Source organism: Vandammella animalimorsus, assembly GCF_002288875.1.
Taxonomy (GTDB): domain Bacteria; phylum Pseudomonadota; class Gammaproteobacteria; order Burkholderiales; family Burkholderiaceae_C; genus Lampropedia; species Lampropedia animalimorsus.
The window spans coordinates 168,766-224,658 of sequence record NZ_NTBH01000004.1 but is presented as its reverse complement, the minus strand read 5'-3'; the positions used below and the strand labels follow the sequence as shown (position 1 = coordinate 224,658).

The following is a 55,893-nucleotide window of genomic DNA, read 5'->3' as shown; positions in this document are numbered from 1 at the left end:
TGAACAGCACGACGAAGGCATTGCCGGCCACCTCGCCGCGCTCAGCCGTGGGGCGCTCGATGCGCTGGTAGCCGATGCTGGCGCCATGGCGCTCGCACAGCTCCTGGCACAGGAACAGGCCCAGGCCTGAGGAGCGGCTCTCCGACGAGAAAAAAGGCTCGAACAAATGCTGCTGCACGGATTTTTCCAGCGGCGCGCCGTCGCTCCAGACCGTGAGCATGGCCTGGCCGTTGGCGCCCAGCTGCGTGAAGACCTGCAATGAGTCGGCGTGCGGGCCCATGTAGCGCAGCGCGTTGTCCAGCAGGTTGACGAGGATGCGGCGCAAATGGTCGCGGCCGAAGGCCACATGGGCTGCGCCAGCGGCCAGCTGAAGCTGCAGCTGGCGGCGCTGCGGTTCGTGGCGCTGCCAGTCGTATACGCACTCGCGCACCCACTCGTCCAGTGCCAACACCTCGGCATGGTCGGCGGCGCTGGCTTGGCGCTGCACGCGCGCCACGTCCAGAATGTCCTCGGCGATGCGGCGCAGGCGCTCGGCATTTTGGCGAATCATCTCGGTCAGGCGCTGTGCGCCAGGGTCTTGCAGATCCTCGGCCAATAAGGTGTTGGCTTGGATGATGGCGCTGAGCGGGTTGCGGATCTCATGGGCCACGGCGGCCGACATGCGCCCCATGGAGGCGAGTTTCTCTGTACGCACCTGGGCCTCAACCTTGCGCAGATCGCGCAGGAACATCACGCAATGGGCGCTGGGTGTGGCATGTGCGCCCCTCCTGGGCGGCAGGCTTTGGGTGATCCAGGAGCGGGCGTGGATGCCCACCGGGCTGGCGCCGGGCGGCAGCAGGCTCAAATCGGCCACTTGCGGCGCCTGGCGCCGCATCGTGACCTTGGCCATGGCCACCAGCGGGCGCCAGACGGGCTGCTGATTCAGATCCAGCGGCATGCGGCTGTCAGGCGGCAGGCCCAGGATGTCCAGCGCGGCCGGGTTGCTCGAATGCACCACCATGGCCTGGTCAATGACCAGTACGCCATCCTCCAGGTTGCTGATGACCAGCGCGTTGACCTGGCTCTGGCGCAGCGCGGCCTCGCGGCTCTTGCGCCCCTCCTGCTCCTCGCCCAACAGGCGCGAGGCCATCTGGTAAACCAGCAGGCCCAGCATGAAAAAACCCAAGCCTGAGAGCAGGGCCTGCAAGATGAGCTGTGGGCTGGTGGCCGCATCGCCGGGCCACAGCAGCGGCCAGGCCAGCACGGCAAAGACCCCCAATACGGTGGAGATCAGCACAACGAAATTGCCCAGTGCCGCCGCCATCAGCACGGGCAGGCCCAGCAGCGGCAGAAGGCTGACATCGTTGCCTCCGTGCCAGTACAGCAGCAGGCCGCAGAACACTACGTCCACAGCCAGTGTGAACAGCCAGTGCAGGGCCGGTGCGCGGCGTGGCTGGCATGGGCCCAGCAGCCAGCGCGTCAGCGCCGCCAAGAGCAAATAGCCGACGCACAGCCACAGCGCGGCATTGTTGATCTGATTGGTAATCAGGCGCTCGGTGCCCAGCAGAAACAGCAGCGCCAGCGCCAGCATCATCCGCGCGGTCAGAAAGCCGCGCCACAGGCGCTGGAAAGGGCCGGGTGCGGCCTCGGCAGAGCGGGACAGCCCCAAGGCTGCGCGCCAGAAACCCATGCTCAGCTCCCCTGTTGCAACTGCCGGGCCAGGTGGCGGTGCTCGCGGCACAAATGGCGGCCTTGCCCGCTGGGGGTGGCCAGGCGCTGATCGACCTGCGCGCCGCAAATCTGGCAGGGCACCATGGCGACTGGCTCAGGTGGCAGGGCTGGCCGAGCCTGCGCTTCTGTCATGCGGCTGCGTCGCAGCCGCGCCCAGACCAGTACAGCCACCACCAGCACCAGGCTTGTGAGAAAGAGTTTTTGCAGCATGAGAAAACCGATCAGTGTTGCCTGTGTGGCTGGGTGCTCTCGCGGGGGGAGAGCGAAAAGTGCATAACACGCTCTAGCGCTGCAGCAGCACTTCCAGCACGAAGCGCGAACCCACGTAGGCCAGCAGGAGCAGCACAGCCCCGGCGTTGAGCAAGCGCACGGCCTTTTTGCCGCGCAGCCCTTGGCGCCAGCGCGCCCACATCAAGGCTGCAAACGTCAGCCAGGCCAGCGCGGCGAAGACTTCCTTGTGGCGCCAGGCCCAGGCACTGCCATTGACTTGCTCGCCAAAGAAGAACCCGGCGATAAACGTGGCCGTCAGCAGCGCAAACCCCGCCTGGGCGAAGCGAAAGGTCAGACGCTCCAGCGCCAGCAGCGGCAGTTCGGTGTCGTGCTGGCCGTCCAGGGCGCTGCTGGCCGTGCGCATGCGCTTTTCAGCGCGGCGCATCAGCCAGCCATGCGCCACGGCCGCAGCAAACAGGCCATACGAGGCAATGCCCAGGGCCAGGTGTACGGCCATCCAAGGGCTGGTCTTCTCGTTGAGCGCCTGCCCAGGGAACAGCGCTCCGATCAGCACCGACAGCGCACCCATCACCATCAGCCAGCGCTGCGCAGGCAGGCGCGGCAGAACTTGGTATTCGATCGCATACACCGTCAGCACCAGCCAACCCGTGACGGAAAGCGCCGGGCCAAAGCCGAAATGCAGGCCGTGCTGTAGAAACCCCAGCGCAATGACCAGCAAATGCAGCAGCCAGGCGGCCAGCAGCGCCAGGCGCGGCGGATGGCCCTGGCTGCCGCGCAAGGCCAAGGCCGCAGTCAACAAATAAGCCGTGGCTGCGGCGATGGCCAAGGCCATGGGGGGGCCTGCAGGTGCGCTGGGTACAATCATGTGCAAAGTGTACTGCGCTGCTTGCGCGGCCCGTGGCGATGCCATCCGCACATGGCATCGCCACGGGCGTTTTGGCCCTGCGGCATGTTGGCCGCCCAGCCCGGTCGCTGCTGCCGGGCTTTTCCTATGGAGAATCTCGACCATGGCATCTGCCCTGAGTGACAAGCTCTCGCGCCTCGTCAAGGAGATGCGCGGCCAGGCCCGCATCACCGAGGCCAATGTGCAGGACATGCTGCGCGAAGTGCGCATGGCGCTGCTGGAGGCGGACGTGGCCCTGCCCGTGGTGCGCGACTTCATTGCCCGCGTCAAGGAAAAGGCCCTGGGCCAGGAAGTCGTGGGCTCGCTCAAGCCTGGCCAGGCGCTGGTGGGCATCGTCAACCAGGAGCTGGCCGCCACCATGGGCGAGGGCCAGGCCGAGCTGCGCCTGAACGTGCAGCCGCCAGCGGTCATCCTGATGGCCGGCCTGCAGGGCGCGGGCAAGACCACCACCACGGCCAAGATCGCGCGGCTGCTGCGCGAGCGCATGAAGAAAAAGGTGCTGACCGTCTCGGGCGACGTGTACCGCCCGGCGGCCATTGAGCAGCTCAAGACTGTCACGGCCCAGGCCGGGGCCGAGTGGTTCCCCAGCACGCCCGAGCAAAAGCCGCTGGACATCGCCCGCGCCGCGCTGGACTATGCCAAGAAGCATTACTTCGATGTGCTGATCGTCGATACCGCCGGGCGCCTGGCCATCGACGAGGTGCTGATGGAGGAAATCAAAGGCCTGCATGCGGCGCTGCAGCCAGCTGAGACGCTGTTCGTCGTCGATGCCATGCAGGGTCAGGACGCGGTGAATACCGCCAAGGCCTTCAGCGAGGCGTTGCCGCTGACGGGCATCGTGCTGACCAAACTCGATGGCGACTCGCGCGGCGGCGCGGCGCTGTCGGTCAAGCACATCACCGGCGCGCCCATCAAGTTCGCTGGCGTGAGCGAGAAGATCGACGGCATCGAGCTGTTTGATGCCCAGCGCCACGCCGGGCGCATCCTGGGCATGGGCGACATCGTGGCGCTGGTCGAGCAGGTCTCGGCCGGCGTGGACATGCAGGCTGCGCAAAAACTGGCCGAGAAAGTCAAGAGCGGCGATGGCTTTGACCTGAACGACTTTCTGATGCAGCTGCGGCAGATGAAGCAAATGGGTGGCCTGTCCTCGCTGATCGAAAAGCTGCCCGGTGAGCTGGCCGACAAGGCCGGGCAGGTGGACATGGCGCGCGTCGAAAAGGACGTGCGCCGCAAGGAAGGCATCATCTGCAGCATGACGCCGCAAGAGCGCCGCCGCCCTGATCTCATCAAGGCCCAGCGCAAAAAGCGCATCGCCGCCGGCGCTGGCGTGCAGGTGCAGGAGGTCAACTGCCTGCTCAAGGAGTTCGAGCAGATGCAAGGTATGATGAAAAAAATGAAGGGCAGCGGCATGCTCAAGATGATGAAAAAGCTCGGCGGCGTCAAAGGCCTGTTGGGCGGCGGTGGCATGCCCAAGCTGCCGTTTTGAGGGCGTGTGCTGAAAGCCCAAACCCATTTCGTGCACAAGCCCCTGCGGGGGCTTTGTCTTTGTTCTTTGTGTTTCTTTGTGCTTTTGCCGCGGCTGCGCGCTGCCGCTGGCCTGAGCAGCCTGCCCGTTTTCTGTGATTGCCATGAACCAGTTTCCTCCCATCCGCAAGGCCGTCTTCCCCGTTGCCGGGTTGGGCACGCGCTTTCTGCCTGCCACCAAGGCCGCCCCCAAGGAAATGCTCAACGTGGTGGACAAGCCCATCATCCAGTACGCGGTCGAGGAGGCCTACGCCGCAGGTATCCGCCACATGGTGTTTGTCACCGGCCGCAGCAAGCGCGCCATCGAAGACCATTTCGATACCGCCTATGAGCTGGAAAGCGAGCTGGAGGCCGCTGGCAAGACCGCCTTGCTGGAGCTGGTGCGCAGCGTGCAGCCCAGCGACATGGTGTGCACCTATGTGCGCCAGCCCCGCGCGCTGGGCCTGGGCCATGCCGTGCTGTGCGCTGAACCGCTGGTGGGCCAGGAGCCTTTTGCCGTGCTGCTGGCCGACGACTTGATGACCGGCAGCAACGGCGGCCCCAATGTGCTGATGCAGATGGTGCAGGCCTACCAGCGCAGCGGCGCCTCGGTCCTGGCGGTGCAGCAGGTGCCCGAGGACCAGGTCTCGCGCTACGGCATTGTGGCTGGCACGGCGCTCGATGGGCAGACCACCCGCGTCGAGCGCATCGTCGAAAAGCCCCAGCCCGAGCAGGCCCCGTCACGCTTGGCCGTGGCCGGGCGCTACATCCTCTCGGGCGCGATCTTCGATGAAATCCGCAGGCTGCCTAAGGGCGTGGGCGGCGAGATTCAGCTCACCGACGCCATCGCGCAGCTGCTGCAACACCAGCCCGTGCATGCGCTGGCCTACGACGGCAAGCGCTACGACTGCGGCAGCAAGGAAGGCTTTTTGCAGGCCACGGTGGAAATGGCCTTGCAGCACCCGCAGGTGGGCGCGTTCTTCCGCGATTACCTGCGCCAATTGCCGCTGGCTGAGCAGCCCGGGCGCTGAGCGCCATCATCCAAACAACAGGCCCGCCTGCAATGCTGCAGGCGGGCCTGTTGTTTGGGGCAGGCGTTGCCGCCCGGCCCGATCAGTGGTCGTGATCGTGCTTGGACTCAAACGTCAGCGAGGACATCATGCTCACTGTATCGGCCTCGCTCTTGTTGGCGTGCGCCACGCTGTGCTCCACGGCCAGCACGTTGAAGCCTTCGCGCGCCACCTTCAGCTCGGCGCGGCCTTCGGCGTCGGTCGTGACTTCATCGGCATCGTGGTCGAAGAAATCGACGCTGACCTTGGCGCCAGCCAGTGGCTTGCCTTCATAAAGCACCTGCACGCTCAGCTTGTCGCCCTCCTCCAGCTTGGCAGGGTTGACGGCCGGTACGATCTCCAGCGCATAGCCCAGGGCTTTGACCGGCTCGCGCGCGTTTTGGTAGCTGACCGAGTACATCAGCCCCAGCATGGCTTTTTCCACCTTGGCCGGATCGGCAGCGGCGCTGCGCGGCTGGTTGTGCCACTTGCCGTCCGCCCCCTTGTGCCAGAAGCCGCTGCGCAGCGTATAGCCCAGCACGCCGGGCTTGTCGGCCTCCAGCGTGGCGTAGCGCTGCTCGTGCGGCACGACCTTGGCCTCCACGGCGTTGCCGTTTTTGTGGGCGCGAGCATCGATCACCTTGGCCGGGTCATACGCATCGGTATCCGTCGCGTCGTGGCCGTACATGATGGTGCTCTGGCCATGGATATGGGCCAGCCAGGTGCCATGCGCATGTGCTGTGCCGGCCAGCAGCCCGGCCCCAGCCAGCGCCAGTGTGGCCAGGGGCAAACGATGCCAAGTGGTGCGAATCATGCTGAATCCTTTCTTTCAAAGTCGCAGATGAGAATTGATTTCATTCATAATGATGCCTGAAAAATTCCATCGGTTTGCGCTGGCGCGGGCCATTTGCTTCCTTTCAAGGACATTCACACCATGTTCACCACCGCTTTTCATCCAGGCCCGCTGCGCCCATTGGCCTGGGGCCTTTCGCTGGCCTTGTTGCTGGGCTCTGCATCGGCGCTGGCCCATGCGCCGCGCCTGAAGTGCCAGCCCGATGGCAGCACGCACGTGCAGTGCGAGGGCGGCTTTTCCGACGGCAGCGATGCCAAGGGCGTGGAAATCTCCGTGCTCTCCTACGAGGACAAGACGCTGTGGAAGGGCGCGCTGGACGCCCAATCGCGCGTGCGCTTTGAGCGCCCCAAGCAGGACTTCTATGTGCGTTTTGAAGGCGGTGAAGGCCATACGCTGGAAGTCGATCAGGATGACATCCGCTGAGGCCTGCGCGGTGCTGCCCGGCGGCTGCGTGCAGCAGGTGCCGCCAGCCAATGCGCGCCAGGAGGCGCGCTGGGTGCTGGCCACCGCCGCCTTGGTGGTGGCGTGCAGCGCCCTGGTGGTGCTGTGGCACCACCGGCACGGCCCCGGCCACACGGCCTTGCAGGCCCACCGGGTGGATCTGGCGCTGGATCTCTCCGCCGCCGAACAGGGCGCTTACACCGATTTGCAGGCCGTGCTGGATGAATGGCTGGCCGCAGGCGCTGCGCTGCCCCCGCCCGAGCCCGCGCATTGGGCGGGTGAAGGCTGGGCGCCCTTTGCCAATGATTTGGCGGCCCAGCAGCGCGGCCCGCGCCAGTGGGCGCTGCTGCACAGCCAAGGCCGCTATGCCTATCTGGGCATGCCTGTTACTGCCCACAACGCCAGTGCGGCCAGCCACGCGGCGGCGCGTGCCTGGCTTTGGCGCCTGCCCTCAGCCGGGGCCGAAGCTGACGCCAACGTGGTCGATGTGTGGCTGCACGCCCTGCCTGCCCATCCAACGCCTGCTGTGCTCACCCCCGCAGGGCTGGACGATGCCAGCCTGATCGGCCAGGGCTGGCGGCAGGTGGCCGCGCACCTGCACGCCCATTTGCATGGGCAGCCGCAACCCGCGCCGACTGGCGCGCGCAGGCATTGAGGTGTTTGCCCTGGCAGCCCGGCTCGGCGTCAATCTTCTTTTTCACCCCTCTTGCTTTGACATTGGCATGAACGCTTGGTCATCCCACCCCATCCCCCGTGCGCCGCAGGCTGGCGCGCCTGCCATCACCCGCCGCCGTGCCGCCGCCAGCCTGGCCGCGCTGGCCGCCAGCGCCTGTCTGCCTGGCCGCGCTGCCCGTGCGGATCAGCCCATGCGCGTGGGCATCACGCTGCACCCGTATTTCAGCTTCGTCAGCCACATCGTGGGCGATCGCGCCCAGGTGCTGCCGCTGATCGACGCGGGCTTCAACCCGCACGCCTACGAGCCGCGCGCCGAGGACATCAAGCGCATTGGCCAGATGGACGTGGTGGTGCTCAACGCCATCGGCCACGACGACTTCGCCAAGCGCATGATCGCCGCCAGCGACAAGCCCCAACTGCCCACCATCAACGCCAATGCCGACGTGCCGCTGCTGTCCACCATGGCGCTGGGCACACCGCAGGGCCGGGCAGTGAACCCGCACACCTTCATCTCCATCAGCGCGTCGATGATCCAGGTCAGCACCATCGCGCGCGAGCTGGGCAAGCTCGCCCCCGCGCACGCGGCCTTCTTCTCAGACAACGCCCGCGCCTACAACCGCCGCCTGCGCAAGCTGCGCGCCGATGCGCTGGCCCAGGTCACGCAGGCGCCCGATGCCAGCTTTCGCGTGGCCACCGTGCACGGCGCTTACGACTATTTGCTGCGCGAGTTCGGCCTGGAGGTCAGCGCCGTGGTCGAGCCCGCGCACGGCATGGAGCCCAGCGCCGCCCAGCTCAAAAGCATGGTCGAGCGCATGCGCGCGCAAAACATCCGCGTGCTGTTTGCCGAGCAGGACAACCCCGGCGGCTTTGTGCAGACCTTGGTGCGCGAGACCGGCGTGCGCGTCTATCCGCTCACGCACATCTCGCACGGCCCCTACACGGCGGGCAAGTTTGAGCAGGACATGGCCCACAACCTGAACACCGTGGTGCGCGCCATTCAAGAATCGCGGGGGCCGCGCGCATGAATGCTCCCTTGAGGGCCCCGATGACGGCCCCCGTGCCCCCAGCCGCCGGCCCGGCCGTGCGGCTGCAAGGCGTGGGCCTGCAACTGGGCGCCACGCGCATCCTGCAAGGCATCGACTGGCAGGTGCAACCCGGCCAGGTGCACGCGCTGGTCGGCCCCAACGGCTGTGGCAAGAGCAGCCTCATCAAGACCGTGCTGGGCCTGATGCCGCACGAGGGCCAGGTCACCCTGCACTGGCCCGGCGCCGCGCCCGGCGTGCTGGCCTATGTGCCGCAGGCCATCGAGTGCGACCGCACCCTGCCCATGACGGTGCAGGACTTCATGGCCTGCATGCTGCAAACGCGCCCGCTGTACTGGGGCATCCGCCGCAGCGTGCGCGAGCGCATCGCCGCCGCGCTGGCCCAGGTGGGCATGGCGCACAAGGCCAGCCGCCGCATGGGCGATCTCTCCGGCGGCGAGCGCCAGCGCGTGCTGCTGGCCCAGAGCCTGGTGCCGCCAGCGCAACTGGTGCTGCTGGACGAGCCCATGGCCGCGCTCGACCAGGCGGGCATTGCCGTGTTCGAAAGCCTGCTGGCCGCCTGGCGGCAGGCGCGCGCCACCGTGCTGTGGGTGGAGCACGACCTGGGCGCCGTGCGCCGCCTGGCCGATCACGTCACCGCGCTGCGCCAGGGCCGCCTGCTCTGGAGCCGCCCGCCCGCCGCGCTGCACGATGCCGAAGTGGTGCTGCAACTGTTCGCCCGCCGCGGCCCGGCCAGCGAGCAGGCCGATGGCAACACCGACACTGACACCGAAACGGCTGCGCACAGCGCCGCCCGCGCACCCGCACATCCCCCCGCCGAGGAGCTGGCTGCATGAACACGCCCCACTTGCTCGACACCGTGCACCAGGCCCTGCAATCGGGCGTGGCCGCCGGCTGGCTGCCCGCCATGCTGCAATACGGCTTTGTCGTCAACGCGCTGCTCGCTGGCCTGCTGCTGGGGCCGCTGCTGGGCGGCCTGGGCACGCTGGTGGTTGTCAAACGCTTTGCCTTCTTCTCCGAAGCCGTGGGCCACGCCGCGCTGACCGGCATCGCCATCGGCATCATGCTGGGCGAGCCGCCCGCCAACCCCTACGGCAGCCTGTTCGGTTTTTGCATCCTGTTCGGCCTGCTGCTGAACTACTTGCGCGGGCGCACCGGCCTCTCGCCCGACACGCTGATCGGCGTGTTTCTGGCCGTCTCGCTGGCGCTGGGCTCCAGCCTGCTGCTGTTGCTGGCCGCGCGCATCAACATCCACATTCTGGAAAACGTGCTGTTCGGCTCCGTGCTCACCGTCGATGGGCGCGATCTGAGCGTGCTGCTGGCCATCACCGCTCTCACGCTGGCCGCGCTGCACCGCAGCTATAACCAGGCCATGCTGGCGAGCTTTCACGCCCCGCTGGCGCAGGCGCGCAAGCTGCCCGTGCAGTGGCTGGACTACCTGTTCGTGATGCTGGTCACCCTGGTCACCGTGGCCGCCGTCAAAGTCATCGGCGCCATCCTCGTGGGCGCGCTGCTGGTCATCCCCGCCGCTGCCGCCCGGCTGCTGGCGCACTCCATGCGCAGCTTCTTCTGGCTGACCGTGGCTTTTGCCAGCGCCTGCACCCTGGTGGGCATTGCCGTGCCCGTGGCGCTGGACATCCCCGTGCCCTCCGGCGCCGCCATCATCCTCTGCGCCGGCACGCTGTTCGCGCTGGCCGTGCTGCTGCGCCTGCGCGTGGCGCAGCCGGCCGTGTAGCGCCCCGCTGCCCATCGCCCGCTGCCTCTTGTGCCACGCCCCCACCGCCTGCCTGAAAGATCCGTCATGAGACCTGCCATACCCTTGCCACGCCCCCGCTTGCTTGCCCTGACCACGCTGGCCGCCCTGGCCTCGGCCCTGCTCGCAACGCCTGCCTTGGCCACCCACTCGGCCGCCAGCCCCGCAACCAGCGCTCCAGCCAGCGCCCCCGCCAACGCATCCGCCACAGCCCCAAGCGCCAGCCCTGCCACAACGCCTGCTACAGCGCCTGCCGCCGCCCCGCTGCGCGTGCTGGCCGCCCACCCGGTGGTGCACGGCCTGGCCCAGCAACTGCTGCAAGGCAGCGGCATCGAGCTGCTGCGCATGGCCCCCGCGCGCCTGCCCGCCAACCGCCTGCCCGCCTACCTGGCCGGGCGCGGGCAAGACGAACTCCTGGCCGCCGCCGCGCAGGCGCAGGCCGCGCTCACGCTGCGCTCCATCTGGCCCGACGACCAGCTCTACCCGCTGGCGCGGCGCGCCAACATCCGCATCGTGGAAATCGACGTGGCTCACCCCATCGAAGGCGACCTGCCCGGCGTGACCCTGCCCGCCCACCAGGGCGACCAGGGCGACGCCCCCGGCCATGCCGCCGCCAGCGTGCTGCACAACCCGCCTTGGCAAGACAGCGCCAACCTGGCCCGCATGGCCACGCTCATGGCTGACGCACTGGCGCGCCTGGCGCCCGAGGCCGCGCCGCGCCTGCAAGCCAACCTGGCCGCGATCCAGCAACGCCTGCAACAGGCCGAAGCCCAGGCCAGCCGCGCCCTGGCCCAGGCCAGCGACGTCTCCGTGCTGCTGCTCTCACCCCGCATGCAGGCCCTGGCCACCGCTTTGCAACTGGAGGCCGTGCCCTGGCAAGCCCCGGAAAAAGACGACGCGCTGCCCAAAGCCTTGGCCGAAGCCCTGGCACGCGAGAAACCGCGCGCCGTGCTGGCCCACGCCGCGCCTGACGACGCCGTGGCCCAAGCCATCGCCGCCAGCGGCGCGCAGCTGGTGGTGCTCAGCGAAAGCGCACCCGACCCCGTGGCCGCGCTGGCCGAGGCCATGCAGGCCGTGGCGCAGGCCCTGAGCACGCCCTGAGCACGCCATTGAGCGTGTCTTGATCGCCTGCTCAAATTCGTGGCGCGACAGGCCCGCAAGCGCCCAATGGCACTGGCATGCTGCCCTGCGCAGGGCATAAGGGGCGCGGATAATAGCGGGCTTTGTTTTTGCCTTCTGATGCCATGACCACTACTGCCGACACTCTGCTTTCGCAACTTCAGGCCATCGTCGGGGCCGAGCATGCCCGGCAGGGCGGCGACCTCAGCGCCTGGGAGCAAGACTGGCGCCAACTGGCCCAGGGCCGCGCGCTGGCGGTGGTCTCGCCCGCCAATACCGAGCAAGTCGCCGCCGTCGTGCAAGCCTGCGCGGCAGCCAAAAAGGCAGGGCTGGGCGTGTCCATCGTGCCGCAGGGCGGCAACACCGGGCTGGTGCTGGGCAGCACGCCCGATGACTCCGGCATGCAAGTGGTGCTCAGCCTGCGCCGCATGAACAGCGTGCGCGCCATCGACCGGCATAACCTCTCCATCACGGTGGATGCCGGCTGCATCCTGCAAAACGTGCAAGAGGCCGCCGCCGCCCAGGGCTTGCTGTTCCCCCTGAGCCTGGCGGCCGAAGGCAGTTGCGTCATCGGCGGCAATCTGGCGGCCAACGCGGGCGGCACGCAGGTGGTGCGCTATGGCAACACGCGCGAGCTGTGCCTGGGGCTGGAGGTGGTGACCGCCGATGGCCAGATCTGGCACGGCCTCTCGGGCCTGCGCAAGAACAACACCGGCTACGACCTGCGCCATTTGATGATCGGCAGCGAGGGCACGCTGGGCATCATCACCGCCGCCACCATGAAGCTCTACCCCCAGCCTGCGGCCGTGTGCTGCGCCTGGCTGGCCGTCGATTCGCTGGAGAGCGCCGTGGGCCTGCTGGCGCTGGCGCAGCAGCATCTGCACTCGGGCCTGACCGGCTTTGAAACCATGGAGAGCGATGCCCTGCGCCTGGTGGAAAAGCATATGCCGCACATGCGCATGCCCATTGATGTGGCCGCAGGCCAGGCCTTCGTGCTGCTGGAATACTCCGACGACGAAAGCGAAGACCGCGCCCGCGCGCGCCTGGAGGGGCTGCTCGAAGCGGCCTTCGAAGCCGAGCTGCTGACCGACGGCGCCGTGGCGCAAAGCCTGGAGCAAGCCCAGCGCATGTGGGACATCCGCGAGCACATCACCCTGGCCCAGGCGGCCGAGGGGCTGCACCTCAAGCACGACATTTCCGTGCCCACCTCCAGCATCCCCGCTTTCGTGCAGCGCGCCAAAGAGGCTTTGCAGCAGGCGCTGCCCGGCGCGCGCGTCATCAACTTCGGCCACCTGGGCGACGGCAACCTGCACTTCAACGTGCAAGCGCCCGAAGGGGCCGATCCGCGCCAGTTTGTCGATACCTGCCAGCGCCAGGCCGAAGCCGCCATTTACGACTGCGTGGCGGCGTTTGACGGCTCCTTCTCCGCCGAGCACGGCGTGGGCCGCCTCAAGCGCCACGATCTGGCCCGCTACAAAGACCCCGTGGCCCTGGGCATGATGCGCGCCATCAAAACCGCGCTGGACCCGCTCAACCTGCTCAACCCCCACGCCTTGCTGCCCGATGCGGCGGCCTGAGGCCAAGGCCATTCATGCCCTACCCCAAGCCATGGAAAAGCCATGCCGACCAACTGGCGCAGTTGATTGAGCGGGGCATGGCCGTCGCCGATCCGGCCCTCGCCGCAGAGAGCCTGGCGCGCATCGGCTACTACCGGCTTAGCGGCTATTGGTTTGCGTTTCGCCAGCGCAGTGGCGAGGTGTGCATGCTGGATGACAAGGGCGCCAAGCCGCGCCACGTCCGCACGCAGCGGCTGGTGCTGGACATCTTCCGCGCAGGCGCGACGTTTCAAAATGCGGTGGACCTGTATGTGTTCGACAAGCGCTTGCGCCTGCTGGCGCTGGATGCGCTGGAACGCATCGAAGTGGTTTTGCGGGCCGATATTGCCCACACGCTGGGCCAGCTCGACCCTTTCGCCTATATGAGGCCAGAGCTGTTGCACGCCGACTTCAGCACGCGCCTGGATCAAAACAGCGGCTTGAGCAAGCATCACACCTGGCTGAGCAAGCATGCGCAACTCATTGGCCGCTCCAAAGAGGAGTTTGTGCGCCACAACCGCGAAAAATACGGCCTGCCGCTGGCGATTTGGGTGGCTTGCGAGGTGTGGGACTTTGGCACCTTGTCAACGCTGTTCAGCGGTATGCGCGAAGGCGAGCAAGATGCCATTGCCAGCAGATACGGCCTGCGCAACGGGCGCATCTTCGCCACCTGGCTGCGCAGCCTGAACTACCTGCGCAACGTCTGCGCGCATCACAGCCGTTTATGGAACCGCAACATCGTCGATCAACCCAAGCTGCCCCCCAGCGATGAGCTGCCTTGGGTAGCGCCCTTTGAGCAAGACAATCACGCACGCGCGCGCTGTTTTCTGCTGCTGAAAATCATCCGCCATTTGCTGCGCGTCATCCATCCGCGCTCAAGTTGGCCAAAGGCGATGCGCCAGCACCTGCACTCCTTCCCGAATCTGGCGCATCTCGATCTCAACCTGGCGGGCATGGGCGCGCCAGATCATTGGGATGCTGCATGGTGAGCGCCTGCGCCCACAGCCAAGCCATGAAAAAACCCCTCAGCAGCTCTTCCAACCGAGGTTGGCGTCGCCGAGAGGGGCCGTGTTGGGGGCGATTCTAATTTTTTCCATTGAGCAACGCTATATAAACCCCCACGGTCAATCACCGTTTCAGAACTTGTACGCCCTCTATGCCCGCCACCAATCCCCCGCCCTCCGACCAATACGAAATCCTGCTGCGCCACGTGTTCGAGCACGGCACGCCCAAGGCCGACCGCACCGGCACGGGCACGCGCAGCGTGTTCGGCTACCAGATGCGCTTTGATCTGTCGCAGGGCTTTCCGCTGGTGACGACCAAGAAAGTCCACCTCAAATCCATCATCTACGAGCTGCTGTGGTTTTTGCGCGGCGATGGCAATGCGCGCTGGCTGCAAGAGCGGGGCGTGACGATTTGGGACGAATGGGCCGATCCGCAAACGGGCGATCTCGGCCCGGTCTATGGCGTGCAGTGGCGCAGCTGGCCCACGCCCGATGGCCGCCACATCGACCAGATCGCCCAGGTCATCGAGACTCTGAAACACAACCCCGATTCGCGCCGCATCATTGTCAGCGCCTGGAACGTGGCCGAGCTGGACCAGATGGCGTTGATGCCCTGCCACGCGTTCTTTCAGTTCTATGTGGCCGATGGGCGGCTCTCGTGCCAGCTCTACCAGCGCAGCGCCGATTTGTTTCTGGGCGTGCCCTTCAACATCGCCAGCTACGCGCTGCTCACGCACATGGTGGCGCAGCAAACGGGCTTGCAGGTGGGCGACTTCATCTGGACGGGCGGCGACTGCCACATTTACGACAACCACGTGCAGCAGGTGCGCGAGCAACTCTCGCGCACGCCTTACCCGTATCCGCAACTGCACATCGCGCGCCGGCCAGCGTCGATCTTTGATTACGCCTACGAGGATTTCGAGGTGCGCGATTACCAGCACCACCCGGCCATCAAGGCCCCGGTGGCGGTGTGAAGGCAAGCCAGCGCCCTTGGCCGCCAAGAGTGGCCAAGGGCGCTGGCATGACGGGCGCTGTCAACAGGCTTTCAGCGCAACGCTTGCAGCCGGGCGCGCAGCGCCTGTTTGTCGAGGATTTCGGTCAGCACCTGCGGGGGCTGGCCGGGCACATGCAACGCGTAGGTGGGCACGCCGTTGCGCTGCAGTGCCTGTAGCTCGGCGGTGATGTCCGGGTTCTGGCGCGACCAGTCCGCGCGCAGCAGGCGCACGCCTGCGGCGCGGAAGTCGGCCAGGACTTCGGCATCGGCCAGGGTCGTGGCCTTGTTGTATTGGCAGGTGATGCACCAGCTGGCGGTGAAATCGACGAACACCGGTTGGCCGGCGGCCAGGGCTTGCTCCTGGGCCTGGGCCGACCAGGGCTGCCAGCCCTGTGCGGCGGCAGGGGCGCCCAGCGTCTGGGCCTCGGGCGCGGCGGCCGTGCTTTGGCTGAAGTAGCGTGCGCCGCTGGCGGCCACGGCCAATGGCACGGCCAGCGCCAGCAGCCACAGCGCCTGCAGCGCCAGGCCGCGCTGCAAGGCTGGGCGCTTGCCCAGCAGCCACAGTGCAAAGCACAGCGCCCACAGTGCGAACAGCCAGGCAATCATGGCGTTGCTGCCAACCTGACTGGCCAGCACCCACAGCAGCCAGACGACGGTGGCAAACATCGGGAAAGCCATGGCGGTGCGGAAAGTCTCCATCCAGGCGCCGGGGCGGGGCAGGCGATCGAGCAGGGCGGGGAACCACACCAGCGCCATGAAGGGCAAAGCCATGCCCACGCCAATGGCCACGAAGATGGCCAGCGCTGCCCAGGCCGGCAGGCTCAGTGTGGCGCCCAGCGCCGCGCCCATGAAGGGGCCGGTGCAGGGCGAAGCCACCAGCACCGCAACCACGCCAGCGCCCAGCGATTCGAGCACGGGTGAGCGCGCAGCGCCCGGCGTGGCCCCGCCGCGCCAGGCCGCGGGCAGCCACAGCTGCAGGCCGATGACGCCGGCCAGCGCCAGCCCCATGACGGTGAACAGCACCGTCAGGGCGGCGATGAACCACGGCGATTGCAGCTGAAAGCCCCAGCCCAGTTGCGCGCCGCCGGCGCGCAGCGCCATGACCAGCGCGCCCATGGCCGCAAAGGACAGCACCACGCCCGCGCCGTAGGCCCAGGCGCTCTGGCGCTGGGCCGTGCGATCTTTGCCATAGCGCGCCAACGCCAGCGCCTTGATGGCCAGCACTGGAAACACGCAGGGCATGAGGTTGAGCAGGGCGCCGCCCAGCATGGCCAGCAGCAGCATCAGGCCCCAGCGTGACAGGCTCCAGTCCAGCGTCGCCGCTTGGGCCGGCGCGGCCACGCCAGCCGCGCTGCTGCCAGCGCCAGCAGCGCCATTGGCGGTCATGCCGGATGTGCCTGGGGCGGCGGCTGTGGCATCGGCGGCGGGCAGGGGCAGTGCATCGGCGCTGCGCCAACCGGCGGTGACGGGCACTTGCACGGCCCAGCCCTTGGGGCCGGCGCTGGCAATGTCGTGCGCCTGCGGATCCCACTGGCCGCCTTCGCTGCGCGCCAGCGGCGTGAGCAGCAGATCGAGCATGGCTGGGCTGTCCTCGCGGTCGGGCGAGAGTGGCAGCTCAGCGACCCAATTGCCCTGTTCCCAGCGCTGCTGCCAGCCTTGCCCGGCGCGCGCGCCATGGGCGATGACCTGCGGCTGCTGGGCAAACACCTCCAGCTGCTGGCCCTGCAACGCGGCGGGCAGGCCGTGCACGCGCAGGCTCAGGCGCTCGCCCTGGGCAGCGGCGCTGCCGCTGGCATCGGGCAGTGCCTGCGGCAATTCGGCGCGGGCCTGCGCAAACTGCGCCGCATGCGCTTGCAGCGGCACGTCCAGCGGCAGGCTCAGGCGGAAGCTGCCCTGCTCGGGGATGCATTCGAGCCGGCATACCAGCCAGCTGGCCTCCAGGCCGATCTCCACCTGGCTGGCGCCGCTGGGTTGCCAGTCTGCAGGCAAATCGATGCGCACCGGCAGCAGCACCTGCTGCTCGTAGCCGTAGTTGGCCAGCTCGCCGATGCGCAGCTTTTGCGGCACCGGCCAGTCAATGCCGCTGGCCTGCCAGCCGCCGGGCAGCTGCCAGTGCAATTCGGTGGCCATGCCCGAATCGCCCGGGTTCTGCCAATAGGTATGCCATTGCGGCGCGTGGTTGATGAGCAGGCCCAGGTTGAAGCTGCGCCCCGGCGCAATGCCCTCGGGCGCATCGGCCAGCAGCTGGGCGTGTACGTGCGGCGTGCGCACCTCGGCCGCTGTCGCACTGCTGCCGTTCAGGCGCAGCGCCAGCGGGGCCGGGGATGGGGCTTGCGCTGGCGCGGCCAGAGGGAAAGTGGCTGGCGCTTCGGTCTGCGCAAGGGGCTGTTGCGCCTGGGCTGCGGGCAGCAGCGCGGCCAGCCAGGCCAGCGCCGTCAGCGCAGTGCGCAGGCCTTGGCGGGCTTGCCCCGCCCGGGCATGAGGCCTGAGCAGGCGGGAGGGCCCTTCATTCAAGATCAGATGGTGGTTCTTCACTGCAATTCTTCACTGTTCACATTCACGCATGGCGGTATGCCCGGGCGGCGCTGCCGAGGAATCGGGCCGGGGCAGGCAGGGGCGCCGGGCAGAAGCCAGGCGCGTTTGGAGCGCCAAGGCCGCGCCAGGTTCCGTGCGTACAACACGCTCTCAGCAGGCTGGCAAGGCCGATAATGCCGGCCATGTCCGCCGTCACACCGCCAGCCCCAGCCCCCGAAACCGATGCCTGGCCCAGCTGCCAGTGGGATGCCCTGAGCACCCGCGACTTCAGCGTCCGCGCCGACACGGCGCTGCTGGCGCGCACCGTGGCGGTGCTGCCGCTGGGCGCGACCGAGCAGCATGGCCCGCATCTGCCGCTGGGCGTCGATGCCGCAATCACGCGCGGTATTGTGCAGGCGGCGCAGCAGCGCTGGGCGCAACAGCCGCCAGCGCAGCGCCCGCCCGTGCTGTTCCTGCCGCTGCAGGCCATTGGCTTCAGCCCCGAGCACGCCGCCTTTGCCGGCACGCTGACTTTGTCGGCCAACACCATCCTGGCGCTGTGGAACGACATTGGCGCCAGCGTGGCCGCCAGTGGCGTGCAGCGCCTGCTGCTGTTCAACAGCCATGGCGGGCAAACCAGTGTGATGGACATCGTGGCGCGCCAGTTGCGTCAGGCGCATGGCCTGCTGACCTACAGCAGCAGTTGGTACCAGTTGCCGCGCAGCCAGGTGCCACAGGCGCAGACCAGCGCGCACGAGGCGCGCTTTGGCATCCACGGCGGCGAGGAGGAAACGTCCATCATGCTGCACCTGCACCCCGAGCAGGTTTGCATGGCCCAGGCACAGCACTTTCGCACCAGCGCCGAGCAACGCGCCCAGCGCTACCGCATCCTGGGCAACGGCCACAGCGCCAAGATGGGCTGGATGATGCAGGACTACAACCGCCAGGGCGCAGCGGGCAACGCCCTGGCCGCCAGTGCCGCCAAGGGTGAGCTGCTGGTGCAGCAGGCCGCCAGCGAGCTGCTGGCGCTGGCGCAGGAGATCAGCACGCTGGATTGGCCGATGGCCTGATTTATGGATTCATGAACCAACCTTTGGTTGGGATGGCAAGCGATTCTCCGCATGATTTGCGGAGAATGGGCGGCCGATTCGCCGCAAGCGCGCGGCGGGCGCTCAATCCACGCTGGCGCCGGAGGCCTTGACCACGGCCTGCCACTTCTTGGCTTCGGCGTCGATGAAGGCGGCGAACTCGGCCGGGGTTTCGGGGTGGGCGATGGCCCCTTGCTCGGCGAATTTCTGCGCGACCTGTGGATCTTTCAGCGCTTTGGTGATGGCTTGGCTGAGGCGCTCGACCACGGGCTCGGGCGTGCCGGCCGGGGCGAACAGGCCGAACCAGGAGTAGGCCTCGTAGCCGGGTACGCCGGCCTCGGCAATGGTGGGCACGTCGGGCAACTGTTCCGAGCGCGTGGCCGTGGTCACGGCCAGCGGCACCAGGCGGCCGGCGCGCACGTTCTGAATGGCCGAGGGCATGTTGTCGAACATGATGTGCACCTGACCGGCCAGCAAATCGGCGCCGGCCGGGGCGCTGCCCTTGTAGGGGATGTGCTGCATGTCCACGCTGGCCATTTGCTTGAACAGCTCGGCCGAGAGGTGGATGGAGGTGCCATTGCCAGAGGAGGCAAAGTCCACCTTGCCGGGGTTGGCGCGGGCATAGTCCAGCAGCTCCTGCACGGTTTTGTAGGGCTGTTTCGGGTGCGCCACCAGCAGGTTGGGCACCAGGGCCACGCGGCTCAGGGGTTGGAAGTCCTTGACGGGGTCGTAGGGCAGCTTCTTGTACAGGCTTTGGTTGATGGCGTGGGTGCCAACGGTGCCCATCAGCAGCGTATGGCCATCGGCCGCGGCGCGTGCGGCCGCCTGCGCGCCGATGTTGCCGCCAGCGCCGCCCTTGTTGTCGATGACCACGCTCTGGCCCCATTGCTGGCTCAGGTGCTGGCCGAGGATGCGCGCCAGCAGGTCGGTGGTGCCGCCTGCGGGGAAGGGCACGACGATGGTCACGGACTTGGTGGGGAAATCCTGCGCCTGCACTGCGCCCGGCTGCGCAGCCCACAGGCAGGCGCAGGCGGCCAGGGCGGCGCGGCCCAGCCAGCGGCGGCGGGGCAGGACGGGGGCGGGCAGGGGGCGTGTGGTAGTGGCAATGCGTTTCATGGTGTTTGTCTCCTTGAGTGGTGTGCTTGTTTGGCCATGGCAAGCCATGGCTTGGGCGTCTCAGACTTTTTCCAGCAACATGGCAATGCCTTGGCCAACGCCGATGCACATGGTGCACAGGGCATAGCGCCCGCCGTTGCGCTGTAGCTGGTGCATGGCCGTGCCGGCCAGGCGCGCGCCGCTGGCGCCCAGTGGGTGGCCCAGTGCGATGGCGCCGCCGCAAGGGTTGACGCGCGGGTCGTCGTCAGGCAGCGAGAGCAGGCGCAGCACGGCCAGGGCCTGGGCGGCAAAGGCTTCGTTGAGTTCGATCAGGTCGATGGCATCCAGGCCAATGCCCGTCTGGGCCAGCAGCTTTTGCACGGCCGGCGCCGGGCCGATGCCCATGACGCGCGGGGCCACGCCGGCCACGGCGCTGGCAACGATGCGCGCGCGCGGGGTCAGGCCGTGGCGTACGGCAGCGGCCTCGCTGGCGACGATGACCGCGGCTGCGCCGTCGTTGACGCCGCTGGCGTTGCCAGCGGTGACGCTGCCATCAGGCCGCACGATGCCTTTGAGCCGCGCCAGGGCCTCCAGCGAGGTGGCGCGCGGGTGCTCATCGCGCGCAAAGACGATGGGTTCGCCTTTTTTCTGCGGCAGCGTCACGGGGGCGATTTCGTCGTCGAACAGGCCGGCCTCCTGGGCCTTGAGGGCCTTGTTCTGGCTGGCCAGGGCGAAACGATCCTGGTCTTCGCGGGCGATGCGGTATTCCTCTGCGACGTTCTCGGCGGTCTCGGGCATGGAGTCCACGCCGTACTGGGCGCGCATGGCCGGATTGATGAAGCGCCAGCCGATGGTGGTGTCGTACACGGCGTTGTTGCGCGCGAAGGCGCTGTCGGCCTTGGGCATGACAAAAGGCGCGCGGCTCATGCTCTCGACGCCGCCAGCCAGCATCAGCTGGGCTTCGCCGGCCTTGATGGCACGCGCGGCGGTGGCAATGGCGTCCAGCCCGGAGCCACACAGGCGGTTGAGCGTGGCGCCGGGCACGCCCTCGGGCAGGCCGGCCAGCAGCGCGGCCATGCGCGCGACGTTGCGGTTGTCCTCGCCGGCCTGGTTGGCGCAGCCCAGCAGCACGTCGTCGATCGATGCCGCATCCAGCGTGGGGTTGCGTTGCAGCAGTGCATGCAGCACGTGTGCGGCCAAATCGTCAGGCCGCACACCTGAGAGGCTGCCGCCGTATCGGCCTATGGGAGTGCGAACGGCGTCGCAGAGAAAGGCTTGTTGGGAACTCATGGGCAATTCTCTCCTTGCGATGATGTGGTGGGTGTTGGCGCTGTGGCAGCGGCTCAGGCTGGTTGCAGCGGCAGGCCAATGAGGCTTTGCAGCTCATCCAGGCTCATGCCAGGCACGGTGTCGATCAGACGCAGGCCTTCTGGGGTGCATTCCAGCGTGGCCAGATCGGTGTAGATCCGCTTGACGCAGCCCAGGCCCGTGAGTGGGTAAGTGCATTGGGCGACGACTTTGCTGTGGCCGTCTTTGGTGCACAAATCCATCATGACCCAGGTCTGGCGCGCGCCGATGGCCAGATCCATGGCACCGCCCACGGCCGGGATGGCGCTGGGCTCGCCCGTGCTCCAGTTGGCCAGGTCGCCAGTGGCTGAAACCTGGAATGCGCCCAGCACGCAAATGTCCAAATGCCCGCCGCGCATCATGGCAAAGCTGTCGGCATGGTGGAAGAAGCTGCCGCCGGGCAGCAGGCTGACGGGCTGTTTGCCCGCATTGATGAGGTCGTAATCCTCCTGCCCCACAGCGGGGGCAGGGCCCATGCCCAGAATGCCGTTCTCACTGTGCAGCACCACCTCGCGCCCTGCCGGGATGTGGTTGGCCACCAGCGTGGGCATGCCAATGCCGAGGTTGACGTAAGCGCCGTCGTGGATGTCCTGCGCCACGCGGCGCGCCAATTCATCCTTGCTGCGGCGCTGCCAGGCGTTTGCCGTTGCTTGGCTCATGGTTGGGCCCTTTCTTGCTGTGCTGCGGCTGCTGGTTGCGCCGCACTTTTGAAGCCGGCGCCACGCGTAGCGCGGCGCTCAATGGGCACCACGCGGTCCACGTAAATACCGGGCGTGACAATGCTTTCAGGATCCATGGAGCCCAGCGGCACCACCTCATGCACCGTGGCGATGGTGGTGCGTGCGGCCGTGGCCATGACCGGGCCGAAATTGCGCGCGGCCATGCGATAGCACAAGTTGCCCCAGCGGTCGCCGCGTTCGGCCTGGATCAGTGCCACATCGCCGTGGATGGGGTATTCGAGCACATAGTGGCGGCCGTTAATGACACGCGTCTCCTTGCCCTGGGCCAGTTGCGTGCCATAGGCCGTAGGGCAGAAGAACGCGCCAATGCCAGCGCCTGCGGCGCGAAGGCGCTCGGCCAGATTGCCTTGCGGCACCAGCTCCAGCTCGATTTGGCCACTGCGGTAGAGCGAATCGAACACATAAGAATCAGCCTGACGGGGAAAACTGCAAATGATCTTGCGCACCCGCCCAGCCTTGAGCAGCGCCGCCAGCCCAACATCGCCATTGCCGGCGTTGTTGTTGACGATGGTCAACTCGCGCGCGCCCTGGGCGATCAGCCCGTCGATCAGCGCTTCAGGCACGCCAGCCGTGCCAAAGCCGCCAACCAAAATGGTTGCGCCATCGGCCACATCGGCCAACGCGGCCTCGATGGATGGAACGATCTTGTCGATCATGTAAAGCCTCCACATGCCTGCACACATTGAGGCATGTTTTGTGTGTCTGGTCTGCAAATTTCTGCACTGGATTCTATGGGGTTTGCGCAGCCCGCCCAGTGACTGGCAGTCGCCTGCTTGCCAGGCTGGCCGGTTGTTGGATTGCCGGCCTTACGCTGGCTGCTGTGGGGTTTGCTGCAGATCTTGCGGATGAAGACGGGCGCGTAACTGTGTTGGCTTTGGAGATGAATAGTTGAACAGCTCGATGCTGCCGCTGCGCTCGTAAATGAAGCCTGAGCGTTCGATGACGCAGAGGTGCTGTCATCCAGGGGGGGGATTTCGCGCGCATCCGTGCCAACTCCGCAGCATCCATGCAGCCATAGCGGCGCTTCCATTTGTAGTACGCCGTCACACTGATCCCTTGGCTGCGCACCAATTCCTAGATGGGAATGCCTGCATCGCCCTCCTTCAGGATCCCCACAATCTGGGATTCGGTGAACTTGCTCTTGCGCATCTGAACTCTCCTTCAGTCATCTTCATAGACTGCCAAAAGTTCTACTTAATGTCCTTGAGTCGCTGGCCAGCGAATCTAGAGTTTCTAGCCTGCGCTGGCCGGTGGTTGGCCCAGATGCAGCAGGAATTGAGCCAGCACGGGCAATTGTGGGGTGAAGTCCTCGCTCAGTGCGTGGTCGCCGCCTTCGAGCACGATGTGCTGCGCATCGGGGTGGCGGGCCTGCATTTCGCGCCAGTCCAGCACTTCGTCGCCCTTGGCCATCAGCACCAGCGTGGGCGGGGCAGGGCGCACGTGGCGTGTGTCCAGGGCGCGCAGCTCGTCAATGTACTCGGGGAGGAAATCAAAGGACTCTTCGGGTTGGTGCCATTGCGCGACCTGGCCGATGTAGGCCACCAGGTCGCGCGCGGGCTCTACCGCCGGGTTCAGCAGCACGGCAGGGCATTGGCGCTGCACGGCGAACCAGCTGGCGTAGTAGCCCCCCAGTGAGGAGCCCATCACGGCCAGGCTGCCGCTGGGCCAGTGGCTGGTGAGCTCCAGCATGAGCTGTGCGGCGGCCTGTGGCGAGGGCGGCAGCTGCGGCGTGAGCACTTGCACCTGTGGGTGGTGCTGGGCGAACCAGGCGCGCGTGAGCTGGGCCTTGGTCGATTGCGGCGAGGAGCGAAAGCCGTGCAGGTACAGCAGATGGCGCAGGGGTGGGTTGGTGCGGCTGGGCATGGTGCAGGTGTCTGGGGCGGCGGCGGGATGGTGGCGGGGCGGTAGCGGCTGGGCCGGCAAGCCTGGCGCTGGCCATGGTGGGCGACAGGTACTCAATGCCCGCGCGCCTGGGGCTCGGGCACGTCGGCAGCGCTGGCGCCTTGCTCGGCCAGGGTCTGGCTGGCTTGGCGATGGTCCCGGGCGTTGGCTTGCAGGCCTTCTTGTTGGCCGGAGTTGGCCGGGTGGTATTGCAGCTCGATCATGATCGGGAAGTGGTCTGAGCCGATGCTGCGCAGGCGTTGCACGCGCACCAGTTCGAAGTGGTCGCTGTGGAAGATGTGATCCAGCGGCCAGCGGGCAAACCAGTAGCGGGCGTGGAAGCTGTTGATCATGCCCCGGCCCACGCGCGCGTCGAGCAGGCCGCTGATTTTGCGAAACAGCCGCGTCGTGGGTGACCACGCGACGTCGTTGAGGTCGCCGGCCACGACGACTGGGCCGCTCTCGCCGCGCAGGCTTTTGGCGACCATCAGCAACTCCACATCGCGCTCGGTGGATTCGTCGTTTTCCGTCGGGCTGGGCGGCGCCGGGTGCAGAAAGTGCATGCGCACCCGCACCTCGGGCTGCGCGCCTTGGGCGGGGTGCAGCAGCAGGCTGGCGTGGATGGAGGGCACGTCCGGCTCGACCAGGTATTGCACCTGCACTTCGTCCAGCGGCAGGCGGGCGTACAGGTGCATGCCGTAGAGGTTGTCTTGCGGGCAGGCCACGTGGTGCGGGTAGTGCTGGCGCAGCGGCTGCAGTTGCTGCTCCCACCAGGCATCGGTCTCCAGCGTCACCAGCACATCGGGGCGGTGCTGGCGCACCAGGGCCACAACGGCATCGGCGTTGCGGTTGGGGGTGAGCACGTTGGCGGCCATGATGCGCAGCCGTGGGCCTTGCTCGTGGGCGTCGGCCCAGCGCACCTCATGGCGCCACAGCGGCGTGTAGGGCAGGATCCACCAGGCTTGGTAGAGCGCGCACAGCGCGGTCGTGGCCACGGCCAGCCAGGCATGCCAGCGGGAGAAGTCCAGCCACCAGACTTGCGCCAACAGCAGCGTCGCCAGCAGCAGCGCCAGCTGCAGGCGCGGGAAATCCCAGACGCGCACCCACCACACCCGTGCGGGGTGCAGCGGCAGCAGGGTCAGCAGCGCCAGGGTGGCGGTCAGCAGGTACAGGGCGATGGTCATGCGGCTGGGCTGAGGGGTGTTCAGAGTCTGTGCAAACCTGTCTTCACGATCTCAGCGCAACAGCACTTCGGCCAGCTCCACGGGCAGGGCGAAGTTGAGGTTTTGCGAATCCTTGAGCAAGAAGGTGGTGATGCCGATGACGCGCCCATATTCGTCGAACAGGCCGCCGCCGCTGGAGCCCGGCGAGATCGCCGCTGAGGTCTGGATCATGGGCACGCCGTCTTGCTTGCGCACGGCCGAGAGCAGGCCCTCGGCAATGGTCAGCTCCAGTCCGCGGGGCGAGCCGATGCTGTAGACGCGCTGCCCGGGCGTGAGCTCATCGAGCCGGCCAATGCGCGCCACCTGGGCCGACAGGCCGCGCGTGCGCAGAATGCAGTAGTCCATCTTGCGGTCGCCTGTGACCAGTTCGGCCTCATGGGGCTGGCCCTGGAAGATCACGACTGCGTTGTCAGCCCCTTCGAGCACATGGCAGTTGGTGGCCACCACATCCTCGGCGATCACCACGCCGCTGCCCTGGCTGACGCCATCCTTGCCCTTGGCGTAGGCAGCGATGACGACGATGGACTGCGCCCCTACCTGGTAGATCTGCTTGGGGCTGAGACTTTGCCTGGGCGCTTCTGCTGTGGCATTGGGCGCGGGCCTGCGCTGCGCCGTCATGGGGTCTTGGGCATCGGGCAGCGGCAAGCTCTGTGCCGGGGCAGGCCCTGGCCATGCGGGGCTGGAGCCCATGCCTGGCGGGCCGCTGCCGGCTTCGGCCTGGCCTGCGCCGCGTTGTTGCTCGGCATAGCGCTGGGCAAAGCCATTGAGGGCGGCTGTGCGCTCATAGGTCTCGCGCATCAGGCAGGGCACGTCCGCGCCGCATTGCGCATCGCGCTGCGCAATCCATTGCCTTTGGCTGCGGCGCACTTCGTCAAACAGCGCTTCGGGCAGGACGCTGCGAATGCGGCTGTAAGCCTGGGCCAGATAGTCGTCGAAGGCCTTGAGCTTGGGGTCGGAGCAGATGGCGATTTCCGGGCCAGTCCGCGCCCGATCGCAGTCGATGCCGGCCCAGGCCGGGACATGGGCCAGCAGCAGCGGGCTGCACAGCATGGCAAGTTTCAGCGCAGAAAGTTTCATGGCAAATGGCCTTTCAAAGTAGCTTGCATTTGTATCACAGCGCCTGGCGCGTCACAGCGCGCCAGGGCTGTGCTGCAAATCGAGCGCGACAGATCGGAAACAATAGCGTCGGCACGCACAACCACCATGGCCTGATGTGGGCCGCTCCACGATGTTTTCTTGCCATGCCTCCCGGCCCGCCGCGCCGCGCAGTGGGCCGGGAGCTGCCGCAAGATTCACAGCCTTCCAATTGCCATCGTTTGAAAAGGAGCAGGCCATGAACGCCCCCAAAATCTCTCCCGCCGATCTCTGCGAGCTCTCGGCCACCATGCTGATCCCGCTGTGGGCCAAGGCCGTTGAGTGTGAGCGGCCCGATGCCTTGCTGCGCGATGCCCAGGCCCAGCGCATGCTGGGCCAGATCGACTTCGATTTTTCCGTTTTTGCCAGCGCCAAGGCCTCGCAGGCCGGCTGCTGTGGCCGGGCGGCGTTGCTCGACGCTTATGTGCGCGAATTCCTTGCCCAGCACCCCAAGGCAGTGGTCGTTCACCTGGGCGCAGGGCTGGATGCGCGCTACGAGCGCCTGGGACGCCCAGACGTAACCGCTTGGTACGAGCTGGATCTGCCGCCGGCCATCGCGTTGCGGCGCAAGCTGTTGCCCGAGTCCGGCAATGTGTACCTGGCCGCCTCCATGCTCGAAGAGGCCTGGATGGACACGGCCGCTGCCCACGGCCAGCCCGTGCTGCTGGTGGCCGAAGGCGTGTTCATGTACTTTGATGCCCAGACCTTGCAAGAGTGGTTTGCCCGGCTGGCGCGCAAGCTGCCGCAGGCGCAGTTGGTGTTCGATGCCTTGCCCAAGAAGCTGGTTGGGCGGCAAAGGCAGCACGATTCGCTGAAGAAAATGGGCCAGAACCCGCCCGCATTCCAATGGGGCATCGGCGATGTTTCGGAGCTGGCCAGCTTCGGCCTGCAGGTACTGGCGCACCAAGGCTTGAGCCAGGCCTGCGGCCACCGCTACCCTTGGCCGATGCGGTTGTTGCTGCGCACTGCCTGGGGGCGGCGCAATCTGGACATGCACATGGTCTGGGCCAGGCTCTGTTCAGCCGATTGAAGCAGCAGCCACCGCCGGGCCTGCCCGTTCGGGCTTGTGTGTCAGGCTCTTTAGAATCTCCACTTTTTTACCCTGCCCGGCGCAGGGCAGGCGCTGGCGGCCCATGGCGTTGCAGGCCGTACCGCACGACGGTTTTTTTACTTCAGGAGATCGAGCATGCATTCCTCTACACCGACGCCCGCTGCGGCGGCGCTCAATGCGCCTGCCGGCCTGCGGCATGCCAAGCTGCTGGCCTGGGTGGCCGACATGGCCGCGCTGTGCAAGCCCGCGCGCATCCACTGGTGCGATGGCAGCGATGCCGAATACCAGCGCCTGTGCGATGAGCTGGTCGAAGCGGGCACCTTCATCCGCCTCAACCCCGCCAAGCGCGCCAACTCCTTTCTGGCGCGCACCGACCCTTCGGACGTGGCCCGCGTGGAAGACCGCACCTTCATCTGCTCCGAGCGCGAGGAGGACGCCGGCCCCACCAACAACTGGATGGCCCCGGCCGAGATGCGCGCTACGCTCGAACCCCTGTTTAACGGCTGCATGGCCGGGCGCACCATGTACGTCGTGCCCTTCTCCATGGGGCCGCTGGGCAGCCCCATCGCCCACATCGGCGTGCAATTGACCGACAGCGCTTACGTGGCCGTGAACATGAAGCTGATGACCCGCATGGGCCAGGGCTCGCTGGACGTGCTGGGCGAGAGCGGCGAATTCGTGCCTTGCATGCACACCGTGGGCGCGCCGCTGGCCGCAGGCGAAAAAGACCAGACCCCCTGGCCCTGCAACCCCGATGTGAAATACATCGTCCACTACCCCGAGACGCGCGAAATCTGGAGCTACGGCTCGGGCTACGGCGGTAACGCCCTGCTGGGCAAGAAGTGCTTTGCGCTGCGCATCGCCTCCAAGATGGGCAAGGACCAGGGCTGGCTGGCCGAGCACATGCTCATCCTCGGCGTGCAAAACCCGCAAGGCAAGAAATACCACGTGGCCGCCGCCTTCCCCAGCGCCTGCGGCAAAACCAACTTCTCCATGCTCGTGCCGCCCAAGGGCTTTGAGGGCTGGAAAGTCAGCACCATTGGGGACGACATCGCCTGGATCAAGCCCCAGGCCGACGGCAGCCTGCGCGCCATCAACCCCGAGGCGGGCTACTTCGGCGTGGCGCCGGGCACCAACATGCTCACCAACCCCAACTGCATGAAAAGCCTGGACAAGAACGTTATCTTCACCAACGTGGCGCTGACCGACGATGGCGACGTGTGGTGGGAAGGCATGGAAAAAGACCAGGGCGGCCACATCCCCGCGCACCTGATCGACTGGCAAGGTAACGACTGGACGCCCGAGGACGGCAAGGCCGGGCGCAAAGCCGCCCACCCCAACGCGCGCTTCACCGTGGCCGCCACCAACAACCCCGCGCTGGACGAGGCCTGGGACGACCCCGCAGGCGTGAAGATCGACGCCTTCCTCTTTGGCGGGCGCCGCTCCACCACCGTGCCGCTGGTCACCCAGGCGCGCGACTGGGCCGAAGGCGTATACATGGCCGCCACCATGGGCAGCGAAACCACCGCCGCCGCCTTTGGCGCGCAAGGCGTGGTGCGCCGCGACCCCTTCGCCATGCTGCCGTTTTGCGGCTACAACATGAGCGGCTACTTCCAGCACTGGCTGGATACGGGCGCGGGCTTGCAGGCCAAGGGCTTTGCGCTGCCGCCCATCTTCTGCGTCAACTGGTTCCGCAAGAATGCCGATGGCCAATTCGTCTGGCCCGGCTATGGCGAGAACATGCGCGTGCTCAAGTGGATGATCGACCGCATCGAAGGCCAGGCCCAGGGCCAGGAAAACCACTTCGGCATCAGCCCGCAATACGGCGAAATCAACTGGACGGGGCTGGACTTCGACGCCGCGCAGTTCGCCACCGTCACCGGCATCGACGCCGCCGCCTGGCAGGCCGAGTTCGCACTGCACGATGAGCTGTTCAAGCAACTGGAGCAGGGCCTGCCCGAGGCCCTCAAAGCCACGCGCGCGGCGATGGAAAAGCGCTTGGCGCAAATGGGCTGATCAGGTCGCGCCCCTTGCGGGCGAGTGAGTTGAAACTCCCGTACAAGGTTTGACCCCATGGATAGCCATCGTCGCGCCCCTCGCGGGCGTGTGAGTTGAAACCTGATCGCGCTGCGCACCGGCATGAGATCGAGCGGTCGCACCCCTCGCGGGCGCGTGAGTTGAAACTTGTCCAACGAGAACATGCCCGTCGTGCTGGAAGAGGGTCGCGCCCCTCGCGTGCGCCTGGATTGAAGCAGGTGCGGCCAGCGCTCGGTGCGCGGTTGCGAAGTCGCCGCTTGCGGGCGCGAGATTCGTCAAGAACGCATGCGCCCGCCCCTTCGATGTCACACCGCTTTCATGGCTCTGCCGTGTCCAGGCCGTGGTCAGTCTGCGGGCCAGGGTTTCCAATGAGGGGCAGAGGTATTTGGCACTGTATAGTTGCCCGCGGCACAGCCACACTGTCTGGCGCGCGCCGTGTGCGCTCGCCGTTTTTTTGATCTCATCGAAAGGGTTGCCCGCACCATGTCCAAGCCATCCGAACTCACCCACTCCCTGTTGCAACAGTTGGGCGTCGATCCGGCCCTGTACACCGGCGGCAATTTGGCGGTGCACAGCCCGATCGATGGCTCGGTCATCGGCCAGCTGCATACGCAGACGGCCGCGCAGGTGCAGCAGACCATCGACCAGGCGCATGCGGCCTATCTGGCCTGGCGCGATGTTCCTGCGCCGCAGCGCGGTGAGCTGGTGCGCCTGCTGGGCGAGGAGCTGCGCGCCCAGAAGCAGGCGCTGGGCCAGTTGGTGGCGCTGGAGGCGGGCAAGATCCTTACCGAAGGCCTGGGCGAGGTGCAGGAGATGATCGATATTTGCGACTTTGCCGTGGGCCTGTCGCGCCAGCTCTATGGGCTGACGATTGCCTCCGAGCGGCCCGGCCACCGCATGATGGAGACTTGGCATCCGCTGGGCGTGGTGGGCGTGATCACCGCCTTCAACTTCCCCGTGGCTGTCTGGGCCTGGAATGCTGCGCTGGCGCTGGTGGCGGGCAACGCCGTGGTGTGGAAGCCTTCTGAAAAAACGCCGCTGACGGCGTTGGCCACGCAGGCTCTGTTCGCGCGCGCGCTCAAGCGCTTTGGCGCTGACCGCAGCGAAGGCGCTGCGCTGGCGCATCTGAACCAGTTGGTGCTGGGCGACCGCACGTTGGGCGAGGTGGTGGTGGACAGCCCCAAGGTGGCGCTGGTCTCGGCCACGGGCAGCACTCGCATGGGCCGCGAGGTCGGGCCGCGCGTGGCCCAGCGCTTTGGCCGCGTGTTGCTGGAGCTGGGCGGCAACAACGCCGTGATCGTCACGCCCAGCGCCGATCTGGATCTGGCGCTGCGCGGCATCGCCTTTGCCGCTGCGGGCACAGCTGGCCAGCGCTGCACCACCACGCGCCGCCTGATCGTGCACCACAGCGTCAAGCAGCAGCTGCTCGAACGCCTCAAGGCCGCCTATGCCAAGCTGCCCATCGGCAGCCCGCTGCAAGAGGGCGTGCTGGTCGGGCCGCTGATCGACAAGGCCAGCTTCGAGGCCTTTGAGAAGGCGCTGGCCAGCGCGCGCGCCGAGGGCGGCCAAGTGTTTGGCGGCGAGCGCGTCGATGCCGACAAGGCCCCGGACGCTTATTACGTGCGCCCGGCCATCGTCGAGATGCCGGCCCAGAGCGAGACCGTGCGCCATGAAACCTTTGCCCCCATCCTCTACGTGCTGGGCTACGACAGCCTGGAGGAGGCGATCGCGCTGCAGAATGACGTACCCCAGGGTCTGTCCTCGGCCATCTTCACCACTGACCTGCGCGAGGCTGAGCGCTTCCTGTCGGCGTCGGGCTCCGATTGCGGCATCGCCAACGTCAACATCGGCACCAGCGGTGCGGAAATCGGCGGTGCCTTCGGCGGCGAGAAGGAAACCGGCGGCGGCCGCGAGTCCGGCTCGGACGCCTGGAAGGCCTATATGCGCCGCGCCACCAATACCGTCAACTATTCGCGCGAGCTGCCGCTGGCACAGGGCGTGAAATTTGATATCTGAGCGCCGTTGTTGAGCCGCTGTCTGCTGATTGGCCGCTGCACGGTTTGATTGCACTGCGCCTGCCAAAGGGCCTGCCCGGCAAAGCTGGCCGCAGGCCCTTACCCCTTTTCTCGCAGGCAATGGCGAATCAAGCAAGCCCACAGCCTGCTGCTGTCATGCAGAGGCTTTGAATAGGTTTTCAGTACGGCGCCAGGCACATTGCACCCAACCCCCACCACCATGTCCCATTCCAAAGACTCCCGCAACGCCCACGACTTTGACCTCTTCGTCATCGGCGGAGGCTCAGGCGGTGTGCGCGCAGCCCGCTTTGCCGCGCAGCGCGGCGCGCGCGTGGCCTTGGTCGAAAGCGCCCGCATGGGCGGCACCTGCGTCAACCTGGGCTGCATCCCCAAGAAGCTCTACAGCTATGCCGCTCACTACGCGCAGGACTTTGAAGAAGCGCGCGGCTACGGCTGGCAGCTGCCAGGCGCGCCCGCGCTGGACTGGGCCGCGCTCAAGGCCGCGCGCGCCAAGGAAATCGGCCGCCTGAACGGCATCTACGACGGACTGATGAGCGGTGCCGGCGTCACCCGCCTGCAAGGCCATGGCTCGCTCATCGATGCCCATACCGTGCAGGTGCGCGCCGCCGATGGCCGCACCAGCCGCTACAGCGCCCGTCACATCCTGATCGCCACCGGCAGCACTCCTTTCAAGCCCGAGTTGCCAGGGGCTGAACTGGCTTTGACGTCCGACGATATGTTCGACCTGCCCCGCATCCCCCAGCGGCTGGTGGTGGCGGGCGGCGGCTATATCGGCTGCGAAATGGCCAGCATCTTCCACGGCCTGGGGGCCGAGGTCACGCTGCTCTACCGTGGCGAGCAAATCCTGCGCGGTTTTGACGACGAGGTGCGCGACTTCACCGCCGCGCAGATGCGCCAGCATGGCGTGGACATCCGCGTGCAGACCGACATCCAGCGTATCGAAGCCGTGGGCGAGCAGCGCCGCGTGCATTTGAGCGACGGCAGCACGCTGCAGGCTGATGCCGTGCTCTACGCCACTGGCCGCCGCCCGCTGGTCGATGGGCTGAACCTGGATGGCCTGGGCGTGAAGCAAAGCAAACAAGGCCACATCGAAGTCGATGAGCACTATGCCACCAACGTGCCAGGCATCTACGCTTTGGGCGACGTGGTGGGCCGCATGGCCTTGACCCCCGTGGCCCTGGCCGAAGCCATGGTGCTGGTGGATCATCTGTTTGGCCCCGCCCCCGGCCAGGCAGCGCGCACGCTCAGCTACGACAACATCCCCACCGCCGTTTTCACGCACCCGCCCATTGGCACCGTGGGCCTGACGGAAGAGCAAGCGCGGCAGCGCTTTGGCGCCATCCGCATCTATCGCAGCGACTTCAAGCCGCTCAAGCACACCTTGAGCGGCAACGCCGAGCGCACTCTAGTGAAGCTCATCGTGGACGACGCCAGCGACCGTGTGCTGGGCCTACACATGGTGGGCGGGGACGCGGGCGAAATCGTGCAAGGCTTTGCCGTGGCCCTGCAATGCGGCGCCACCAAGGCCCAATTCGACGCCACCATCGGCATCCACCCTACCAGCGCCGAGGAGTTCGTCACGCTGCGCGAGGTGGCGCGCACCTGATGCGCGCCACGCTCAAGGAGTAGCCGCTTATTGCACTTGCTGGCGGCGGCCCTGGGCGTCCCAGCGATAGACGGCGAACTCGAAGGTCTTGAGATCGCCCTTGGCGTCGTACTCGACCGTGCCCACGGCCGTGTCGAAGCGGCTGCTGTGCATGTGATCGGCGACCTTGACTGGGTCGTCGCCGACGGCCGCGATGCTTTGCGCAATCACTTCCACGGCGGCATAGGCCGGCAGCTGGAAAGTACCTTCGGGCTCGCGCCCGGCCTTTTGAAAGGCGGCAAGAATCTGCGCGTTTTCCGGGCGCTTGGTGAAATCCGCCCCCATGGTCACCAGCAGGCCATCGGTGGCATGGCCGGCAATGGCCACCAGGTCAGGGTTGGCCGCGCCATCGGGGGCCATGAATTGCGCATCCAGCCCCTGCTCGCGCGCCTGGCGCAGCAGCAGGCCCAGCTCAGCGTGGTAGCCACCGTAATAGACCATGTCCGCGCCCTGGGCCTTGAGCTTGGTGATGACGGCCGAGTAGTCGTTGTCGCCCGCATTGATGCTCTCGAACATGACGATGTTGGCGCCTTGCTCCTTGAGCGTCTTGTGCACCTCACTGGCCACGCCAAAGCCATAGGTCTGCTTGTCGTGCAGCACGGCAATCTTGCTGGGCTTGATCGCCGTGAGCATGTAGCGCGCAGCGAATGGGCCTTGCTGGTCGTCGCGCCCACCGGTGCGAAAGAAGAAATGCGGCTTGATGGTGTCGGTCACCAGCGGCGATGTGGCCCCCGGCGTGATGCCCACGATGCGCTCTTCCTCGTACACATTGACGGCAGGCACGGCCGTGCCCGAGCAGGCATGGGCCACGGCGAACTTGGCGCCGGACTTGATCACCTGATTGGCCGCTGGCACGGCCTGCTTGGGCTCGCAGCCGTCGTCGATCAGAATGGGCTCGATTTTGCGCCCCTTGACGCCGCCTGCGGCATTGATGGTCTCGATGGCCGTCATGGCACCGGCGACGATCTGATCGCCGTACTGCTTGTTCGGCCCGGTCATGGGTTGCACGATGCCCAGCTTGATGGGCTCACTGGCCCAGACAGCGCTGGCAGAGCCCAACGAAACGGCCAGCGCACAGGCGCTGGCCAAGGCTGCAAAGGGGCGAAATGCAGGTGTGCAGGTGCTCATGGTTCCTCCTTCGTAGTGTGTGTGGGTGGCGCAAGTCTCGTGCTGGTTGCCCCTAACCGATGCATGGGATGTCAAGCGGGAAAAGTATTTCCCGTGTACGCGAGTCGTCCATCGGTGGAAACCATGGGTGCTTACCTGCCTGATCTCTTTCTTCGTTTGTTGTGAGCACGTTGTACTGCAACGCCCTTGAGAAGATGAATTTTTATAAAAAATTAACTTGCCGGTAGCTTCTGTCCTGTGGCGGGAGGCCGACTCGCGTGCTTGCATAACTCATGATTTGTCGGGGAAGCACAGCAAGATCGGGGTTTTGCATGAAATTTCCATGAAGTACAAACTGCTCTGAAGAAGCTGGGATTTTTATTAGCGTGGTCTGCGCATTTTAAAAAGGCTTTCCGGCGTGATTTCAAAATAATCCGATGAGCCTCCGGCCCGAAGAATGGGGTGCGCTATGGCTGTGTCGTATATGCCATCTTTTAGCAGGCTGGATGAAATGTGCACGGTTACAACCTCACCCAGGGTCAGCCAAGTATTGATTTTCTTGTTTTCCAGTGTGCTGAGCTGCTGAATTTGCAGGACTTTGCACTCCAGCGAAACAGGGCTTTGCGCCACACGCGGTGCCACCACGTTTTTTGCATCGATGGTGTCGAGCTGCGCGATTTGGAACTCGCTGACGTCGCTGGGAAGCTCGGCGCTGCTGAGATTCATTTGCTCTGCCAATGCACGTGTGGCCAGATTGACGACAAATTGACCTGTTTCCTGTGCATTGCGCACGGTGTCTTTCCAACCTACGCTGGAAAAACCAATGATTGGCGGTTGGTAGTTAAATATGCTGAAAAAGCTGTAGGGCGCCAAATTGAGCGTTCCGTCTAGTGAGCGTGTCGAAATCCAGCCGATAAATCGCGGGCCAAGAATGGCTGCAATGGGGTCATGACGCAGGCCATGGCCTTGATTGGGTTCGTAGCAATGGAATTCGCTGCTGAATTGATCTGGCATTTAAATATTCTCCTTTTCTTTTATTTGATGGCACGGTGGGTTGGCGATAGGAATGACCGCTGAGGTGACCTTTGAAAATGAGTTGATGACTAATTTGAATGAAATCCAGGGGATAAAACTCAATGAAGGGGGCGGAGCCCTGCCAGGCGCATGCTTGTCTGCTCTTCAGGGAGCTCGACTGTGCCAGAGACCAGGCCGACCAAGCCATAAGCCAAGGGTTTGTACTGATGGGGTTGTCGTTCAAATTTTATAAAATCAAGTCAGTTTAGGAAAGATGGCGCCGAATCTGGTTTGCGAGAAGGGTCTGCTGGCATGGCGGCGCCAATCTGTGTCATGCAATCAACCGGGAGTCTTTGCAGATGACGAGCAGCTATGAACAGTATCGTGAGAGCGTTGCGGGCCGCGCCGATGTGGCCGATACCCCTGAGCTGCTGAGCTACTACCGACAGCTTGAGTCCTTGAATGCGGGGGCTCTATGGACGGTGGCTAACAAGATTGAGCCCTGGGAGCCCAAGTCGCAGTCGCGGCCTATGCTGTGGCGATATCGGGATTTGCGTGAGCATGTGCTGCGTTCGGTGGATTTGGTGACGCCGGAAAAGGCGGGTCGGCGGGTGATCTATCTGAACAACCCGGGGCGCAGCGATGTGGCTGCAGCAGTGGGCTGGCTGTACTCCGGCCTGCAGGTGATGCACCCTGGCGAAAGGGCTTCGGCGCATGCGCATTCTTCTTCGGCGCTGCGTTTCATCATGGAGGGGCGTGGCGCTTACACCATCGTCGATGGACACAAGATGACGCTGGGGGCCAACGATTTTGTACTCACGCCCAATGGCTGCTGGCATGAGCATGGCGTGGAAGAGGATGGTCTGCCCTGCATCTGGCAGGACGGGTTGGACATTCCGCTGGTCAATGCCCTGGATGCGGGGTTTTATGCCGTGCACCCGGATCTGCAGCAAGCCGTGGGCTATCCGATTGACGACACAGTGGCTCTCTGGGGGGCGCCCGGCTTGCGGCCGCAGGCGCTGAATTGGGACCGGCCTTATTCGCCGCTGTTCAAGTACCAGTGGGAGCCGACCTACGAGGCTTTGCGCAGGCTTGCTGCGTCCAAGGAAGACTGCCCTTTCGATGGCGCCCTGATGCATTACGTCAATCCGGTCACCCATGGCCATGTGATGGCCACGATTGGGGCCAGCATGCAGCTGCTGCGGCCTGGTTTCACCGGTAAGGCTCACCGCCATACGGGCAGTTTTCTCTACCACGTTGCTAAGGGGCGTGGCTACTCGGTCATTGGCGGGCGGCGCTTTGACTGGCAGGAGCACGACATCTTTTGCGTGCCATCGTGGGTCTGGCATGAGCATGTCAATACCAGCCAGAGCGAGGACGCCTGCCTGTTTTCCTTCAGCGATTTGCCTGTCATGGAAAAGCTGGCGCTGTATCGACAGGAGGCACTGGCCGATAACAGCGGCCACCAGCCCATTCTGGAGCCCAACGTCTGAGCCCATCGCCCCTGCCTGTCATCCCTGCACACATAGAAGATCCTTGCCGCCTCAGCATTGACTGCGGGACGGCATGCCACTTTCGTATCTGTTACTTTGATGGAGAACTTTGGAGCATGCGACTTGTGACTTATCGCGCCCATCCGGCCTCAGAGGCTCGGCTTGGAGCCATCGTTGATGATTTGGTGGTGGATTTGCAAAGGTTGGGCCAACATGCCGGTCAGGCTTTGCCTGCCTCTATGCTGGATTTCATCGACTTGGGTAAGCAGGCTGTGCTGCAGACGGCGGAGCTGTTGGCGCAGTATCACGGGCGCTGGCCGATCGGAGTGGCCTTGCCTTTGGTCAATCTGAGCCTGCTGGCGCCGATTCCTCGTCCGCGCAAGAACATCTTTGGCATTGGGCTGAACTACGTGGAGCATGTGCATGAGTCCAGTCGCTCCTTGGACACTGCCAAGGAGCTGCCCACGCAGCCGGTCATTTTTTCCAAGCCTCCTACAGCAGTGATTGCCGATGGCGATGCCATTGAACACAACGCCGCCATCACGCAGCAGCTCGACTGGGAGGTGGAATTGGCCGTGGTGATTGGCCAGCGGGCCCGGCGTGTCAGCCAGGAGCAGGCCATGAGCCATGTGTTCGGCTACAGCGTGCTCAACGACATCAGTGCCCGCGACAACCGTCGCGCTGGCCAGTGGATCTACTCCAAGGGGCAGGACACCTATGCACCCTTCGGGCCGGTCATCGTCACGGCCGATGAAATCGGCGATCCGCACAATCTGGATTTGGGCCTGAAGGTCAATGGAGTGCTCAAGCAGCACTCCAACACACGCCATTTGCTGTTCAAGATTCCGGAGCTGATTGCCGACATCAGCGCGGCCATCACGCTCGAGCCTGGCGACATCATCGCCACCGGCACCCCCGCAGGTGTAGGGGCTGGGCGTACGCCGCAGGAATGGCTATGGCCGGGCGATGTGGTCGAGGCCTGGGTCGAGAAGATTGGTTGCTTGCGCAACCCAGTCGTGGCCGTGGGTGACGCCGAGCGCTCGCCCAAGGGCTGAAGCCTGCCAGAAGCGGTCCACATGCAGGCCGCTTTTCATAAAACATGAAAAGGAGACTCCTATGCTCAACAAAGTGCTTGCTGCCAGCGCAGTGCTGGCGTGTGCCATCGGCAGCGTGCAGGCAGAGCCGGTCAAGATCGGCTTCATCACCACGCTCTCGACCCCGGCGGGCTACATCGGTCAGGATCTGCGAGATGGCTTTTTATTGGCCGTGCAGCAAGGCCAGGGAAAGCTGGGCGGCGTTCCAGTGGAGTTGGTCATCGAAGACGATGGTCTCAAGCCGGCCAATGCCAAGCAGGCGGCCGATCGCCTGGTGCAGTCGGGCGTGAGGCTCTACACCGGCGTCAATTTCTCGAACGTGCTGGCGGCGGTCGTGCCCAGCATCACCAAAGCTGGTTATACCTACGTCAGCGCACAGGCCGGGCCGTCCATGTTCGCGGGTGCGCGCTGCGATCGGAACTATTTCGTGGCTTCGTACCAAAACGACTTCTATCACTCGTCTGCTGGCATTGCGGCCAATGAGTTGGGGTTCAAGCGCATGGTCGTATTGGCACCGAACTATCAGGCTGGGCGTGATGCCATCGCCGGGTTCAAGAGCACTTATCAGGGCGAAGTGCTGGCGGAGATTTACACCAAGCTCGATCAGTCGGACTTCTCGGTCGAGATGGCCAGGGTACGGGCGATGGCACCCGATGGCATCTTCCAGTTCCATCCGGGCGGGGCTGGCATCAACTTTGCCAAGCAGTACGGCAATTCGGGGCTGAACAAGACCACGCCAATGCTGATGCCGGGCTTCTCAATGGATGCGCGCATGATCGAAGCCACGGGTGATGCCGCTGAGGGTTTTTACACTACTGGCATCTGGTCGATTGCACTGGACAACCCGCAGAGCAGGCAGTTCGTGGTCGATTTCCGCCAGGCCTATGGCCGCACGCCGACGGACTATGCCATGCAGGCCTACGACACGGCGCAGTGGATTGGCTCGGCATTGCGTCGCGTCAATGGCGATCTGGGGGATATGCAGGCCTTTCAGGCCGCACTGCGTGAGGTGGACTTTGTCTCGTTGCGCGGTAAGTTTGCATTGAATAACAACCAGCATCCCATCCAGGACATGTATTTGATGCGCCTGGTAAAGAACGACCAGGGTGGGTTGGAGCCTCAGGTGGTGCGCAAGATCATCACCGACGGCAAGGATGCTTACGCCAGCCAGTGCAAGCTGCCATGATGCTGTTGCTTGAACAGTTGCTCAACGGCCTGCAGTTCGGCGCCATGCTGTTCATGCTGGCCTCTGGCCTGACGCTGATTTTCGGCATCATGGGGGTGGTCAACCTCACGCATGGCTCCTTCTACATGGTGGGTGCCTATTGCGCTGCGCTGGCATTGGCCCATACAGGCTCGTTTGTCGTGGCGATGTTCGCAGCTCTACTCAGCGCTGGCGGTTATGGGCTGTTGGTGGAGTGGAGCGTGATTCGCCACCTCTACCAACGCGACCACCTCTACCAGGTGCTGGCGACCTTTGGCCTGATTCTCTTCACCAACGAGGCAGTGACGCTGATTTTTGGCCGCCAGCCGCCCTTGGTGCAGACGCCGGCCTTGTTGCAAGGGTCGGTGACGGTGGCCCCAGGCTTGGAATACCCAGTGATTCGCTTGGCCTTCATAGCGGTGGGCGCATTGGTGGCGGTCGGTCTGTGGTTTCTGGTGAATCGCACTCGCGTTGGCATGCTGGTGCGCGCTGGTGCAGACGATCGCGACATGGTCAGCGCCCTGGGGGTGGACATCCGTCGACTGTATTTCTTCGTGTTTGGCCTTGGGGCTGTGCTGTGCGGCTTGGCCGGTGTCATGGCGGCGCCTTTGCTGGCAGTGGAAATCGGCATGGGCGAGCGCATTCTGATCACTACCTTCGTTGTCATCATCATTGGCGGCGTGGGCTCAGTGCGCGGCGCGCTGCTCGGCGCATTGCTGGTGGGTATGGTGGATAGCCTGGGGCGGGCGTTCTTGCCTATTGTGTTGGACCAGTTCTTCAGACCAGAGGTCGCAGCACCTCTGGCTGCAGGCCTGGCCTCGGCGTCCATCTATGTGTTGATGGCGGTAGTGCTGATCGTTCGACCGTTGGGATTGCTGCCAGCAAAGAGGTGAGCAAAGCATGACAAGAATATTTTCAAGACGTGTGGTGCCCGCTGGGGTGGTGTTACTGCTTCTGGCCTTGCTTCCCATGGGGGCGCAGCTGGCTGGCATGCCCTATGCGGTCAATGTGGCCACGCGCTTTCTCATCTATGGCCTGGTGGCGGTGTCGCTGGATCTGGTGTTGGGCTATGGCGCCATGGTCAGTTTTGGTCATGCCATGTTCTTTGGCACGGGCGGCTACATCGCGGCGATCGCGGCGCATCATGCACTCGAAAGTGTGCCGCTGCTGGGCTGGCAAGGGTCTTTGCAGGCCTTGCTGGTCTGGCCGCTGGCCTTGCTGTTGTGCGGGGTGCTTGGCGCAGTTGTCGGGGCGCTGGCCCTGCGCACGCGCGGCGTGCAGTTCATCATGATCACGCTGGCATTCGGGCAGATGGTGTATTTCATTCTGATGTCGCTGCAGGTCTATGGCGGTGATGATGGCCTGCTGATGTCGCAACGCAATGTGCTGCCCTTCATTGACCTGGAAAACCCCGAGAGCTTTTATTACTTGTGCCTGATCATCCTCGTGGCCTGGACAGCGGTGTGCGCGCTCATCACCGCATCGCGTTTTGGCATGGTGTTGCAGGCCTTGCGACAAAGTGAGCGGCGCGTTGTCAATCTGGGTGCTGCGCCCACGCCGTACCGTTTGCTGGCATTCGTCTGGTCAGCCATCGGTACGGGCCTGGCGGGCATTCTGTGGGCCAACTATGCTGGCTTGGTCACGCCGGATATGGCGGCCTGGACAAAGTCGGGCGAGTTCATGGCGATGGTGATTTTGGGCGGCGTGGGAACGCTGCTGGGGCCAATTGGTGGTGCAGCCGTATTTCTCGGCCTGGAGCAGTTGCTGACAAGCTGGACTGAGCACTGGATGCTGGTCATGGGGCCTATCCTGGTACTGATTGCCCTGTTGGGGCGGCGCGGCCTGTTCGGCCGCTGGTTGGGGGGGCGCCATGGCGATTGAGGCACAGCCGCAGGCCTTGATGCAGGTATGTGGGCTTTACAAATCCTTTGGTGCCGTCAAGGCCACCAATGGTGTTGATCTGGAACTGCTTGAGGGCGAGGTACATGCGCTGATCGGGCCAAACGGGGCAGGCAAATCCACGCTGATTGCGCAGCTATGCGGGGAACTGCGCCCCGACGCCGGGCGTATTCTGGTCGATGGCGTTGACGTGACTGCGCAGCGGGCTTTTCAGCGTGCACGAGCCGGGCTGTCACGCTCCTTTCAGGTGACCGAGTTGTGCCTGGATTACACCGCGCTGGAGAACGTGGTGCTGTCTTTGATGCTGAAGTCTGGCCATGCATTCTCATGGGCAGATCCACGCCAGGATTCGGCCTTGGTGCAGGCGGCGCAGCAATGGCTGGGCGAGGTTGGTCTGGCTGAGCGCGCGCATTGCTTAGCTGCTGACCTGGCCCATGGCGAGCGACGACAGCTGGAGCTGGCGGTAGCCCTGGCGCGTGCGCCGCGCATTTTGCTGCTGGATGAGCCAATGGCGGGCATGGGTGCCGAGGAAACGGTGCGCATGACGCAGCTGCTGGACTCACTCAAGGGACGCTACAGCATCTTGCTGGTCGAGCATGACATGGATGCGGTCTTTGCGCTGGCCGATCGCATCAGCGTGCTGGTGTATGGACGCACCATCTTTACCGGTACGCCCGATGAAGTGCGCAGCCATCCGCAGGTGCGCAGTGCTTATTTGGGGGAGGACGCATGCTGATTGTCGAAGGACTGACCGGGGGCTATGGGCAAAGTCAGGTGCTGTTGGGTATGGACTTCCAGGCGCAGCAAGGCCAAGCCATTTCACTAATCGGTCGCAATGGCATGGGCAAGACCACGACGGTACACACTCTGATGGGGCTGCTGCCAGCCAGAGGCGGACGCATCGTGCTGCGAGATAGGCCGTTGAATGGCCTTGCGCCTCATGCCATTGCGCGTCTGGGAATGGGGCTGGTGCCGGAGGGTAGGCGCGTTTTTGGATCCCTCTCTGTTCAGGAGAACCTGCTTGCGACGGCGCGCAGTCATGTTGGTCGGCGTGACTGGACCTTGGAGCGCGTCATGGCGCTGTTTCCAAGATTGCATGAGCGCCGCTCTCAGTCTGCCAAGACTTTGTCCGGTGGGGAGCAGCAAATGTTGGCTATAGGACGCGCCTTGATGACCAATCCCTGTCTGATGCTGCTTGATGAAGCCACGGAAGGCTTGGCTCCGCTGATTCGTCAGGAAATCTGGCATTGCCTAGGTGCACTCAAGCAGGAGGGCATGACGATCATCGTCGTTGACAAGAATCTGGCCGAAATGGCAGCACTGGTCGATGTGCACCACATTGTTGAAAAGGGGCGTGTGGTTTGGTCTGGCACACCAGATGAGCTGTCACAGGACCAGACCATGGCACAACGCTATTTGGGTATTTGATGAGCAATTAGATGGGGATTTGAAAGGACTTGAAAGATGTTGGAACTTCCCGTTTTCAAAGCCGCGACTGTGCAGGCTGCACCTGTATTTTTAGATCCGCAGGCGACGGTCGACAAGGTGGTGCGCCTGATGGGCGAGGCGGCAGATCAAGGCGCACGCCTGGTGGCATTCCCAGAGGTGTTTGTGGCTGGCTATCCTTATTGGAACTGGATTGGCAGTCCCATTCAGGGTAGTGCCTGGTTTGAGAAGCTGGCGCGGGCTGCCATTGAGATCCCAGGGCCAGAGATTGCCAAGATTGCTGCTGCTGCAGCACGCCACAGGATCAACGTGGTTGTTGGTGTCAACGAGCGCAGCCGCACCGGCATCGGCACCATCTACAACACCGTGGTAACGATCTCCGATGAAGGCCGCATCCTGGGGCGGCATCGCAAGCTTGTGCCCACATGGGCTGAAAAGCTCACCTGGACACCGGGTGATGCTTCGGCATTGCGCGTGCACAGCACCTCCATCGGCCCGTTGGGGGCATTGGCCTGCGGTGAGAACACCAATACCTTGGCGCGTTTTGCGCTGCTGGCACAAGGGGAGCTGGTGCATGTGGCCAATTACATCTCGCTGCCGGTGGCGCCGCCGGATTACGACATGGCTGATGCCATTAAGGTGAGATCGGCCGCGCACAGTTTCGAGGGCAAGTTGTTCACCGTGGTGTCATGCTCGACGATTTCCGAGGAAATGATTGCTGCATTGGAGGTGGACTTCCCTCAGGCACGTGAGCAGCTCTCGCGCAGCCACAGTGCTTTTTCGGGCTTCATTGGCCCTGATGGCCGCATGTTGGGCGAGCCACTCATTGATGAGGAAGGCATCATTTACGCCGAGATTGATCTGGCTCGCTGCATCCAGCCCCGGCAGATGCATGACATCACAGGCCATTACAACCGCTTTGACATCTTCGAGCTGCGCGTCAACCGGCGCGCACTGCAGGCTGCCCATCTTGGTGAATGCGCGGAGGCGTCGGAGTTGGATCAGCAGCCCACAATCGATTCCGTACAGGAGACCCAGCCATGAGTGTTGCAACGCGCTATTACCGCATTGGGCAAATCGTGCCTTCCTCTAACACCACGATGGAAACGGAAATCCCAGCAGTGTTGCGTGCTCGCGAGGCCGTGGCTCCGGAGCGCTTTACATTTCACTCCAGTCGCATGCGCATGAAGCATGTCACCAAGGAGGAGCTGTCGGCCATGGACGCAGACAGCGATCGCTGTGCGTTGGAGTTGTCGGATGCTCGCGTGGACGTGTTGGGCTACGCGTGCTTGGTGGCCATCATGAGCATGGGCAAGGGCTACCACCGCATCTCTGAACAGCGCCTGCATGCCTGCACGGTAGCCAATGGCGCGCCTGCACCCGTCGTGACCAGCGCCGGGGCGCTGGTTGAAGGCTTGCAGGCTTTAGGGGCCAAGAAAATCTCCATCCTGACCCCTTACATGAAGCCGCTGACACAGCTGGTGATCGACTACATCGAGCACGAAGGCATTGAGGTCGTGGACAGCATCTCGCTGGAAATCGCCGACAACCTGGAAGTCGGACGCCAGGATCCGCGCGCGCCGATCGAGATCAGCCGCAAGCTCAAGACCAGCGGTGTGGACGCAGTGGTGGCATCGGCCTGTGTGCAAATGCCTTCGTTGGCTTCCATTCAGCCCATCGAGGATCGCATTGGGCTGCCCGTGCTCTCTTCATCTGTGGCCACGGTTTACCAGATGCTCAAGCGCCTGGGCTTGGATGCGCAGGTGCCTGGCTACGGCGCCTTGCTGGCTGCGCGAGGCGCAGGCGGGCCCAGCAGTACATAATCGTGCCTGGCATGCAAGTGAGCGAACTCTCCCTGTGAGTCGCGTCTGCCAAGGTTTGGCATCACGACCTTGGCAGATTTTTGACCTGCTGCCTGTATCCCACTGCATTCGACTGTCTACGGTTTGGGGCCGCAGCCTAGGTCTATGCCCGATAGCCATGAGACGAAGCAGTGGTCTACGGAGTCCGCCATGAAGCCCCGCATAAAGGTCGCCAAAACACAGGCCCCGCATTCTGCGCAGCCAGAGGGGGCCATCTACGAAGAAATCACCCTGGCCGAGCAAGCGCATCGAGCGTTGCGCCGCGACATCATTGCTGGGCGCTTTCCCGCAGGCCAGGCGCTGCGCCTGGCGCAACTTAAGAATTGTTACGGAATCAGCTACTCGCCGCTGCGTGAGGCCTTAAACCGCTTGCTTAGCGAGCAATTGGTGGTATCTACCACATCGCGCGGTTTTCGCGTAGCGCCTTTTTCCGAAGAGCAGATGTGGGATGTGATTGAGACCCGCATCGTCATCGAGTGTGAGGCGTTGCGCCGATCCCTGGTCAAGGGCGACGACCAGTGGGAGGCTCAGGTCGTGTCGGCCTACCATGCGTTGGCCTTGGCTACCCGGCGTTACTACGCAGCTGATGAACAGGACGGCCATAGCGATGCCGAGGCGCAGTTCGAGCAACGCCACTACGAGTTCCACCGTAGCCTTATCGCAGCTTGCGGCTCAGGTTGGTTGCTGAGCTTTGCTGAACAGTTATATGCACAAAGCGAGCGCTACCGTCAGCCGGCGCTGCGCGATGGTCGGTACTGGCAGGTGGGGCGTGATGTACTGGCCGAGCACCGCCAACTCATGGATGCGGCAGTGGCGCGCGATGCCGGTCTGGCCGCCGGCTTGTTGGCGCGCCACTATCGGGACACGGGCAGGGTGGTCAAGCAATTGCTGGGCTTGTCGCAGCAAACCCAGAGTTCGTGACTGTCCTTCGGTGCCTGCTCCGCGAGCCAGGTGCGTGAGTCAGACCACATCAGTGTTCGGGCACCTACTTGGCCAGATCGAAGCCCATCTGCCAGAAGTCAGCCTCCAGGCGGGCGGCTTGGGCGAAGATGGCGGTGAGTTCGGTAAAACGTGCCTCGGTCATGGCGTGGGCAGCGAGTTTGTCCATGTGGGCGATACAGGCCTGGGCGGCTTGCTGAAAGGCTTGCCCGGAGTATTCGCTGATCCATTCGCGGTAGGGGTGGTCGGGCCGCGCGGCCAGAGCAGGGGCCAGGCGGCGGCCGATTTCGGCGTAGCCGATCATGCACGGGGCCAGGGCCACGTTCAGGTCCAGCAGGTCGCCACTTTGGCCGCAGTCGAGCACGTAGCGGGTGTAGGCCACGGTGGCCTGGTGCTCGGGCGCGGCCTGGAGCTGGGCCGGGCTCAGGCCCCAGCGCTCGCACAGGCGCACGTGCAGGTTCATTTCGCCCAGGATGGCATTGAGCCCTTCCTGTGCGATGTGCATGTCTTCCAGTGTGCGGCTTTTGTAGATGGCCAGGGCGTGGGCGCGCGCGTATTGGATCAGGAACAGGTAGTCCTGGATCAGGTACTGCTGGAACACGGGCTGGGGCAGGGTGCCCGCTTCCATTTGGCGGATGAAGGGGTGGTCGACGTAGCGGTTCCAGTCGGACAGGGCGGCAGCCTTGAGGCGCTCGAAGACGGTTGTCATGGGCGGCGCTCCTGTTCAGGCGTTGTAGGCTTCGTCGAAGAAGGCCAGCTCCAGCGCCACGGCGCGGCGGAAGAAGTCGTGCGCGATGTCGCTGTGCGCCGGGCCGATGCGGTCGAGCTCGGCGCGCAGGAAGGCGACGAAGTCGTTGAAGAAGGGGTTGTTGTGCAGCGTGACCCATTCGGCGTGCACGAAGTGCTCGGGCAAGGGCTTGTTGCCGCGTGTGGCCCAGTCCTGGTAGAGCCATTCGGCGACGTTGAGCACAGCCAGCACGGCGGCGTAGTTGCGGGTTGCAGCAGCCTCGCGCATGATGGCCTGAAAGCCCTGCGTGGGGGCTGTGTCCGGCTCCTGGTGGCGGCGCGCCTCACTCACGCCCAAGGCTTCGAAGGCGCGCAGGAAGTAGGTGTTTTCGTCGCCTGAGACCATGCCGGCAAAGCGACCAAAGCGCAGCCGCGCCTCGAAAGTGTCGGCGGTGGCGATGGCGCTGCCCAGCAGGGTCAGGAAGCTGTCGAGGAAGCGGTGATCCTGAATCAGGTAGTGGGCCATGACGGCATCGTCGATGGTGCCGGCAAACAGCTCTTGGACGAAGCGGTGTTCGGCAGCCTGCTCCCAGGTCTGCAGGTTGGCTTGGCGCAGTTGTTCGGTGAAGGCGGTCATGGTGTGCTCCTCGTTGGTGTGGATTGGGCCTGCGAGGAGCACGGGGGTGGCCTGGGTGCGACAGCGGGGGCTGTACCTGGGGCCTTGCCCGTCCCTTCGCCGGCATGATCCGGATCAGGTTCAAAGGGTCACTGTGCTGCCGGGCATGCCCAGGCGCTGCGGGCGTGCCGACCAACAGTTTCTCAGCCCCTTGGCGCGGGGCTCCCCTCGGGGAATATGGAGGCAGGCCTGCCGTGTGGAGAAGCCTGCGCCGACGGCATGATAGCGCCTGACTGCTGGCGTTAGCGGCCGGTATTTCCCGTCTGGCGCATCGGGAATGATGTCTGCTTGGCGAGTAGCAGCAGGGCTCGGCGCAGACGACGACGCGCCGCAGCCATCATCTGTGATGGCATGCAGCGCGTGTGGGTGGTGCTTGCGGCTCGCCCTTAAGTGGGCGGTGGCCTGGGGCGGGTGGTTGCTTGGATCAGTCCGGGGCGGCTTCGCTGCCGGGCTGGGACTGCGGGGCAGTGGCCTTTGGTTTGCCGCCGCCGCTGGCTTTTTTCTTTTGCGGCGCGATCATCATGATCATCTGGCGCCCTTCGAGCTTGGGGAATTGCTCGACGACGATGGCATCGCCCAGTTCTTCGCGCAGTCGGTTGAGCAGGTTCAGGCCCAGATTCTGGTGGGTGATTTCGCGGCCGCGAAAACGCAGTGTGACCTTGACTTTGTCGCCGTCCTCAAGAAAACGACGGATGTTGCGCAGCTTGATGTTGTAGTCGCCGTCGTCGGTGCCAGGGCGGAATTTGACTTCCTTGATGTCGATGACGGTCTGCTTGGCCTTGGCCTCGGCAGCGCGTTTTTGTTCCTGATACTTGAACTTGCCGTAGTCGATCAGGCGCGCCACGGGCGGGTTGGCGGTGGGCGCGATCTCGACCAGATCGACATCCAGGTCGCCGGCCATGCGCAGGGCTTCCTGCAGGCTGATGACGCCGATGGGCTCATTGTCTGGCCCGGTCACGCGCAGCTCGGGCGCGTTGATTTCACGGTTGAGTCGATGCTTGCGCTCTTCGCGGTGTCGACGGTCACGGTATTCAGTAGCGATGGCTCTCACCTTCAAACGGTTGGTTGCAAGAAGCCGCCCGGCAATGGCCGGGCGGAGTGGCGGGCAGCAAGGCCCTTAAAGATCATGAACAGGCTGAGGACAGGGCAGACAGGCATTTATTGCTTGGCGGCAATTCTTTCGCTGATCAATGCGATGAATTGCTCCAGCGGCATGACCCCCAAATCCTGGTTGCCACGGCCGCGGACTGCCACGGTGCCTGCGGCCTTCTCCTTGTCGCCGGCCACGAGAATGAACGGCACTTTTTGCAAGGCGTGCTCACGTATTTTATAAGTGATCTTTTCGTTGCGTAAATCCAACTCGGCGCGGATGGGTTGGTGCGGCAGGGCTTTTTGGAGTTTTACAACAAGCTCGCGGCAGTAGTCGGCCTGGGCGTCGGTGATGTTGAGCACACTGACTTGTTGCGGCGCCAGCCAGACGGGCAGGGCGCCGGCATAGTGCTCGATGAGGATGCCGATGAAGCGTTCCAGGCTGCCGACGATGGCGCGGTGCAGCATCAGCGGGCGGTGGCGTGCGCCGTCCTCGCCGACGTATTGGGCATCCAGGCGCTCAGGCATTGAGGGGTCAACCTGGATGGTGCCGCACTGCCATTCGCGCCCCAGGGCATCGCGCAGCGTGTATTCGAGCTTGGGGCCGTAGAAGGCGCCGTCGCCCTCGGCGATGCGGTATTGCACGCCGCTGGCCTTGAGGCTGTCGATCAGCGCGGCCTCGGCCTGGTCCCAGCTCTCTTCGGTGCCGATGCGCTTCTCGGGCCGGGTGGCGACCTTGTAGATGATGTCGGTGAAGCCAAAGTCGCGGTAGACGCGCTGCAGCACCTGGGTGAAGTGCTGCACCTCGGCCTGCAGCTGCTCGGGCGTGCAGAAGATGTGGCCGTCGTCCTGCGTGAAGGCGCGCACGCGCATGATGCCGTGCAGGCCGCCGGAGGGCTCGTTGCGGTGGCACTGGCCGAATTCGCCATAGCGCAGCGGCAGGTCGCGGTAGCTCTTGATGCCTTGGTTGAAGATCAGCAGGTGGCCGGGGCAGTTCATCGGCTTGAGTGCGTAGTCGCGCTTTTCGCTCTCGGTGATGAACATGTTCTCGCGGTATTTGTCCCAGTGGCCGGTTTTCTCCCACAGGGTTTTGTCCAGGATTTGCGGGCCTTTGACTTCGAGATAGCCGTTTTCCTGGTAGACGCGGCGCATGTACTGCTCCACTTGCTGCCAGATGATCCAGCCCTTGGGGTGCCAGAACACGGTGCCGGGCGAGTGCTCGTCCTGATGGAACAGATCCAGCTCGCGGCCCAGGCGGCGGTGGTCGCGCTTTTCGGCCTCCTCAATGCGCTGGATGTAGGCATCGAGCTGCTTCTTGTCGGCCCAGGCCGTGCCGTAGATGCGCTGCAGCTGCTCGTTGCGCGAGTCGCCGCGCCAGTAGGCGCCAGCCAGCTTGGTGAGCTTGAAAGCCTTCAGAAAACGCGTGTTGGGCACATGCGGGCCGCGGCACATGTCCACGTATTCCTCGTGGAAGTACAGGCCCATGGCCTGTTCATTGGGCATGTCCTCGATCAGGCGCAGCTTGTAGTCCTCGCCACGCTCCTGAAAGATGCGGATGACTTCAGCGCGCGGCGTCATGCGCTTGATGACATCGTAGTCCTTGGCGATCAGCTCCTTCATGCGCTGCTCAATAGCGGCCATGTCCTCTGGGGTGAAGGGGCGCTCGTAGGAGATGTCGTAATAAAAGCCCTCGTCGATCACTGGGCCGATGACCATCTTGGCCGACGGGTAGAGCTGCTTGACGGCGTGGCCCACCAAGTGGGCGCAGGAGTGGCGGATGATGTCTACGCCTTCCTCATCCTTGGGGGTGATGATTTGCACGCGAGCGTCGTGCTCGATCAGATCGCTGGCATCCACCAGGCGGCCATCGACCTTGCCGGCCACAGTATTTTTGGCCAGGCCGGGGCCAATGGCGGCGGCCACCTCGGCCACGGTGACGGCGCTGTCGAACTGGCGCTGCGAACCATCGGGAAGGGTGATCTGAATCATGGGAAAGCCCAAAAAAGAAGAAGTGCCGGGTAAAAAGCAAAAACGCGGCCTGTGCCGCGCTTGAGATCCTGTCCGAAGTCTCTGCACGGTTGACAGTCCAGCGGATTCAAATGGACTGCCAAGCGCACGCAAAACGCGCGATTTTCCCACAAAACGCGGGGCTGTCGCCCGCTTCCGATCGAGCGGCTGCAGCAAGTAGCTGCTGTGCTAAAATCCACCGGTTTTGCTTGATGCGGGTACTGCTGAAGCTTTGATTGTGCTTTTACGGGCTTCGCATCGCAGCAAGGCAAATAGCAGGCCGGTTCATCCAGGGTGCTGCGCAAGTTGCGGTTGTCATTGTGCTCTTTTGTGGCAATGGCGGCGCAGGGTGCCAGTGCGGGGCCGGTCTAGGAAACCAACCTTCGGACTTTGAAAGCAGAGACAGCTATGTCGATCACCATGCGTGAAATGCTGGAAGCGGGTGTGCATTTCGGCCACCAAACCCGTTTCTGGAACCCCAAGATGGCCCCCTTCATCTTCGGCCATCGCAACAAGATTCACATCATTAACTTGGAGGCTACGCTGCCCAAGTTCCAGGAGGCGCAAAAGTTTGCGCGCCAGCTGGCAGCCAATCGCGGCACCATCCTGTTCGTGGGCACCAAGCGCCAGTCGCGCGAGTTCGTCGCCCAGGAAGCGCAGCGCGCCGGCATGCCCTATGTGGACCAGCGCTGGCTGGGCGGCATGTTGACCAACTTCAAGACCCTGAAGACTTCGGTCAAGCGCCTCAAGGATATGAAGGCTCAGCAGGAGGCTGGTCTGGAAGCCATGAGCAAGAAAGAGCAACTGATGTTCTCGCGCGAGATCGAAAAGCTCGAGCGCGACATCGGTGGCATCCAGGACATGAGCGCGCTGCCCGATGCGATCTTCGTCATTGACGTGGGTTACCACAAGATTGCCGTGTCTGAAGCGCACAAGCTGGGCATTCCGTTGATCGGTGTCGTCGATACCAATCACAACCCTGAAGGCATCGACTACGTCATCCCCGGCAATGACGACTCGGCCAAGGCCGTGGCCCTGTATGCCCGTGGCATTGCCGACGCCATCATCGAGGGCCGCAACAACGCCGTCGATGAAGTGGTCAAGCTGGCCGCTGGCGAGCAGGGCGATGAGTTCGTCGAGGTGCAGGAGGAGGCGGCCGAGTAAGCCGCTGCTCCCGCGCACAGCGCCGTGATGCCGCTTGGCTTTCTTGTCAGAGCGGCGTGCATCGATCAAAAGGGGGCGTCGCACAGAGTGCCCCTTTTTCGTATGCCAGCGGCAGAATTTGATTTTTGTACTGATTTGGATTGGAGAATGTGATGGCTGCAGTGACAGCAAGTATGGTGGCAGAGCTTCGTGCAAAAACCGATGCGCCCATGATGGAGGCCAAGAAGGCCCTGGTTGAGGCCGATGGCGACATGGCCAAGGCCGAAGAGCTGCTGCGCATCAAGCTTGGCACCAAGGCTGGCAAGGCCGCTTCGCGCGTGACGGCCGAAGGCGTGATCGCTGTGGCCATGCAGGGCCAGACTGGCGCCATGGTCGAGGTCAACTGCGAGACGGACTTCGTCAGCAAGAACGACAGTTTCCTGGAGTTCGCCAATGCGGCCGCCCGTCTGGTGGCAGAAAAGAATCCTGCTGATCTGGAAGCACTGGGCGCGCTGGAATACAGCCAGGACGGCTTTGGCCCCACGCTGGAAGAGGTTCGCAAGGGCCTGATCGGCAAGATTGGCGAGAACATGTCGCTGCGCCGCTTCGCACGCTTTGCCAATGGCAAGCAGCTGGCGCACTATTTGCACGGCACGCGCATTGGCGTGGTCGTCGAGTTCGATGGCGACGAAGCTGCCGCCAAGGACGTGGCCATGCATGTGGCGGCCATGAAGCCCGTGGCGCTGTCTGGCGCTGACGTGCCTGCCGAGTTGATCGAGAAAGAGCGCAGCGTTGCCCAAGGCAAGGCTGCAGAATCGGGCAAGCCCGCCGACATCGTGGCCAAGATGGTCGATGGCGCCGTGGCCAAGTACCTCAAGGAAGTGGCGCTGCTGGACCAGCCTTTCGTCAAGAATGACAAGCAGAACGTGGGCCAGATGCTCAAGGAAAAAGGCACCACGGTGCATGGTTTTACTCTGTACGTCGTGGGCGAGGGCATTGAGAAGAAAGTTGATGACTTCGCTGCCGAGGTGGCAGCCCAGATGGCTGCGGCCAAGGGCTGATGCCTTGAGAGTCCGGTGTGCGGCGTGACATAGGCCTTGTCAAGGGGCGCGCCGCCGCCGGTTCTTCTGCTGGGCGCTGCTTTGCGTTGCGCCCGGTCAGGTGGCTGTCGGTGATATCAATGCTCACGCTGTTGTTGTGAAGCGTAGATCGCCAGGCCCGTGCCCCATGAAATTTGACCAGCCTCATCCGTGATGACCGATACCGCCGCCCCCACCCCAGCCTATTCGCGCATTTTGCTCAAGCTCTCTGGCGAAGCCCTGATGGGCGATGATGCCTTTGGCATCAATCGGGAGACCATCGAGAGGATGGTTCAGGAAATCATTGCCGTGGCCCAGATGGGAGTTCAGCTGGCCATTGTGATCGGAGGCGGCAATATTTTTCGCGGCATGGCCGGCGGCGCCGCTGGCATGGATCGTGCCACGGCCGACTACATGGGCATGCTGGCCACGGTGATGAACTCGCTGGCGCTGGCCGATGCCATCGACCGCAAGGGCGTGCCCGCGCGCGTCATGTCCGCCATCTCGATTGACCAGGTGGCCGAGCCCTATGTGCGGCCCAAGGCTTTGCAGTACTTGGAAGAGGGCAAGATCGTCGTCTTTGCCGCAGGCACTGGCAATCCATTCTTCACCACCGATACAGCCGCTGCATTGCGAGGGGCCGAGGTGGGGGCGCAACTGGTGCTCAAGGCCACCAAGGTGGACGGTGTCTACAGCGCCGACCCGATGAAGGATCCGCAGGCTCAGCGCTACAGCCGCATCAGCTTCGACGAGGCGATGGTGAAGAACTTGGGCATCATGGATGCCACGGCGTTCGCCCTATGCCGCGATCAGAAGCTGCCCATCAAGGTCTTTTCCATCGTCAAGCCCGGCGCCCTGCAGCGCGTGGTGCGCGGCGAGGATGAGGGCACGCTGGTCTATGCCTGAGCCAAGCCTCTCGCTGACATGAAACCAGGAGAATTGCCATGACGATTGCCGACATTCGCAAAAACACCCAGGGCAAGATGGAACAGTCCATCGCTGCCTTCAAGAACCAATTGGCCAAGATTCGCACCGGGCGCGCCAACCCCGGCCTGCTCGACACTGTGCAGGTGGAGTATTACGGGCAGCAAGTGCCCATCAGCCAGGTGGCCAACGTGGCTCTGCTCGATGCGCGCACCATCAGCGTGCAGCCTTGGGAGCGGGACATGGCCGCCAAAATCGAAAAAGCCATTCGCGAAAGTGATTTGGGCCTGAACCCTGCCAGCATGGGCGAGCTGATCCGAGTGCCCATGCCGCCGATGAGCGAGGAGCGCCGCCGAGAAATGACCAAGCTGGTGCGCAGCGAGGGCGAGAATGCCAAGATTGCCGTGCGCAATCTGCGCCGCGATGCCAACGACGCGGTCAAGAAGTTGGTCAAGGACAAGCAGGCCTCCGAGGACGAGCAAAAGCGTTCCGAAGCCGACGTGCAAAAACTCACCGACAAATTCATCGCGGAAATCGATACCCTGGTCGAGGCCAAGGAAAAGGACGTGATGGAGGTCTGAGCCCCCGCTCACGATCTTTTAGCAGTCATTTTTTTCGCCGCGCCCGCCGTTTTGGCATGGTGGGACGGAGATTTGCGGAGAGCCCGCGCCCAGCCGGGCTTGCGCTGCACAGATCAGATGCGGCGCTTTTGGTTTTTCCCTGAAGCAGTGCTGCCCGCACGCTGTTTGGAGTGTCCATGGCCTCAGCCTCATCTGCTTTGCCGCAGCACATTGCCATCGTCATGGATGGCAATGGTCGCTGGGCCCAGCGGCGCATGCTGCCCCGTCTGGCAGGGCACAAAAAGGGGGTGGATGCGTTGCGCCGTTGCGTGGGCCTGTGCGGCCAGCGTGGCGTGCGGGTGCTGACGGTGTTTGCCTTTTCCTCTGAGAACTGGGCCCGGCCTGCCGATGAGGTCGACGGCTTGATGGGGCTGATGGCTTCGGCGCTGGCCAAGGAAATCACCAGCCTGCAAGCCAATGGCGTGCGCCTGCATTGCGTGGGCGATCGCGCCAGCTTGAGCGAGAAGGTGCGTGCCAGCCTGGCGCAGGCCGAGCGGGACACTGCAGGCAATGATCGCCTGATCCTCAATGTCTGCTTCAACTATGGTGGGCGTTGGGACATCGCCCAGGCTGCCGAGCGCCTGCGCCAGCAAGGCCAGCCCATTGATGCGGACGGCCTGTCGGGCGCGCTGGCGCTGGCGCATGTGCCCGATCCGGACTTGCTCATTCGCACCGGCGGTGAGTTGCGCATCAGCAATTTCCTGTTGTGGCAGCTGGCCTATACGGAGCTGTATTTTTCCGATGTGCTCTGGCCTGATTTCGATGCCCAAGACCTGGATGCTGCGCTTTGCGACTATGCGCAGCGGCAGCGCCGTTTTGGCAAGACGGGGGAGCAAGTGGCGCGCTGATCGCCGGACTGCGGATCACGGGCCATGCGATTGGCTGCGGCCTGAATGCTGAAAATGCTGTGCCGCAGCCTTCTTTTTTGTTGGGGATTTCTGGATGTTGAAGCAAAGAATCATCACCGCCCTGGCCTTGCTGGCAGTGATTCTGGTCTGCCTGTTCGCCCCTTGGGATTGGCCTTTCGTGGTGCTGGTGACGGCGGTGCTGAGCATCACAGCCTGGGAATGGGCCAGGCTCAACGGCATTGGCGGCATGGCCGCGAAGGTGGTCGGGCTGGTGTTTGCACTGGGCTGCACGGTGGCCGCGCTCAACGGTGTGCAAGAGGTCAGCAAGCCCAGCCTGTTCTGGCTGCTCTTTTCCATGGCCTGGCTGGTGGGGGCGGTGTTCGTGCTGCGTGAAGGCACGGCCGGCTGGCTGGCGCTGCCGCGCGCCCTGCGGCTGCTGTTGGGCATCGTGGTGTTCGCCGTGGTCTGGGTGGCTGTGCTGCGGGCCTACCAGCTGGGCATCAACTACCTGCTGTCGCTGATGGCGCTGGTGTGGATGGCCGATATCGGCGCCTACTTTGCAGGCCGCACCTTTGGGCAGAAGCTGGTGGCGCGCAAGCTGGCGCCTACAGTCAGCCCCGGCAAGAGCTGGGAGGGCGTGTTTGGCGGCATGATTGGCGTTGTGCTGCTGGCCTTTCTGTGGCTGTGGCTGGATCGCTCGCTGGCCGAAGACTGGGGGCGCAGCTTTTACGGGCTGGTGCGCCAGCAGGGCCTGACCATGATGATTGGGGTGTGCCTGGCCCTGACGGCCATGAGCGTGCTGGGCGATTTGCTGGAATCGCTGATCAAGCGCGCCGCAGGCGTGAAGGACAGCAGCGCCATCCTGCCCGGCCACGGCGGCATGTTGGATCGCATCGATGGTCTGCTGCCGGTCATGCCCATGGGCATGCTGGTGCTGGCATTGTTGGCGAGGGCCGTGTGATGGCGCAGCAATTCATGGTTCAGCCCAAGGCTCCATCCCAGGCCGCGCGCCAGCGCATCACTGTGCTGGGCTCCACCGGTTCAATTGGGGTCAGCACGCTGGATGTGCTGGCGCGGCACCCCGGGAGTTTCGAAGTCTTTGCTCTCACGGCAGGGCGCAACGTGCAGCGCCTGGTGCAGCAGTGCATGCAATTTCAGCCGCGCTACGCCGCCGTGCCGGAGGCGGACGTGGCCCAGGCTCTGCTCCAGCAATTGCGGGAGCAAGGCGTCAGCGGCACGCAGGTGCTGGTGGGCAGTCAGGCCATCGCGCAGTTGGCTGCACACGAGGAGGTCGACACTGTGATGGCGGCCATTGTTGGCGTGGCGGGCTTGCCGCCGGCGCTGGCGGCCGTGCAGGCCGGCAAGAAACTGCTGCTGGCCAATAAAGAGGCGCTGGTGGTGGGCGGCGCCTGGTTCATGCAGCAGGTGCGCATGCATGGGGCGACGCTGTTGCCCATCGACAGCGAGCATTCGGCCATTTTCCAATCGCTGCCTGAGTCGTCCGAAACCTGGGCCGCGCGCGTGGAGAAAATCATCCTCACCGCCTCGGGCGGGCCGTTCCGCCAGCGCGACCCGGCCACGCTGGCCGAAGTCACCCCCGAGCAGGCCTGTGCCCACCCGAACTGGAGCATGGGGCGCAAGATTTCGGTGGACTCGGCCACGATGATGAATAAGGCGCTGGAGGTGATCGAGGCGCGCTATCTGTTCGACCTGCCGCCCGAGCAGCTGCAGGTGCTCATCCACCCTCAAAGCGTGATTCATTCCATGGTGCAGTATCGCGATGGCTCCATCGTTGCGCAGTTGGGCACGCCCGATATGCGCGTGCCCATTGCCTACGGCCTGTCCTGGCCGGAGCGCATGGAGTCCGGCAGCGCGCGGCTGGATTTCATGGCGCTGCGCGCCCTGACGTTCGAATCGTTTGACGATGCGCAGCACCAGCGGCGTTTTCCTTGCCTGGCCCTGGCCTGGCAGGCGCTGAAAGGCCCAGCCGGCAGCACGGCAGTACTCAATGGCGCCAACGAGGTGGCGGTCGAAGCCTTCTTGCAAGGCAGATTGCGC

51 protein-coding genes and 1 riboswitch (2 of these 52 cut by a window edge) are annotated in these 55,893 nt (G+C 64.5%); of the genes, 33 read left to right on the top strand and 18 right to left on the bottom strand.

From position 1 onward, the window contains the following. From CLI93_RS08000 to CLI93_RS07990, 3 genes are all read right to left on the bottom strand, one after another. On the bottom strand, window positions 1-1,669 hold the 5' portion of the coding sequence (locus tag CLI93_RS08000) for a sensor histidine kinase (protein ID WP_095541585.1). 59 nt of this gene lie to the left of the window's left edge; only the first 1,669 of its 1,728 coding nucleotides appear in the window; it begins with the start codon at window positions 1,667-1,669; its stop codon lies beyond the left edge, outside the window. Between the two features lie 2 nt (window positions 1,670-1,671). Continuing rightward, complete coding sequence (locus tag CLI93_RS07995) at window positions 1,672-1,920, bottom strand: hypothetical protein (RefSeq protein ID WP_095541584.1); 249 nt, start codon at window positions 1,918-1,920, stop codon at window positions 1,672-1,674. A 73-nt stretch (window positions 1,921-1,993) separates the two neighbouring features. Further along, window positions 1,994-2,806, bottom strand: a complete 813-nt coding sequence (locus CLI93_RS07990) for a cytochrome C assembly family protein (protein WP_095541583.1) — start codon at window positions 2,804-2,806, stop codon at window positions 1,994-1,996. Window positions 2,807-2,948: 142 nt separating this feature from the next. Here CLI93_RS07990 and ffh point away from each other — a divergent pair, with 142 nt between their 5' ends. Further along, the gene (ffh, locus tag CLI93_RS07985) at window positions 2,949-4,331 is read left to right on the top strand and encodes a signal recognition particle protein (RefSeq protein WP_095541582.1); all 1,383 of its coding nucleotides are present in this window, start codon (window positions 2,949-2,951) and stop codon (window positions 4,329-4,331) included. Window positions 4,332-4,473: 142 nt separating this feature from the next. Beyond that, a complete protein-coding gene (gene galU, locus CLI93_RS07980) occupies window positions 4,474-5,379 on the top strand; it encodes a UTP--glucose-1-phosphate uridylyltransferase GalU (RefSeq protein ID WP_095541650.1) in 906 nt (301 codons plus the stop codon). 82 nt (window positions 5,380-5,461) lie between these two features. Here galU and CLI93_RS07975 read toward each other — a convergent pair whose 3' ends face one another. Next, entirely contained in the window at window positions 5,462-6,211 is a 750-nt protein-coding gene (locus CLI93_RS07975) for a DUF4198 domain-containing protein (protein WP_095541581.1), read from the bottom strand. Between the two features lie 120 nt (window positions 6,212-6,331). On the opposite strand from CLI93_RS07975, the gene CLI93_RS07970 reads away from it, so the two are divergent. The 9 genes from CLI93_RS07970 (at window position 6,332) to CLI93_RS07930 (ending at window position 14,854) form a co-directional block, all read left to right on the top strand. Further along, window positions 6,332-6,673 (top strand): hypothetical protein, encoded by a 342-nt coding sequence (locus CLI93_RS07970; RefSeq protein WP_095541580.1) that lies wholly within the window; start codon window positions 6,332-6,334, stop codon window positions 6,671-6,673. Then, entirely contained in the window at window positions 6,660-7,346 is a 687-nt protein-coding gene (locus tag CLI93_RS07965) for a DUF6162 family protein (protein ID WP_095541579.1), read from the top strand. Before CLI93_RS07970 ends, CLI93_RS07965 begins: the two co-directional genes overlap by 14 nt. Window positions 7,347-7,413: 67 nt before the next feature. Continuing rightward, entirely contained in the window at window positions 7,414-8,391 is a 978-nt protein-coding gene (locus tag CLI93_RS07960) for a metal ABC transporter solute-binding protein, Zn/Mn family (RefSeq protein WP_095541649.1), read from the top strand. 20 nt (window positions 8,392-8,411) lie between these two features. Continuing rightward, entirely contained in the window at window positions 8,412-9,245 is an 834-nt protein-coding gene (locus CLI93_RS07955) for a metal ABC transporter ATP-binding protein (protein ID WP_095541578.1), read from the top strand. Next, window positions 9,242-10,144 carry a metal ABC transporter permease gene (locus tag CLI93_RS07950; protein WP_095541577.1) on the top strand — a complete coding sequence of 301 codons (903 nt, stop codon included), beginning with the start codon at window positions 9,242-9,244 and terminating at the stop codon, window positions 10,142-10,144. Before CLI93_RS07955 ends, CLI93_RS07950 begins: the two co-directional genes overlap by 4 nt. Before the next feature lie 84 nt (window positions 10,145-10,228). Continuing rightward, entirely contained in the window at window positions 10,229-11,263 is a 1,035-nt protein-coding gene (locus tag CLI93_RS07945; protein ID WP_143326995.1) for a metal ABC transporter solute-binding protein, Zn/Mn family, read from the top strand. Between the two features lie 143 nt (window positions 11,264-11,406). Beyond that, complete coding sequence (locus CLI93_RS07940) at window positions 11,407-12,858, top strand: FAD-binding oxidoreductase (RefSeq protein ID WP_095541575.1); 1,452 nt, start codon at window positions 11,407-11,409, stop codon at window positions 12,856-12,858. Between the two features lie 14 nt (window positions 12,859-12,872). Then, the gene (locus CLI93_RS07935) at window positions 12,873-13,865 is read left to right on the top strand and encodes an Abi family protein (RefSeq protein WP_095541574.1); all 993 of its coding nucleotides are present in this window, start codon (window positions 12,873-12,875) and stop codon (window positions 13,863-13,865) included. A gap of 167 nt (window positions 13,866-14,032) precedes the next feature. Beyond that, window positions 14,033-14,854: a thymidylate synthase gene (locus tag CLI93_RS07930; protein ID WP_095541573.1), complete on the top strand. Its 822-nt coding sequence runs from the start codon at window positions 14,033-14,035 to the stop codon at window positions 14,852-14,854. Window positions 14,855-14,925: 71 nt separating this feature from the next. Here the strand turns inward: CLI93_RS07930 and CLI93_RS07925 are convergent, their stop codons facing one another. Continuing rightward, window positions 14,926-17,409 (bottom strand): protein-disulfide reductase DsbD family protein, encoded by a 2,484-nt coding sequence (locus CLI93_RS07925; RefSeq protein WP_238946660.1) that lies wholly within the window; start codon window positions 17,407-17,409, stop codon window positions 14,926-14,928. Window positions 17,410-17,582: 173 nt separating this feature from the next. Here CLI93_RS07925 and CLI93_RS07920 point away from each other — a divergent pair, with 173 nt between their 5' ends. Beyond that, on the top strand, window positions 17,583-18,458 hold the full coding sequence (locus CLI93_RS07920; protein WP_095541572.1) for a creatininase family protein: 876 nt from the start codon (window positions 17,583-17,585) through the stop codon (window positions 18,456-18,458). A gap of 102 nt (window positions 18,459-18,560) precedes the next feature. On the opposite strand, the gene CLI93_RS07915 is transcribed toward CLI93_RS07920, so the two are convergent. From CLI93_RS07915 to CLI93_RS07885, 7 genes are all read right to left on the bottom strand, one after another. Continuing rightward, window positions 18,561-19,592, bottom strand: coding sequence for a Bug family tripartite tricarboxylate transporter substrate binding protein (locus CLI93_RS07915; protein WP_095541647.1), 1,032 nt, complete (start codon window positions 19,590-19,592; stop codon window positions 18,561-18,563). A gap of 60 nt (window positions 19,593-19,652) precedes the next feature. Further along, a complete protein-coding gene (gene pcaF / locus CLI93_RS07910) occupies window positions 19,653-20,861 on the bottom strand; it encodes a 3-oxoadipyl-CoA thiolase (protein WP_095541571.1) in 1,209 nt (402 codons plus the stop codon). A gap of 53 nt (window positions 20,862-20,914) precedes the next feature. Further along, a complete protein-coding gene (locus CLI93_RS07905) occupies window positions 20,915-21,577 on the bottom strand; it encodes a 3-oxoacid CoA-transferase subunit B (protein WP_095541570.1) in 663 nt (220 codons plus the stop codon). Then, entirely contained in the window at window positions 21,574-22,314 is a 741-nt protein-coding gene (locus CLI93_RS07900) for a 3-oxoacid CoA-transferase subunit A (RefSeq protein WP_095541569.1), read from the bottom strand. The genes CLI93_RS07905 and CLI93_RS07900 overlap by 4 nt, the downstream gene beginning before the upstream one ends. A 577-nt stretch (window positions 22,315-22,891) precedes the next feature. Continuing rightward, on the bottom strand, window positions 22,892-23,521 hold the full coding sequence (locus CLI93_RS07895; RefSeq protein ID WP_095541646.1) for a YqiA/YcfP family alpha/beta fold hydrolase: 630 nt from the start codon (window positions 23,519-23,521) through the stop codon (window positions 22,892-22,894). A gap of 92 nt (window positions 23,522-23,613) precedes the next feature. After that, entirely contained in the window at window positions 23,614-24,723 is a 1,110-nt protein-coding gene (locus CLI93_RS07890) for an endonuclease/exonuclease/phosphatase family protein (protein ID WP_095541568.1), read from the bottom strand. A gap of 51 nt (window positions 24,724-24,774) precedes the next feature. Then, complete coding sequence (locus CLI93_RS07885; RefSeq protein WP_095541567.1) at window positions 24,775-25,839, bottom strand: trypsin-like peptidase domain-containing protein; 1,065 nt, start codon at window positions 25,837-25,839, stop codon at window positions 24,775-24,777. 256 nt (window positions 25,840-26,095) lie between these two features. On the opposite strand from CLI93_RS07885, the gene CLI93_RS07880 reads away from it, so the two are divergent. The 4 genes from CLI93_RS07880 to gorA all read left to right on the top strand — a co-directional run bounded on the left by CLI93_RS07880 (window position 26,096) and on the right by gorA (window position 32,626). Next, entirely contained in the window at window positions 26,096-26,926 is an 831-nt protein-coding gene (locus CLI93_RS07880) for a class I SAM-dependent methyltransferase (RefSeq protein WP_095541566.1), read from the top strand. Window positions 26,927-27,082: 156 nt separating this feature from the next. Further along, complete coding sequence (locus CLI93_RS07875) at window positions 27,083-28,963, top strand: phosphoenolpyruvate carboxykinase (GTP) (protein WP_095541565.1); 1,881 nt, start codon at window positions 27,083-27,085, stop codon at window positions 28,961-28,963. 504 nt (window positions 28,964-29,467) lie between these two features. Further along, complete coding sequence (amaB, locus tag CLI93_RS07870) at window positions 29,468-31,000, top strand: L-piperidine-6-carboxylate dehydrogenase (RefSeq protein ID WP_095541564.1); 1,533 nt, start codon at window positions 29,468-29,470, stop codon at window positions 30,998-31,000. A gap of 219 nt (window positions 31,001-31,219) precedes the next feature. Further along, window positions 31,220-32,626 (top strand): glutathione-disulfide reductase, encoded by a 1,407-nt coding sequence (gorA, locus tag CLI93_RS07865; protein ID WP_095541563.1) that lies wholly within the window; start codon window positions 31,220-31,222, stop codon window positions 32,624-32,626. A 27-nt stretch (window positions 32,627-32,653) separates the two neighbouring features. Here the strand turns inward: gorA and CLI93_RS07860 are convergent, their stop codons facing one another. Both CLI93_RS07860 and CLI93_RS07855 read right to left on the bottom strand, forming a co-directional pair. Further along, window positions 32,654-33,793 (bottom strand): high-affinity branched-chain amino acid ABC transporter substrate-binding protein, encoded by a 1,140-nt coding sequence (locus tag CLI93_RS07860; protein ID WP_095541562.1) that lies wholly within the window; start codon window positions 33,791-33,793, stop codon window positions 32,654-32,656. A 360-nt stretch (window positions 33,794-34,153) separates the two neighbouring features. Beyond that, window positions 34,154-34,786 carry a flavin reductase family protein gene (locus CLI93_RS07855; RefSeq protein WP_095541561.1) on the bottom strand — a complete coding sequence of 211 codons (633 nt, stop codon included), beginning with the start codon at window positions 34,784-34,786 and terminating at the stop codon, window positions 34,154-34,156. Window positions 34,787-35,145: 359 nt separating this feature from the next. Here CLI93_RS07855 and CLI93_RS07850 point away from each other — a divergent pair, with 359 nt between their 5' ends. From CLI93_RS07850 to CLI93_RS07805, 10 genes are all read left to right on the top strand, one after another. After that, the gene (locus tag CLI93_RS07850; protein ID WP_095541560.1) at window positions 35,146-36,279 is read left to right on the top strand and encodes a cupin domain-containing protein; all 1,134 of its coding nucleotides are present in this window, start codon (window positions 35,146-35,148) and stop codon (window positions 36,277-36,279) included. Between the two features lie 116 nt (window positions 36,280-36,395). Continuing rightward, entirely contained in the window at window positions 36,396-37,334 is a 939-nt protein-coding gene (locus tag CLI93_RS07845) for a fumarylacetoacetate hydrolase family protein (protein ID WP_095541559.1), read from the top strand. A gap of 61 nt (window positions 37,335-37,395) precedes the next feature. Further along, entirely contained in the window at window positions 37,396-38,559 is a 1,164-nt protein-coding gene (locus CLI93_RS07840; RefSeq protein WP_095541558.1) for an ABC transporter substrate-binding protein, read from the top strand. Continuing rightward, the gene (locus tag CLI93_RS07835) at window positions 38,556-39,470 is read left to right on the top strand and encodes a branched-chain amino acid ABC transporter permease (protein WP_172424215.1); all 915 of its coding nucleotides are present in this window, start codon (window positions 38,556-38,558) and stop codon (window positions 39,468-39,470) included. Before CLI93_RS07840 ends, CLI93_RS07835 begins: the two co-directional genes overlap by 4 nt. A gap of 7 nt (window positions 39,471-39,477) precedes the next feature. Then, window positions 39,478-40,458 carry a branched-chain amino acid ABC transporter permease gene (locus CLI93_RS07830; RefSeq protein WP_095541557.1) on the top strand — a complete coding sequence of 327 codons (981 nt, stop codon included), beginning with the start codon at window positions 39,478-39,480 and terminating at the stop codon, window positions 40,456-40,458. Further along, complete coding sequence (locus CLI93_RS07825; protein WP_095541556.1) at window positions 40,448-41,212, top strand: ABC transporter ATP-binding protein; 765 nt, start codon at window positions 40,448-40,450, stop codon at window positions 41,210-41,212. The genes CLI93_RS07830 and CLI93_RS07825 overlap by 11 nt, the downstream gene beginning before the upstream one ends. Further along, a complete protein-coding gene (locus tag CLI93_RS07820) occupies window positions 41,206-41,904 on the top strand; it encodes an ABC transporter ATP-binding protein (protein ID WP_095541555.1) in 699 nt (232 codons plus the stop codon). Before CLI93_RS07825 ends, CLI93_RS07820 begins: the two co-directional genes overlap by 7 nt. Before the next feature lie 36 nt (window positions 41,905-41,940). Continuing rightward, window positions 41,941-42,966 carry a carbon-nitrogen hydrolase family protein gene (locus CLI93_RS07815; protein ID WP_095541554.1) on the top strand — a complete coding sequence of 342 codons (1,026 nt, stop codon included), beginning with the start codon at window positions 41,941-41,943 and terminating at the stop codon, window positions 42,964-42,966. Then, on the top strand, window positions 42,963-43,745 hold the full coding sequence (locus CLI93_RS07810; protein WP_095541553.1) for a maleate cis-trans isomerase family protein: 783 nt from the start codon (window positions 42,963-42,965) through the stop codon (window positions 43,743-43,745). The genes CLI93_RS07815 and CLI93_RS07810 overlap by 4 nt, the downstream gene beginning before the upstream one ends. Before the next feature lie 189 nt (window positions 43,746-43,934). Beyond that, the gene (locus CLI93_RS07805; RefSeq protein ID WP_095541644.1) at window positions 43,935-44,705 is read left to right on the top strand and encodes a GntR family transcriptional regulator; all 771 of its coding nucleotides are present in this window, start codon (window positions 43,935-43,937) and stop codon (window positions 44,703-44,705) included. A 64-nt stretch (window positions 44,706-44,769) separates the two neighbouring features. Here CLI93_RS07805 and tenA read toward each other — a convergent pair whose 3' ends face one another. From tenA to thrS, 4 genes are all read right to left on the bottom strand, one after another. Continuing rightward, complete coding sequence (gene tenA / locus CLI93_RS07800; protein WP_095541552.1) at window positions 44,770-45,432, bottom strand: thiaminase II; 663 nt, start codon at window positions 45,430-45,432, stop codon at window positions 44,770-44,772. 15 nt (window positions 45,433-45,447) lie between these two features. Continuing rightward, the gene (locus CLI93_RS07795) at window positions 45,448-46,086 is read right to left on the bottom strand and encodes a TenA family protein (protein WP_095541643.1); all 639 of its coding nucleotides are present in this window, start codon (window positions 46,084-46,086) and stop codon (window positions 45,448-45,450) included. Window positions 46,087-46,160: 74 nt separating this feature from the next. Beyond that, window positions 46,161-46,304, bottom strand: a riboswitch (TPP riboswitch). A gap of 245 nt (window positions 46,305-46,549) precedes the next feature. Beyond that, on the bottom strand, window positions 46,550-47,176 hold the full coding sequence (gene infC, locus CLI93_RS07790) for a translation initiation factor IF-3 (protein WP_095541642.1): 627 nt from the start codon (window positions 47,174-47,176) through the stop codon (window positions 46,550-46,552). 107 nt (window positions 47,177-47,283) lie between these two features. Then, a complete protein-coding gene (thrS, locus tag CLI93_RS07785) occupies window positions 47,284-49,203 on the bottom strand; it encodes a threonine--tRNA ligase (RefSeq protein WP_095541551.1) in 1,920 nt (639 codons plus the stop codon). 426 nt (window positions 49,204-49,629) lie between these two features. Between thrS and rpsB the strand changes: the two genes are divergently transcribed. From rpsB to ispC, 7 genes are all read left to right on the top strand, one after another. Next, entirely contained in the window at window positions 49,630-50,385 is a 756-nt protein-coding gene (gene rpsB, locus CLI93_RS07780; RefSeq protein ID WP_095541550.1) for a 30S ribosomal protein S2, read from the top strand. A gap of 152 nt (window positions 50,386-50,537) precedes the next feature. Continuing rightward, on the top strand, window positions 50,538-51,425 hold the full coding sequence (gene tsf, locus CLI93_RS07775; protein WP_095541549.1) for a translation elongation factor Ts: 888 nt from the start codon (window positions 50,538-50,540) through the stop codon (window positions 51,423-51,425). Between the two features lie 192 nt (window positions 51,426-51,617). Then, window positions 51,618-52,349 carry a UMP kinase gene (gene pyrH, locus CLI93_RS07770; RefSeq protein ID WP_095541548.1) on the top strand — a complete coding sequence of 244 codons (732 nt, stop codon included), beginning with the start codon at window positions 51,618-51,620 and terminating at the stop codon, window positions 52,347-52,349. 38 nt (window positions 52,350-52,387) lie between these two features. Further along, window positions 52,388-52,948, top strand: coding sequence for a ribosome recycling factor (frr, locus tag CLI93_RS07765; protein ID WP_095541547.1), 561 nt, complete (start codon window positions 52,388-52,390; stop codon window positions 52,946-52,948). 176 nt (window positions 52,949-53,124) lie between these two features. Further along, window positions 53,125-53,835, top strand: a complete 711-nt coding sequence (gene uppS, locus CLI93_RS07760; RefSeq protein WP_095541641.1) for a polyprenyl diphosphate synthase — start codon at window positions 53,125-53,127, stop codon at window positions 53,833-53,835. Window positions 53,836-53,929: 94 nt separating this feature from the next. Beyond that, the gene (locus tag CLI93_RS07755) at window positions 53,930-54,796 is read left to right on the top strand and encodes a phosphatidate cytidylyltransferase (RefSeq protein WP_095541546.1); all 867 of its coding nucleotides are present in this window, start codon (window positions 53,930-53,932) and stop codon (window positions 54,794-54,796) included. A gap of 14 nt (window positions 54,797-54,810) precedes the next feature. After that, a protein-coding gene (ispC, locus tag CLI93_RS07750) for a 1-deoxy-D-xylulose-5-phosphate reductoisomerase (RefSeq protein WP_095541640.1) crosses the window boundary here: on the top strand, window positions 54,811-55,893 show its 5' portion. The gene runs 138 nt beyond the window's last position; only the first 1,083 of its 1,221 coding nucleotides appear in the window; its start codon is at window positions 54,811-54,813; its stop codon lies beyond the right edge, outside the window.

Excerpts from the sequence above, each read along its gene's own strand:
- CLI93_RS07935 (WP_095541574.1), top strand. The coding sequence starts at position 12,873 with ATGCCCTACCCCAAGCCATGGAAAAGCCATGCCGACCAACTGGCGCAG.
- CLI93_RS07955 (WP_095541578.1), top strand. The coding sequence starts at position 8,412 with ATGACGGCCCCCGTGCCCCCAGCCGCCGGCCCGGCCGTGCGGCTGCAA.
- CLI93_RS07855 (WP_095541561.1), bottom strand. The coding sequence starts at position 34,786 with ATGCCAGATCAATTCAGCAGCGAATTCCATTGCTACGAACCCAATCAA.
- CLI93_RS07850 (WP_095541560.1), top strand. The coding sequence starts at position 35,146 with ATGACGAGCAGCTATGAACAGTATCGTGAGAGCGTTGCGGGCCGCGCC.
- CLI93_RS07845 (WP_095541559.1), top strand. The coding sequence starts at position 36,396 with ATGCGACTTGTGACTTATCGCGCCCATCCGGCCTCAGAGGCTCGGCTT.
- CLI93_RS07755 (WP_095541546.1), top strand. The coding sequence starts at position 53,930 with ATGTTGAAGCAAAGAATCATCACCGCCCTGGCCTTGCTGGCAGTGATT.
- galU (WP_095541650.1), top strand. The coding sequence starts at position 4,474 with ATGAACCAGTTTCCTCCCATCCGCAAGGCCGTCTTCCCCGTTGCCGGG.
- CLI93_RS07810 (WP_095541553.1), top strand. The coding sequence starts at position 42,963 with ATGAGTGTTGCAACGCGCTATTACCGCATTGGGCAAATCGTGCCTTCC.
- CLI93_RS07820 (WP_095541555.1), top strand. The coding sequence starts at position 41,206 with ATGCTGATTGTCGAAGGACTGACCGGGGGCTATGGGCAAAGTCAGGTG.
- CLI93_RS07825 (WP_095541556.1), top strand. The coding sequence starts at position 40,448 with ATGGCGATTGAGGCACAGCCGCAGGCCTTGATGCAGGTATGTGGGCTT.
- CLI93_RS07830 (WP_095541557.1), top strand. The coding sequence starts at position 39,478 with ATGACAAGAATATTTTCAAGACGTGTGGTGCCCGCTGGGGTGGTGTTA.
- CLI93_RS07930 (WP_095541573.1), top strand. The coding sequence starts at position 14,033 with ATGCCCGCCACCAATCCCCCGCCCTCCGACCAATACGAAATCCTGCTG.
- amaB (WP_095541564.1), top strand. The coding sequence starts at position 29,468 with ATGTCCAAGCCATCCGAACTCACCCACTCCCTGTTGCAACAGTTGGGC.
- CLI93_RS07995 (WP_095541584.1), bottom strand. The coding sequence starts at position 1,920 with ATGCTGCAAAAACTCTTTCTCACAAGCCTGGTGCTGGTGGTGGCTGTA.
- tsf (WP_095541549.1), top strand. The coding sequence starts at position 50,538 with ATGGCTGCAGTGACAGCAAGTATGGTGGCAGAGCTTCGTGCAAAAACC.
- CLI93_RS07940 (WP_095541575.1), top strand. The coding sequence starts at position 11,407 with ATGACCACTACTGCCGACACTCTGCTTTCGCAACTTCAGGCCATCGTC.
- CLI93_RS07805 (WP_095541644.1), top strand. The coding sequence starts at position 43,935 with ATGAAGCCCCGCATAAAGGTCGCCAAAACACAGGCCCCGCATTCTGCG.
- CLI93_RS07815 (WP_095541554.1), top strand. The coding sequence starts at position 41,941 with ATGTTGGAACTTCCCGTTTTCAAAGCCGCGACTGTGCAGGCTGCACCT.
- CLI93_RS07880 (WP_095541566.1), top strand. The coding sequence starts at position 26,096 with ATGAACGCCCCCAAAATCTCTCCCGCCGATCTCTGCGAGCTCTCGGCC.
- CLI93_RS07920 (WP_095541572.1), top strand. The coding sequence starts at position 17,583 with ATGCCGGCCATGTCCGCCGTCACACCGCCAGCCCCAGCCCCCGAAACC.
- tenA (WP_095541552.1), bottom strand. The coding sequence starts at position 45,432 with ATGACAACCGTCTTCGAGCGCCTCAAGGCTGCCGCCCTGTCCGACTGG.
- CLI93_RS07990 (WP_095541583.1), bottom strand. The coding sequence starts at position 2,806 with ATGATTGTACCCAGCGCACCTGCAGGCCCCCCCATGGCCTTGGCCATC.
- frr (WP_095541547.1), top strand. The coding sequence starts at position 52,388 with ATGACGATTGCCGACATTCGCAAAAACACCCAGGGCAAGATGGAACAG.
- CLI93_RS07915 (WP_095541647.1), bottom strand. The coding sequence starts at position 19,592 with ATGAAACGCATTGCCACTACCACACGCCCCCTGCCCGCCCCCGTCCTG.
- gorA (WP_095541563.1), top strand. The coding sequence starts at position 31,220 with ATGTCCCATTCCAAAGACTCCCGCAACGCCCACGACTTTGACCTCTTC.
- CLI93_RS07835 (WP_172424215.1), top strand. The coding sequence starts at position 38,556 with ATGATGCTGTTGCTTGAACAGTTGCTCAACGGCCTGCAGTTCGGCGCC.
- pyrH (WP_095541548.1), top strand. The coding sequence starts at position 51,618 with ATGACCGATACCGCCGCCCCCACCCCAGCCTATTCGCGCATTTTGCTC.
- CLI93_RS07975 (WP_095541581.1), bottom strand. The coding sequence starts at position 6,211 with ATGATTCGCACCACTTGGCATCGTTTGCCCCTGGCCACACTGGCGCTG.
- thrS (WP_095541551.1), bottom strand. The coding sequence starts at position 49,203 with ATGATTCAGATCACCCTTCCCGATGGTTCGCAGCGCCAGTTCGACAGC.
- CLI93_RS07885 (WP_095541567.1), bottom strand. The coding sequence starts at position 25,839 with ATGAAACTTTCTGCGCTGAAACTTGCCATGCTGTGCAGCCCGCTGCTG.
- CLI93_RS07840 (WP_095541558.1), top strand. The coding sequence starts at position 37,396 with ATGCTCAACAAAGTGCTTGCTGCCAGCGCAGTGCTGGCGTGTGCCATC.
- CLI93_RS07960 (WP_095541649.1), top strand. The coding sequence starts at position 7,414 with ATGAACGCTTGGTCATCCCACCCCATCCCCCGTGCGCCGCAGGCTGGC.
- CLI93_RS07970 (WP_095541580.1), top strand. The coding sequence starts at position 6,332 with ATGTTCACCACCGCTTTTCATCCAGGCCCGCTGCGCCCATTGGCCTGG.
- CLI93_RS07795 (WP_095541643.1), bottom strand. The coding sequence starts at position 46,086 with ATGACCGCCTTCACCGAACAACTGCGCCAAGCCAACCTGCAGACCTGG.
- CLI93_RS07905 (WP_095541570.1), bottom strand. The coding sequence starts at position 21,577 with ATGAGCCAAGCAACGGCAAACGCCTGGCAGCGCCGCAGCAAGGATGAA.
- uppS (WP_095541641.1), top strand. The coding sequence starts at position 53,125 with ATGGCCTCAGCCTCATCTGCTTTGCCGCAGCACATTGCCATCGTCATG.
- CLI93_RS07890 (WP_095541568.1), bottom strand. The coding sequence starts at position 24,723 with ATGACCATCGCCCTGTACCTGCTGACCGCCACCCTGGCGCTGCTGACC.
- rpsB (WP_095541550.1), top strand. The coding sequence starts at position 49,630 with ATGTCGATCACCATGCGTGAAATGCTGGAAGCGGGTGTGCATTTCGGC.
- CLI93_RS07950 (WP_095541577.1), top strand. The coding sequence starts at position 9,242 with ATGAACACGCCCCACTTGCTCGACACCGTGCACCAGGCCCTGCAATCG.
- CLI93_RS07900 (WP_095541569.1), bottom strand. The coding sequence starts at position 22,314 with ATGATCGACAAGATCGTTCCATCCATCGAGGCCGCGTTGGCCGATGTG.
- CLI93_RS07875 (WP_095541565.1), top strand. The coding sequence starts at position 27,083 with ATGCATTCCTCTACACCGACGCCCGCTGCGGCGGCGCTCAATGCGCCT.
- CLI93_RS07965 (WP_095541579.1), top strand. The coding sequence starts at position 6,660 with ATGACATCCGCTGAGGCCTGCGCGGTGCTGCCCGGCGGCTGCGTGCAG.
- ffh (WP_095541582.1), top strand. The coding sequence starts at position 2,949 with ATGGCATCTGCCCTGAGTGACAAGCTCTCGCGCCTCGTCAAGGAGATG.
- pcaF (WP_095541571.1), bottom strand. The coding sequence starts at position 20,861 with ATGAGTTCCCAACAAGCCTTTCTCTGCGACGCCGTTCGCACTCCCATA.
- CLI93_RS07860 (WP_095541562.1), bottom strand. The coding sequence starts at position 33,793 with ATGAGCACCTGCACACCTGCATTTCGCCCCTTTGCAGCCTTGGCCAGC.
- CLI93_RS07895 (WP_095541646.1), bottom strand. The coding sequence starts at position 23,521 with ATGCCCAGCCGCACCAACCCACCCCTGCGCCATCTGCTGTACCTGCAC.